At 38.6% G+C, this 57,671-nt stretch carries 42 protein-coding genes (1 of these 42 running past the window's edge); 22 read left to right on the plus strand and 20 right to left on the minus strand.

The features are described 5' to 3' along the window. The 4 genes from G9H60_RS02670 to G9H60_RS02685 form a co-directional block, all read left to right on the plus strand. A protein-coding gene (locus G9H60_RS02670; protein WP_223142565.1) for a M48 family metallopeptidase crosses the window boundary here: on the plus strand, positions 1-590 show its 3' portion. Its footprint begins 238 nt before the window's first position; only the last 590 of its 828 coding nucleotides appear in the window; its start codon lies off the left edge, out of view; it ends in the stop codon at positions 588-590. A 103-nt stretch (positions 591-693) separates the two neighbouring features. Then, positions 694-1,425 (plus strand): DUF3575 domain-containing protein, encoded by a 732-nt coding sequence (locus G9H60_RS02675; protein WP_223142566.1) that lies wholly within the window; start codon positions 694-696, stop codon positions 1,423-1,425. Between the two features lie 79 nt (positions 1,426-1,504). Then, positions 1,505-2,671 carry a sialidase family protein gene (locus tag G9H60_RS02680; protein WP_262899927.1) on the plus strand — a complete coding sequence of 389 codons (1,167 nt, stop codon included), beginning with the start codon at positions 1,505-1,507 and terminating at the stop codon, positions 2,669-2,671. 23 nt (positions 2,672-2,694) lie between these two features. Beyond that, positions 2,695-3,762 carry an alkaline phosphatase family protein gene (locus G9H60_RS02685; RefSeq protein WP_223142567.1) on the plus strand — a complete coding sequence of 356 codons (1,068 nt, stop codon included), beginning with the start codon at positions 2,695-2,697 and terminating at the stop codon, positions 3,760-3,762. 186 nt (positions 3,763-3,948) lie between these two features. Here G9H60_RS02685 and G9H60_RS02690 read toward each other — a convergent pair whose 3' ends face one another. The 4 genes from G9H60_RS02690 to G9H60_RS02705 form a co-directional block, all read right to left on the minus strand. Beyond that, entirely contained in the window at positions 3,949-4,929 is a 981-nt protein-coding gene (locus tag G9H60_RS02690) for a PorP/SprF family type IX secretion system membrane protein (RefSeq protein ID WP_223142568.1), read from the minus strand. A 4-nt stretch (positions 4,930-4,933) separates the two neighbouring features. Next, positions 4,934-5,467, minus strand: a complete 534-nt coding sequence (locus G9H60_RS02695; protein ID WP_223142569.1) for a gliding motility-associated C-terminal domain-containing protein — start codon at positions 5,465-5,467, stop codon at positions 4,934-4,936. Positions 5,468-6,280: 813 nt separating this feature from the next. After that, positions 6,281-7,243, minus strand: a complete 963-nt coding sequence (locus tag G9H60_RS02700; protein WP_223142570.1) for a PorP/SprF family type IX secretion system membrane protein — start codon at positions 7,241-7,243, stop codon at positions 6,281-6,283. A 27-nt stretch (positions 7,244-7,270) separates the two neighbouring features. After that, positions 7,271-12,892: a putative Ig domain-containing protein gene (locus tag G9H60_RS02705; protein ID WP_223142571.1), complete on the minus strand. Its 5,622-nt coding sequence runs from the start codon at positions 12,890-12,892 to the stop codon at positions 7,271-7,273. A gap of 741 nt (positions 12,893-13,633) precedes the next feature. On the opposite strand from G9H60_RS02705, the gene G9H60_RS02710 reads away from it, so the two are divergent. Genes G9H60_RS02710 through G9H60_RS02720 form a run of 3 tightly spaced genes read left to right on the plus strand, consistent with a single transcriptional unit; the run spans position 13,634 to position 20,082 of the window. Then, positions 13,634-17,044, plus strand: coding sequence for a SusC/RagA family TonB-linked outer membrane protein (locus tag G9H60_RS02710; RefSeq protein WP_223142572.1), 3,411 nt, complete (start codon positions 13,634-13,636; stop codon positions 17,042-17,044). Between the two features lie 23 nt (positions 17,045-17,067). Beyond that, on the plus strand, positions 17,068-18,705 hold the full coding sequence (locus G9H60_RS02715) for a SusD/RagB family nutrient-binding outer membrane lipoprotein (protein WP_223142573.1): 1,638 nt from the start codon (positions 17,068-17,070) through the stop codon (positions 18,703-18,705). 27 nt (positions 18,706-18,732) lie between these two features. Further along, positions 18,733-20,082 carry a PhoPQ-activated pathogenicity-related family protein gene (locus tag G9H60_RS02720; RefSeq protein ID WP_223142574.1) on the plus strand — a complete coding sequence of 450 codons (1,350 nt, stop codon included), beginning with the start codon at positions 18,733-18,735 and terminating at the stop codon, positions 20,080-20,082. A 52-nt stretch (positions 20,083-20,134) separates the two neighbouring features. Here the strand turns inward: G9H60_RS02720 and G9H60_RS02725 are convergent, their stop codons facing one another. Next, positions 20,135-21,172, minus strand: coding sequence for a carboxypeptidase-like regulatory domain-containing protein (locus tag G9H60_RS02725; RefSeq protein WP_223142575.1), 1,038 nt, complete (start codon positions 21,170-21,172; stop codon positions 20,135-20,137). 75 nt (positions 21,173-21,247) lie between these two features. Here G9H60_RS02725 and G9H60_RS02730 point away from each other — a divergent pair, with 75 nt between their 5' ends. Next, complete coding sequence (locus tag G9H60_RS02730; protein ID WP_223142576.1) at positions 21,248-23,056, plus strand: heparinase II/III domain-containing protein; 1,809 nt, start codon at positions 21,248-21,250, stop codon at positions 23,054-23,056. Here G9H60_RS02730 and G9H60_RS02735 read toward each other — a convergent pair. The 5 genes from G9H60_RS02735 to G9H60_RS02755 all read right to left on the minus strand — a co-directional run bounded on the left by G9H60_RS02735 (position 23,053) and on the right by G9H60_RS02755 (position 28,270). Further along, complete coding sequence (locus tag G9H60_RS02735) at positions 23,053-23,937, minus strand: alpha/beta hydrolase (protein ID WP_223142577.1); 885 nt, start codon at positions 23,935-23,937, stop codon at positions 23,053-23,055. The genes G9H60_RS02730 and G9H60_RS02735 overlap by 4 nt on opposite strands. An 86-nt stretch (positions 23,938-24,023) precedes the next feature. Beyond that, the gene (locus G9H60_RS02740; RefSeq protein ID WP_223142578.1) at positions 24,024-25,742 is read right to left on the minus strand and encodes a GMC oxidoreductase; all 1,719 of its coding nucleotides are present in this window, start codon (positions 25,740-25,742) and stop codon (positions 24,024-24,026) included. Between the two features lie 18 nt (positions 25,743-25,760). Beyond that, positions 25,761-26,264: a gluconate 2-dehydrogenase subunit 3 family protein gene (locus tag G9H60_RS02745; protein ID WP_223142579.1), complete on the minus strand. Its 504-nt coding sequence runs from the start codon at positions 26,262-26,264 to the stop codon at positions 25,761-25,763. A gap of 100 nt (positions 26,265-26,364) precedes the next feature. Further along, on the minus strand, positions 26,365-27,591 hold the full coding sequence (locus G9H60_RS02750) for a BaiN/RdsA family NAD(P)/FAD-dependent oxidoreductase (RefSeq protein ID WP_223142580.1): 1,227 nt from the start codon (positions 27,589-27,591) through the stop codon (positions 26,365-26,367). Positions 27,592-27,643: 52 nt separating this feature from the next. Continuing rightward, positions 27,644-28,270, minus strand: coding sequence for an MgtC/SapB family protein (locus G9H60_RS02755; RefSeq protein WP_223142581.1), 627 nt, complete (start codon positions 28,268-28,270; stop codon positions 27,644-27,646). A gap of 322 nt (positions 28,271-28,592) precedes the next feature. On the opposite strand from G9H60_RS02755, the gene G9H60_RS02760 reads away from it, so the two are divergent. Then, complete coding sequence (locus G9H60_RS02760; protein ID WP_223142582.1) at positions 28,593-29,015, plus strand: DUF6526 family protein; 423 nt, start codon at positions 28,593-28,595, stop codon at positions 29,013-29,015. A 109-nt stretch (positions 29,016-29,124) separates the two neighbouring features. Here the strand turns inward: G9H60_RS02760 and G9H60_RS02765 are convergent, their stop codons facing one another. Continuing rightward, the gene (locus tag G9H60_RS02765; protein WP_223142583.1) at positions 29,125-31,776 is read right to left on the minus strand and encodes a DUF7133 domain-containing protein; all 2,652 of its coding nucleotides are present in this window, start codon (positions 31,774-31,776) and stop codon (positions 29,125-29,127) included. Positions 31,777-32,309: 533 nt separating this feature from the next. Here G9H60_RS02765 and G9H60_RS02770 point away from each other — a divergent pair. The 5 genes from G9H60_RS02770 (at position 32,310) to G9H60_RS02790 (ending at position 36,986) form a co-directional block, all read left to right on the plus strand. Continuing rightward, positions 32,310-33,494, plus strand: a complete 1,185-nt coding sequence (locus G9H60_RS02770; RefSeq protein ID WP_223142584.1) for a helix-turn-helix domain-containing protein — start codon at positions 32,310-32,312, stop codon at positions 33,492-33,494. Between the two features lie 349 nt (positions 33,495-33,843). Continuing rightward, positions 33,844-34,788: an aldo/keto reductase gene (locus G9H60_RS02775; RefSeq protein ID WP_223142585.1), complete on the plus strand. Its 945-nt coding sequence runs from the start codon at positions 33,844-33,846 to the stop codon at positions 34,786-34,788. A gap of 14 nt (positions 34,789-34,802) precedes the next feature. Then, positions 34,803-35,822: a zinc-binding alcohol dehydrogenase family protein gene (locus G9H60_RS02780; protein ID WP_223142586.1), complete on the plus strand. Its 1,020-nt coding sequence runs from the start codon at positions 34,803-34,805 to the stop codon at positions 35,820-35,822. A gap of 1 nt (position 35,823) precedes the next feature. Then, positions 35,824-36,636, plus strand: coding sequence for a sugar phosphate isomerase/epimerase family protein (locus G9H60_RS02785; RefSeq protein WP_317197214.1), 813 nt, complete (start codon positions 35,824-35,826; stop codon positions 36,634-36,636). 14 nt (positions 36,637-36,650) lie between these two features. After that, positions 36,651-36,986, plus strand: coding sequence for an L-rhamnose mutarotase (locus tag G9H60_RS02790; RefSeq protein WP_223142587.1), 336 nt, complete (start codon positions 36,651-36,653; stop codon positions 36,984-36,986). Positions 36,987-37,033: 47 nt separating this feature from the next. On the opposite strand, the gene G9H60_RS02795 is transcribed toward G9H60_RS02790, so the two are convergent. After that, complete coding sequence (locus tag G9H60_RS02795; protein WP_223142588.1) at positions 37,034-38,068, minus strand: DUF3500 domain-containing protein; 1,035 nt, start codon at positions 38,066-38,068, stop codon at positions 37,034-37,036. Positions 38,069-38,097: 29 nt separating this feature from the next. Continuing rightward, positions 38,098-39,207, minus strand: a complete 1,110-nt coding sequence (locus G9H60_RS02800; RefSeq protein WP_223142589.1) for a Gfo/Idh/MocA family protein — start codon at positions 39,205-39,207, stop codon at positions 38,098-38,100. 156 nt (positions 39,208-39,363) lie between these two features. On the opposite strand from G9H60_RS02800, the gene G9H60_RS02805 reads away from it, so the two are divergent. The 3 genes from G9H60_RS02805 to G9H60_RS02815 all read left to right on the plus strand — a co-directional run bounded on the left by G9H60_RS02805 (position 39,364) and on the right by G9H60_RS02815 (position 44,625). After that, on the plus strand, positions 39,364-40,221 hold the full coding sequence (locus tag G9H60_RS02805; protein WP_223142590.1) for a glycerophosphodiester phosphodiesterase family protein: 858 nt from the start codon (positions 39,364-39,366) through the stop codon (positions 40,219-40,221). Positions 40,222-40,428: 207 nt separating this feature from the next. Then, on the plus strand, positions 40,429-42,912 hold the full coding sequence (locus tag G9H60_RS02810) for a cation-translocating P-type ATPase (RefSeq protein WP_223142591.1): 2,484 nt from the start codon (positions 40,429-40,431) through the stop codon (positions 42,910-42,912). Between the two features lie 240 nt (positions 42,913-43,152). Continuing rightward, positions 43,153-44,625: a multicopper oxidase family protein gene (locus tag G9H60_RS02815; protein ID WP_223142592.1), complete on the plus strand. Its 1,473-nt coding sequence runs from the start codon at positions 43,153-43,155 to the stop codon at positions 44,623-44,625. Between the two features lie 143 nt (positions 44,626-44,768). On the opposite strand, the gene kbl is transcribed toward G9H60_RS02815, so the two are convergent. After that, a complete protein-coding gene (kbl, locus tag G9H60_RS02820; RefSeq protein ID WP_223142593.1) occupies positions 44,769-45,956 on the minus strand; it encodes a glycine C-acetyltransferase in 1,188 nt (395 codons plus the stop codon). A 13-nt stretch (positions 45,957-45,969) separates the two neighbouring features. Beyond that, positions 45,970-46,914, minus strand: a complete 945-nt coding sequence (locus G9H60_RS02825) for an NAD-dependent epimerase/dehydratase family protein (protein WP_223142594.1) — start codon at positions 46,912-46,914, stop codon at positions 45,970-45,972. Positions 46,915-47,361: 447 nt separating this feature from the next. Between G9H60_RS02825 and G9H60_RS02830 the strand changes: the two genes are divergently transcribed. After that, positions 47,362-47,880, plus strand: a complete 519-nt coding sequence (locus G9H60_RS02830) for a carbohydrate-binding protein (protein ID WP_223142595.1) — start codon at positions 47,362-47,364, stop codon at positions 47,878-47,880. 79 nt (positions 47,881-47,959) lie between these two features. Here G9H60_RS02830 and G9H60_RS02835 read toward each other — a convergent pair whose 3' ends face one another. The 3 genes from G9H60_RS02835 to G9H60_RS02845 are packed head-to-tail and all read right to left on the minus strand — an operon-like array spanning position 47,960 to position 50,683. Next, positions 47,960-48,949, minus strand: a complete 990-nt coding sequence (locus tag G9H60_RS02835) for an aldo/keto reductase (RefSeq protein ID WP_223142596.1) — start codon at positions 48,947-48,949, stop codon at positions 47,960-47,962. A gap of 13 nt (positions 48,950-48,962) precedes the next feature. After that, entirely contained in the window at positions 48,963-49,865 is a 903-nt protein-coding gene (locus G9H60_RS02840; protein WP_223142597.1) for a helix-turn-helix domain-containing protein, read from the minus strand. A gap of 11 nt (positions 49,866-49,876) precedes the next feature. Continuing rightward, entirely contained in the window at positions 49,877-50,683 is an 807-nt protein-coding gene (locus tag G9H60_RS02845) for a hypothetical protein (protein WP_223142598.1), read from the minus strand. A gap of 247 nt (positions 50,684-50,930) precedes the next feature. Here G9H60_RS02845 and G9H60_RS02850 point away from each other — a divergent pair, with 247 nt between their 5' ends. Beyond that, the gene (locus G9H60_RS02850; RefSeq protein WP_223142599.1) at positions 50,931-51,755 is read left to right on the plus strand and encodes an SGNH/GDSL hydrolase family protein; all 825 of its coding nucleotides are present in this window, start codon (positions 50,931-50,933) and stop codon (positions 51,753-51,755) included. 21 nt (positions 51,756-51,776) lie between these two features. Here G9H60_RS02850 and G9H60_RS02855 read toward each other — a convergent pair whose 3' ends face one another. Further along, entirely contained in the window at positions 51,777-52,094 is a 318-nt protein-coding gene (locus tag G9H60_RS02855; protein WP_262899928.1) for a SelT/SelW/SelH family protein, read from the minus strand. Positions 52,095-52,168: 74 nt separating this feature from the next. Between G9H60_RS02855 and G9H60_RS02860 the strand changes: the two genes are divergently transcribed. From G9H60_RS02860 to G9H60_RS02870, 3 genes are all read left to right on the plus strand, one after another. Next, entirely contained in the window at positions 52,169-53,065 is an 897-nt protein-coding gene (locus tag G9H60_RS02860; protein WP_223142600.1) for a PIG-L family deacetylase, read from the plus strand. Positions 53,066-53,385: 320 nt separating this feature from the next. Continuing rightward, on the plus strand, positions 53,386-53,943 hold the full coding sequence (locus tag G9H60_RS02865; RefSeq protein ID WP_223142601.1) for a hypothetical protein: 558 nt from the start codon (positions 53,386-53,388) through the stop codon (positions 53,941-53,943). Positions 53,944-53,947: 4 nt separating this feature from the next. After that, positions 53,948-55,000 carry a DUF4407 domain-containing protein gene (locus tag G9H60_RS02870; protein ID WP_223142602.1) on the plus strand — a complete coding sequence of 351 codons (1,053 nt, stop codon included), beginning with the start codon at positions 53,948-53,950 and terminating at the stop codon, positions 54,998-55,000. A 65-nt stretch (positions 55,001-55,065) separates the two neighbouring features. On the opposite strand, the gene G9H60_RS02875 is transcribed toward G9H60_RS02870, so the two are convergent. Next, positions 55,066-57,645: a zinc-dependent metalloprotease gene (locus G9H60_RS02875; protein WP_223142603.1), complete on the minus strand. Its 2,580-nt coding sequence runs from the start codon at positions 57,643-57,645 to the stop codon at positions 55,066-55,068. Positions 57,646-57,671: the final 26 nt, after the last annotated feature.

Raw genomic sequence — 57,671 nt, forward strand, 5'->3', positions numbered from 1 at the left:
TTACAGCTTCGGTGGAAGCTTATTTTGCAGAGAAAAATAACAAAGAATTTTTGAAGGGCTACCAGTGGGAATACAATTTAGTTAAAAACGATACGACCATCAATGCGTGGTGTATGCCAGGAGGTAAAATTGTCGTTTATACAGGAATCCTACCAGTTACTAAAAATGAAACGGCTCTGGCTTTTGTCATGGGTCATGAGGTTTCACATGCCTTGTTGCAGCATGGAAATAAGCGCATGAGTGAGTCCATGATTCAAGAACTGGGTGGTTCTGTTTTATCAGCGGCCATTTCTAGTAAACCGAAAGAAACGCAGGATTTATTTATGCGCGCCTATGGCATTGGAACGACATTTGGAATTATGTTACCCTTTTCTCGTGAACAGGAATTAGAAGCAGATAAATTTGGTTTAATGTGGGCTGCCAAATCGGGATATGACCCATCTGAAGCATCAGCCTTTTGGGAGAGAATGCAAAAATCAAAATCTGGGGAGGCTCCACCTGAATTTTTAAGTACTCACCCTTCTGATGCCACTCGAATTCAAAAAATTAAAGAGTATCTACCTGAGGCTTTGAAATATTATAAAAAATAAAATTCAATCATATATTTCTCTGTAATTCAAGGAATTATCATTAATTTATTGAATGAAATATGAAGTCCAAGGGCTTCATTGAGCGTATTAACAATCAACCTACATGAAAAAAATTGCCTTTGTTTTACTTTTACTCCCTACTATTTTATTAGCTCAAAAATCTTCTAAAAATAGCATTAAAATTAACTTGAGTTCACTTTTACTGAGGAACTATAATTTTACTTATGAGCGTAGTTTAAGTAAACACATGTCATTTTCTCTCGGATTCAGAACTATGCCCTATGGTGATGTACCAATGGAAGGCACCATTTCGGAACAAATAGATGATAAATCGATCAATCTTTCCCGATTGAAACTGGGTAATATAGCCATTACCCCTGAAATCAGGTATTATTTTAGCAGCAAAGGGAATCAAGGTTTTTATGCGGCTCCCTATGCACGTTATTTAGTGTATGAGTTGACAGCCCCTATCACTGTGGTAGACAAAACCAGTGGCCAATTGATGCAAGTAGATCGTGATTTTAAAGGAAAAATTACCTCCATGAATGGAGGTTTGATGTTTGGCATCCAGTATCCCATTTGGAAGAATCGAATGGTATTTGATTTTTGGATTGTTGGTGCTCACTTTGGAACGAGTTCGGGTATTTTAACTGCAGAATTTAATCCTGCATTGACCACCAATGAGCAAGCCGTTTTACAAAGGGAGGTGGATAATTTGGATACTTCGCCATTTAAATCTGTTGGAAAGGTGACAGCTAATTCGGCTCAAATTAATACAGAAGGACCTTGGTTGGGTGTTAGAGGACTAGGGATAAATTTGGGCTTTAAGTTTTAAATTTAACCAAAGCTTAATCTATCCTTCCTTTCAAATTGCCTTTTTACAAGTAATTTAAATCCAAACCTTAATAGAAAACATGAAAATTCCTTTTTGGGGAACAGGCCTTTTTGTATGCTGGTTTTTGATTTCCAGTTCATTAGCTGCTCAAGTTCCCGGTGTAGTCATAGCCCACAGTCCTGCTTCCAGCGGCCAGTACATTGGCTCCCCTAGTATTTGTATTTTGTCCAATGGAGATTATTTAGCCTCTCATGATTTTTTTGGACCTAAATCTACCGAACATAGTTCCGCAGTTTCTCACGTGTATTTATCGAAAAATAGGGGTAAGTCTTGGACAAAGATTAGTCAAATTCAAGGGCAATTTTGGTCCAAGCTTTTCGAATTGAATGGCAAGCTATATATCATGGGAACCAATAAGCACCATGGAAATACCATCATTCGGAATTCATTGGATGGGGGATTTACTTGGTCAGAACCTGTGGATGCGGAACATGGACTTTTAATAGAAGGAGAGTATCATTGTGCGCCCATGCCATTCTTGGAACATAATGGTCGACTATGGAGAGCCATGGAAGATGCTATGGGGCCGATTAAAAAATGGGGGAAAAGGTATGGTACATTCATGATGTCCATGCCTTTGGATGCTGATCCTATGTTGGCAGCTAGCTGGACTAAGACCAATGTTCTTCGCTATGATTCTACCTATTTAAATAATCATTTTGGCGCTTGGATTGAGGGAAATGCGGTATTAGACCCGCAAGGGCAGGTTTGGAATATTCTGAGGGTGGATAATAAATCTACCATGGATGAATATGCGGCTATGGTTAAGATAAGTGCAGATGGCAAAGAGTCTAGTTTTGATCCTGAACATGGTTTTATTCGCTTTCCGGGAGGGGCTAAAAAGTTTAGTATTCGCTTTGATCCGAAATCAAAAAAATATTGGACACTGTCAAATGTGATTCCAGATACTACTAAGGTCAAGCATTCAGGGAAAAACCCGGCATCATTTAGAAATACGTTAGCTTTATGTTTCTCTGGTGATTTAAAGAATTGGGAGGTGAAGCAGGTGATTTTTCAGCATCCAGATGAAATTAAACATGGATTTCAATATGTCGACTGGCAATTTCAAGGTAATCATATTGTGCTGGCTTGTCGGACTGCCTATGACGATGAAGATGGCGGTGCGCACAATAACCATGATGCTAATTTTTTGACCTTTTATCGAATTAAGCGTTTTAGGAAATAACTCACCCATTTAATGATTTACATATGAAACAACTAGTTTGTTTAGTAGTGGTTTTCTTTACCCAAATCGAGTTTAGTTTAGCTCAAAAATCTTCAGATAATCGGGTGATTGTGATCACAACAGATGGATTACGTTGGCAGGACGTGTTTAAAGGCATGGACACCAGTATAGCCAAAAAGAAGATGTATCACCATGGTGATAGTTTAGCCATTTTCAATCAATTTTGGGATGATGATTTGGCTGTTCGTAGAAAGAAATTAATGCCATTTTTATGGGGAGAATTAGTTCAGAAAGGCCAAATACATGGAAATAGGACTTTAGGTAATCAAGTAGATGTGGCTAATCCACATTGGTTTTCCTATCCTGGTTACAGTGAGTTGCTGACAGGACAAGTGGATACAGCCATTAATTCCAACGATTATAAACCCAATCCTAATACTAATTTTTTTGAGTATTTAAATCAATTGCCCAGCTATAAGAACCAAGTGGTGGCTTTTGGTGCTTGGGACGCCTTTGACCGTATATTAAATGAAAAGAGGGCAGGTTTTCCTGTTATAAATGGATATGATGTTTATCCTGAATTGAATAAGGATCCTCAGATGAAATTAATTTCGGATATGTTGAGTCAATCCTTTCGGGTTTTTGGTGATGTAGAAAGTCAAGATGTATTCATTCATTTTCAGGCTATGCGCTATTTAAAGACTAAAAAACCCAAGGCCATGTATATTTCCTATGGTGAAACAGATGAGTTCGCACATGAAGGTGCTTATCAGCATTATTTAGGGGCAGTGCATCATTTTGATGCTTGGTTGAAAGAGATATGGGATTTCGTGGAATCGGATCCCTTATATCAAGGTAAAACAACCATCCTCATCACTACGGACCACGGTAGGGGAGATATTCAAAAAGATCAATGGAAGTCACATGGTAAAAAGGTTCAAGATTCCCATGAAATTTGGTTTGCTATGCTGGGTTCAGGGGTGAAACCTATGGGTGAGGTGAAACAAGGAGCGCAGGTATATCAAAAAGATTTAATTCATCTGTTGGCAGATAAGCTTCATCTTAACTTTAAAAGTGAGCGAAAGGAATAAGGAAAATAGATTCTATGATTGGAGAATAAAAAAGAGCTCAGGGTTTAAAACCTGAGCTCTTTTTTATTTTGTTGATGAAGTGAACCCTGAACTGATTCTGGTTCAGGATATGTTTAATGGATTAATTTAGGTGTAAAAAAAGCTCTGGGTTTAAACCCAGAGCTATAATATGTATTGTTGATGTAGTTATTTTACGGCAGTGTCGCTAGCAGGAGCTACTACTTCTTTTTTGAAGAAGGAGAATCTCAAGGCGATTTCGTGAGTCTGAGTGCTCACTTTACTGATATTCGAGATAGGTAATTCATAAACATAACCTAAATAGATTTTTTTAGAAGCTTGCATACCTAAACGTAGACCGTAGCTGTCTTGGTGGCGGTAGCTCAATCCGACATCTAATTTTTCTTTGATTTGAGCATTCAAATTGATATCCCAGCTTAAAGGCACATCGGCTGCAGCTCTTAACAAGGTACTTGGATATAAATTGATGTTATTTCCCATTTTAATTTTGGTACCTACCATGGTGTAGAAATAGTCTACATCTTTATAAGCTCCACTAGCTGCACCAAAATCGTATTTAAATACACGAGGCTGAGAAATGCTGAAGAATAAACCATCTCCTTTGCTGAAACGTAGACCCCAACCTGTATTGAATTTTAGTCCAGTTGAAATATCTTGTGCAAACAAGGCATCGTTTGGATTAACAAGGCGAATGGATGACCAATTTAATGCTAGGCTTGAAAAACCTCCACGAATACCGCCAGACATTCTCCATTTATCATTCAATGATACGTGGTAAGCGAAATCTGCACCGATATTGGTTGTTTTAACGGGACCTGCTTGATCCACCATGGCTAAAAATCCTAAACCCTTCTTTTCTCCCCATTTAATGTTCGCTGTAGCGGCAATTGTTTTAGGCGCTCCCTCTACACCAATCCATTGTTGTCTGTTAATGAATACTACTTCTGAATTTTCTGTAGATCCAGAGTGCGCAGGAGTAATGATTTGAGGATTAAAGCGGTACAAATTGTACATACTCTCAATTTGAGCATGTGATGAATAACTCCATGAAAGTAAAATTCCCAAAAGGAGGTAAGCAAGGGCCAAGCGGCCCCAGCTTTGCCTTTTTTGATCTACTCTCAGTTTAATATGTATATAATTATAGAACATTGTTTTACTTTACTGCTAATCTGTTGATAAGTACGTATGTCGATATGTTTTCCTTTTGGCCATAAAAATCTATTACATAATAATAGATGCCATCAGGAAGTAATTTGCCATCGCTAGTTGATTCTGAGGTAAGGTATTCTCCTCCCCAATCATTGGAATAGTTTTCTTTTTCGAAAACCAAATTTCCCCAGCGATTAAAAATGCTTAGCTTATTCTTAAGCCCTAAGATTCCGTCAATGACTAATTTGTCATTTTTCCCATCTCCATTGGGTGTAATTCCCTGAGGAATAATGCCAATGGCTTCCATGTCTTCGGTGCGGAACTTGTTTTTATCACCAGTAGGAATGACAAACTTGCCTTTGAGGCTAGAATCTGCCGACATACTCGTAATTACTGTAGAAAAGCTAGATGAAATACGTTCTGTTGCAAGAAGCTCCGTAGTCGACACACTACATCCAACAATCATCAAAAACGAACACGCTTTTGATATCGGTGAAGATAGAAGTGAAATTGACTTAGAGTTGAATGTTAAATTCATTTAATCTTAATTAGAACACGTTTAAAATTTCAAAAGCTGGATTCTTTAACAGAAGTTCAACAACCGCATCATGTTGATGTGCTGTTGGTTGAATTTGTTTTAAATTTTGTTTAAAACAAACAAGCCAGATTTTTGCGGAATTAAAGTTTTCTGTAGTATTAGTACAGAATAGCCGAACCGTGAGTTAAGCTGAGAGATAGATTTTTTCATATTAATTTAGAACATGTAGAACACCAAACCTGAACGAAGTCCTATACCTCTGTTTCGATTTGCTTTACAAATGTACTTCAAAGCGTTAATTTAAAAAATAGAACATCGTTAATATTTGTTCTTAATTTTAAATTAAAAACAAAGTTCTTCTCCTGCACTCTGTATGGCCCTTTTGTGTGTTTTTTGATTTTAAAAAAATACGATTAGCCTTTGGCTGTATGGGATTTTTCACGAGGACTTTTACTTGTTTATTTGATAAAAATTTAAGCTTTTCTTTACAAATCAAGTAAAAAACGCCCCCATTTGCCTCCATTTGGGCTTTTATTTGGCCTGATTTCAAGCAGAATTTACCTAATATCAAGCAGGAAGCTATGTAAAGTTAATTTAAAATTGCGAATTTATATCTTTTGCATTTAGGGTATTTTGTGCCATTTTTTTAATGAAAAATAGTTTACACGACATCTATTTTAGATATATTTCAAATTTACAGAGAAAATGAAGCATTGCTTTTAGCTTTTCATAAGTAGAAGGCATAAAAAAAAGCTAGATCAAATATTAACCTAGCTTTCCACTTTTCGTTCTCTAATCTACTGTCTTGAATATCTATTTCGTTTCCAAGCTATTTTTCTTGTTAAACGTAAATCTTAATGCAATTTCATGGGTTTGTGTAGTTACCTTACTAATAGCTGAAATAGGTAACTCATATACGTAACCAGCATATAGGTTTTTTGTTGCTTGGAATCCTAAGCGAATACCATAGCTATCTCCTTTGCGGTAACTAAAGCCTAGATCAAACTTATCATGGATGTGGCTATTGACGTTTAAATCATAGCTCAAAGGAACATCTGTCGCTATACGAACTAATGCACTAGGATATAAGGTGATTTGTGATCCTAAGCGAACTTTTGTTCCAACCATCGTGTACAAGTAATCCACGTCTTTGTAGCCTCCAGATGCAGCGCCGAAGTCATATTTCAATACCCTCGGTTGTGATAGACTTAAGAATAGACCATCACCTTTGGAGAAGCGTAATCCCCAACCAGTATTGAATTTTAAGCCACTTGAAATATCTTCTTGGAAGTTATCATCACCACCATGAGTTAAGCGAATTGCTGACCATTGAATGGTTAAATTGGAAAATCCTCCACGGATACCTCCGGACATAGTCCATTTGTCGCTCAAAGGAACATGGTATGCAAAATCAGCACTGATTGCAGTGGTTTTAATAGGACCTGCTTGATCCATTAAAGCGACTACACCTAAACCTTTGTTTTCACCCCATTTGGAATTTAAGCTAGCAGCAAAAGTCGTTGGTGAACCTTCAAATCCTGTCCACTGGCGACGGTTTATCACCGTGATGTCAGAAACATCTGAAGACCCTACGTGTGCAGGTGTGATGATTTGAGGATTGAAACGATATAAACTGTACATAGTTTCAATTTGTCCTTTTGATTCATGGGTGAAAACACCCAATAACATCGCTACAAGGATGGCCATCAACATGCCCTGGAAAGGCATGTTGTTTGGCTTCGTGATGTTGAATTTATTATTTTGATTCGTATTCATTTTTCTTTCTGTTTTCAGTGGTGTTGTTTACTTAACTTTCAGTCTATTGATGAAGATGAATGTTGAGATGTTTGGTTTTACACCATAGAAATCAACTATGTAGTAGTAAACTCCATCAGGAAGTAAACCATCTTTCAAAATAAACACGTTGTTACTTTCACCACCCCAGTCATTTTTGTAGTCCTTGGTTTCGTAAACGATTTCACCCCAACGGTTGAAAATTGTTAATGTATTCTTGAAACCTAAGATTCCTGGAATAATCAATTTGTCATTTTTACCATCACCATTTGGCGAGATACCTTGAGGAATGAATGAAGGACAAACATCTGGGTCAAGTCGATTTGGAATACCGTCATTATCGCAGTCTGGTAGGCCACCATAATCTAGGTTATCTTCCATTACGTCTAAGATACCATCGTTATCATCATCTGTATCTTGGAAATCTGGTTTTCCGTCTTTGTCTGTATCTAATGGGGCAGAAGGGTTAGCACCTGCTTCTACTTTATCCATTACACCATCATTGTCAGAATCTAAATCTCTAAAATCAGGCGTACCATCATTATCCGTGTCTATTGGAGCATTTGGATTTGGACCTGCTTCAATTTTGTCAGGGATACCGTCATTATCCGTATCTAAATCTTGGAAATCTGGAGCAATATCAGAATCCGTGTCAATTGGGTTATTCGGATTATTTCCAGCTTCTGTTTTATCAGGGATGGTGTCATTATCTGAATCTAACTCACGGAAATCAGGAATTCCATCTTTATCTGTATCTGTCGGATTGGACGGGTTTTTACCAGCTTCTACTTTGTCTGGGATACCATCGTTATCCGAGTCTAAGTCGCGGAAGTCAGGAGTACCATCTTTGTCTGTATCAACAGGGTTGATTGGGTCTTTTCCAGCTTCAATGCTATCTGGAATACCATCGTTATCCGAGTCTAGGTCGCGATAATCAGGAGTACCATCTTTATCTGTATCTACAGGATTGTTTGGATCTTTACCTGCTTCAAATAAATCTGGGATACCATCATTGTCAGAATCTGTATCACGGAAGTCAGGAGTACCATCTTTATCCGTATCAATTGGATTATTTGGATCAGCACCAGCTTCTACTTTATCTGGAATACCATCATTATCAGAATCTAAATCCTGGAAATCAGGCGTACCGTCTTTATCTGTATCCAATGGATTGTTTGGATCAGCACCTGCTTCAATCTTATCAGGAATACCGTCGTTATCCGAATCTAAGTCACGGAAGTCAGGCGTACCATCTTTATCCGTATCCACTGGATTATTTGGATCTGAACCAGCTTCTAATTTATCTGGGATACCATCGTTATCTGAATCTAAGTCGCGGTAATCAGGCGTACCATCTTTATCCGTATCCACTGGATTATTTGGGTCAGCACCTGCTTCAACTTTATCTGAGATACCATCGTTATCCGAATCTAAGTCACGGAAGTCTGGAGTACCATCTTTATCCGTGTCAACTGGATTGCTAGGATCAGCACCGGCTTCTAATTTATCAGGAATACCGTCATTGTCCGAATCTAAATCACGGAAGTCAGGAGTACCATCCTTATCTGTATCTACTGGATTGCTAGGGTCAGAACCTGCTTCAATCTTATCGGAGATACCATCGTTATCAGAATCTACATCTTCGAAGTCTTTAAGACCATCTTTATCAGTATCGACAGGAGAGTTACAAGTAACAGCTTCCAAAGCGTCTAAAATACCATCATTATCAGAATCTGTATCACGGAAATTAGCTTTTCCATCAAGGTCTAAATCATCACCTAATTCAACGCGATCTGGAATACAGTCGTTATCAGAATCTAGGTCTAAGAAATCAGAAGTACCGTCTTTATCTGTATCGATCACTGGAACATATTGTCCACGATCATCCCAGCCATCACCGTTACCATCATTCAAGTTCGTGCAAGTAGCACACTTGTTTTTACCTTCCCATGCATCTGGAATTGTATCGCCGTCAGAATCTAAATCTAAGTAGTTCGGGATACCATCACCATCGTTGTCGCTATCTCTTTCGTCGCTATCACCTAACCAATCGCCATCAGAATCTAAATCACGGTAGTTTGGAATACCATCTTTATCTGGATCTGAGGTTAATTCATTGCGATCTAATAAAGTATCACCATCTGAATCTAAATCTAAGAAATCAGCTGTGCCATCTTTATCTGTGTCTGGGATAGGAGCAGGATTAGCTTCTAAGAAATCAGCTAAACCATTTTTATTACTATCAACAAAAGCGCCATTTTGGTCAACACGTCCATCGTAATTTGGATCAATTACTCCACGTCTTGAATCTGTAGCTTCCCAAGCATCTAAGATCGTATCACCATCTGAATCAAGGTCTAAATAGTTAGGAGTTCCGTCACCATCACGGTCACTTGAACCTTCTGTTCTATCTAAGATACCATCATTGTCAGAATCTAAATCCAAATAGTTTGGAATACCATCACCATCTGAATCAATGTTTTTCTCAATACTATCAGGAATACCGTCATTATCAGAATCAGAATCTTGGAAGTTAGGAATTCCATCAGCATCGTAGTCTTGGCAGTTTGGACCACCAGAAGCACATTCTACGTTGTTTGGAATACCATCATTATCGCAATCGTTAGCTCCAAAAATGGCATAGCTAGGAGATCCAATGCTTGGAGGGTTTCCACCAGCACCACCAACACAATAGTTTAATGGTTGTGGATCTGTACCGTTGTTGGTTCCGTCTCCGTCACAGTCTGTATTTTTCCAAGTCAAGGTAGTGTTAGCAAAAATTTGACTTGCTGGATTGTATGAACATCCATCATTTGGATTCGTTCCGTCTATGGCTTCTTGAGCATCAGAAACACCATCACCATCGGTATCGGTTGGTAAACCTGAATTAACCGTAATAGTGAATGTATTGGAAACTGTACTGCCTGAAACGTTAGTGGCAGTAACTGTAAAGCTTGTTAAGGCTGTTACTGCTGAAGGTGTTCCTGTAATTTTACCATTAACTGTGCTGAAAGATAATCCAGCTGGAAGCGTCCCAGTAGTTAAGGCATAAGATGTTACAGTACCCGTTACCGTTGGGTCTAATGAAGTAATAGCAGTTCCAACAATATACGTGTTTGGAGTTGGGTAGGTTAATCCACTTGGGTCAGCAGGGTTAACTGTAATAGTAAATGTGTTGGATACTGTATTTCCTGACACATTGGTTGCAGTAACAGTAAAGCTTGTTAGGGAGGTTACCGTTGTAGGAGTTCCCGTGATTTTACCATTAACCGTGCTAAACGATAATCCAGCTGGAAGTGTACCAGTTGTTAAAGCATATGAATCAACAGTACCTGTAATGCTTGGGTCTAATGAAGTAATAGCTGTACCAACTTTATATACGTTTGGAGTTTGATACGTTAAACCTGTTGGAGCGGCAGCATTCACTCGGATACTTAAGTCTGCCGTAGTACTACCTGCGCCGTTGGAGGCTGTTACTGTATAGATCGTAGCAGGACTTGTTACTGTAGGTGTACCACTAATGACACCAGTAATAGGATTAATGATTAAACCTGATGGTAATGTTGGAGTAATAGTATATCCCGTTACAGTACCAGTTACAGTAGGATTTAATGATGTAATAGTAGTACCTACCACGTAAACATTAGGTGTATTGTAACTTAATGCAGATGGAGCAACTAGGGCTGCATTAACGGTAATTCTCACCACGGCAGTTGTACTACCAGTGGCATTGGTTGCCGTTACAGTATAATCTGTTGCAGGACTGGTTACAGTAGGGGTTCCACTAATCACACCTGTGGTGGTATTGAATGTTAAACCTGTAGGTAGGGGAGTAGAAATACTATAACTAGTAACTGTACCTACTACTGAAGGATTTAAATCCGTAATAGTAGTACCAGTGGTATATACGTTAGGTGTATTATAACTTAAACTTGTTGGAGCAGCTAATGTAGCATTCACCGTAATATTGACAATTGCAGTCGTGCTACCAGTTCCATTGGATGCAGTAACGGTATAGTCTGTTGCAGCACTTACAGCCGTTGGAGTTCCGCTGATTACCCCGGTTGTTGGATTGATACTTAAACCAGTTGGTAGTGCTGGAGCGATGACATACCCAGTAACAGTTCCAGTTACCGTTGGATTTAAAGCGGTAATGGCAGTATTTGTGGTGTAAACATTGGGTGTCGTATAGCTTAATCCAGATGGAGCAGCTGCATTAACCGTAATACTGATTAAGTTGGAAGTTGTACTTCCAAATCCATTGGTAGCTGTTACGGTGTAATTTGTTGCAGGGCTAGTAGCAGTAGGTGTACCGCTAATAACACCCGTAGTAGTATTGATACTTAATCCTGCAGGTAATGCTGGTGCAATAGAGTAAGAGTTCACACTACCCGTCACGGTAGGGTTTAAATTGGTAATGGTGTTACCTACAATGTAAACATTGGGAGTCGTGTAAGTTAAACCGCTAGGAGCGACAGCATTGACTGTTATATTAATTACCGCTGTGGTACTACCTGTTGCATTAGTGGCAGTTACAGTGTAGTTAGTAGCTGGACTAGTGGCTGTTGGCGTACCGCTTATCACACCTGTAGTCGTATTGAATGACAAGCCTGCAGGTAATCCTGGAGAAATACTGTAACTTGTTACTGTACCTGTTACAGTAGGAGATACGTTGGTAATTACGGTGTTAACACTATAAACCTTAGGAGTAGGATAACTTAATGCACTTGGTGCTGCGTCATTGTCGACGATGGAAACAACTGTAGTATTGGTTACTATAGCCGCATTGACAGCATTTGCAATAACGATATTAAACGTTTCAGTAGATTCGCCAGTTACATCATCTAATACACCCACAGTAATCGTTTTGCTAGATTCCCCGATGGCAAATGTCAAAGTTCCAGATGCATTAGTATAATCTGTATTGTTGGTCGCAGTACCACCTGATGTACTATAAGTAACAGTGGTTACCACTGTTGCTGGAGCGCTTAAGGTTACTGTTGCAACGGCATTAACGCCTCCAACAGTTTCAGTAACACTTAGTGTAGGTGTAATATTAAGCTTAGGTTGTAAATTTAAATAATCATTTAAACTTGACAACATTTGAGATACAGTAGCAGCATTACCTGTTATGATACCTCCTGACATATTCAATATTTGTCCATTGAAGGTTAATCCTAAAGCTTTGGTAGCAGTAATCGTATAGCTTCCAGAATTAATTGCAATGACTTCATTAGTACCAGTTGCTGGTAGAAAGACCATGGTTCTAATGGTTGAACCATTTGTTTCACGCCAGTTCATAAAACCTGCTATGGAGTGATAAACATTGTTTTTGTCATAAAATGTGACAAAGCCAGGTAAGTCATTCCCTTGTAATTCAAAACCAGAAGTACTGGAGTTTTGGCCAAATGACAAACGGGTAATTCCTGTTGTAGAAACTGCAATTCCGCCATTGGCTTTGTTATTTCCATTTTGGTCAGCAATGAATCCTTCATTGAAGGAAACTGACACATAACCGGCCAAGGCTGGTGTGGCAGCAGAGAGAGAGAAGATTAAAGAAGCTAAAAAGAGAAACCTTGCCAGGAAGGAACGCTTTTTAGAAGCCTTAACAATTGAGTAACTTTTTTGCATAAAAGATAATTTTAATGACTATTTGGTTTAAACAAATAGTAGGGTTAGAGAATCAACCCAAAGCCATGAAAACATGGACTATAGAACGACCAAGAAACTTTTGAGAAATTGAGATTTCGCCTGAGGGCTCAATAGACAAAAACGAAGAATCAAAAACCTCCTTTGTACAAAGAAGCCTTTGGAAATAATTTAAGTTTATTAGAACAAGGAGTAACCTGCTTTTAATCAAAAGAATTCCTGCTTTAGGTTTTCTTCGATGCAAAATAAGTATGATTTGTTGCCAAATTAAAATTGTAACACATGTTTCGTGTTCTCTATTTCAAATGTAGGACAAAAAAAATGCCTGTGCGTTAATTATGGGCAAAGTAGAGAGAATTACCAGATTCGCTACTTTTCGTATTGGCTTTGGAAAATACAATTTCAAGGAAGCTGGTGTGGAAAACAAGTAAAATTTAATATATGTAAAAAATAGTTTAAATTAAACATATCTTTACAATGTGTTAGTAATTATTGTAATATATTGATTATCAGTTAATTGTAAATTTAATTATTTGAATTGTTTTTAAATTTTGTCAAGATTAGTTTACATTTCATGTTTATTCATATTTTCTCCTTTCCTCATGTTCACTTTGTCGCCGTTCATCCTATTTTATCCTAAAATAATGGAATTTTAACTTGCTAATTTAGAATATTACCTATATTGCCAGCAGTTCATTTTTTTTAAACCTATTTATAACAACCATGAAAGTAAACTTCACTCAACAAAAATTGAGGGGGTGGTTATTTTCCCTATGGCTTTTTGCGTCTTGTAGTTCAAATTTATTAGCTCAAAACCAAATAGTTAGTGGAAAAATCAGCTCCAAGCAAGATGGTTCAGGTATCCCTGGTGCCAGTGTCAGCCTAAAGGGCACTTCCCGTGGAAGTAGTTCCAATGAAGCTGGAAATTATTCCATCGAAGTATCAGGTCCCAATTCTGTATTGGTCTTTTCCTCAGTAGGTTACGAGCCCCTGGAGATACGCGTAGGTAATCAAAAGAAAATCGACATCACTTTATCTCCTGCTACTTCCATGTTAAACGAGGTAGTAGTAACGGCACTGGGTATTCGAAGGGAGGAAAAATCTTTGGGATATTCTGTCGCTAAAGTAGATGGTAAAGAGATGAACCGTGTGGCTCAAGAAAACGTACTAAATGCCATGGCAGGTAAAATGGCCGGGGTTACCATCAGTTCCACAGGTGGAACAGGTTCTTCTGTTAGTATGGTAATCCGCGGAGCCAATTCCCTTAGCACTGATAATCAGCCTCTGTTTGTTATTGATGGTGTGCCTCTAGCCAATACTCTAAATAATATTAGTCAGGTGGGTAATGATAATCGGGTTGACTTTGGAAATTCTATTTCTGGATTAAATCCTGAGGATATTGAAAATGTTTCCGTTTTAAAAGGTCCAAGTGCCGCAGCTTTATATGGTTCTAGAGCAGGGAATGGTGTAGTTTTAATTACGACCAAGTCGGGTTCTAAATCAAAGAAAATGACGGTGAATATTACCTCCAATACAGTTTTTGATAATCCTTATAAGTATCTAAAGTGGCAAACAAAATTTGGCCCAGGTCAGTTTTCAGCCATTCCTGTTTCCATCACCGGAAATCCTCTATCGAATGCCTTCGGAAAATTGATTCAAGAAGAAGTTGGTGCTACTTATGGAGCAGAATTAGATAAAGGTTATTCAGAAGTTCAATGGAATAGTCCTTTGGATGCCAATGGTAAGAAAATAGCCATGCCTTTAATTTCTCATAAAGACAATGTGGCCAAGTTTGTCCAAACAGGTATTACTACTACCAATGGTATTTCTATTGCAAACAGTAATGATCAATTTAATTATCGATTGTCTTACTCCAACATGCAGAATCGTGGCATTATCCCAAATTCTGATTTGTTCAGAAATACCTTGAATTTAAACACATCCATTAAAGTCAATAAGAAGCTGACCCTAAGCAACAATTTGGATGTGAGTCGTTCTTCTTCCAATAACCGTCCAGCAGGTAACCGTGGTACCAATCCATTGGAATGGGCCTATAACGTTTCTCCCCATATCGACATTTTGGAATTGAAAAACTATTGGATGCCTGGTCAGGAAGGTCTACAACAAAGAACTCAATACAATACCGTCTACAATAATCCTTATTTCTTAGCTAATGAAGTAAATAATGGATTTGTACGTGATCGTTTGTTTGGAAATATCCGTTTGGATTATCAAATCACCCCAGAGATTAGTTTGATGGGTCGCTATGCTTTAGATACCTATACCGAGCAGCGCGAGTTGAAAATTGCCAATAGTTATACCAATGACCCAAGAGGAGCTTATGGAAATATCAATTTGGCGAACTTTGAAAGTAACGCAGATTTCTTAGCTACCTACAAAAAGGACATTAAGGACTTTAGTTTATCTTTCTCTCTCGGTGGAAATGCACGTTACCAGCGTGGTTCAAACATCACCAATGCGAGTAAAAGCGGAACGGGCCTAATCGTTCCGGGTGCTTTTAATGTACAAAACATTGCCCCTGCGAATTTGGATTATTATAGCACTTGGTTCCAACGTGCCATTTATAGTGGGTATGGTTTGGCCAATATCGGTTATAAAGACATGATCTTCTTGGATGTGACGGCTCGTAACGACTGGTCAAGTACTTTGCCGGCGGCTAATCGTTCTTATTTCTATCCATCTGCTTCATTGAGCGTCTTGTTTAATGAAATGTTCAACATGCCGAATCAGGTGGATTTATTCAAATTTCGTGGAGGGGTAGCCCAAGTGGGTAATGATGCTAATCCGTATCAATTGCTTGGAACACTAGGAAATGCAGGTACATGGGATGGTATTCCTCGTTTAAGTACTCCTGGAACTTTATTGATTTCTGATTTGAAACCAGAGATTGTTACTTCCTATGAAACAGGTTTTGACTTGAGTTTGTACCGAAACAGATTACGTTTCTCTGGAACCTATTATCAAGTAGAAAATAGGAATCAAATCTTGAGTACCAAATTGCCTCCATCTTCAGGTTATTCCTTGAAAAACGTTAATGCGGGTTTATTGGTAAGTAAAGGAGTAGAATTAACAATGGGCTATACCCCAGTTAAATCTTCCAATTGGAATTGGGATGTGAATGTAAACTGGACTCGTAATAGAACCAGAATCGTCGAATTATCAGATGATCTTCCTTACTATACCTTATGGCAAGATGCCAAAGGAGGAGCATGGACTTATGTAGGTGAAGAAATTGGCGATATTTATGATGCCCAAATCGTTACAGTTAAAGATAAAGCATCTCCTTATTTTGGTTATCCAATATTGGATAATACAGGTAAGTGGCAATCCATTGATGCTATCAATACGCGGAATAAAATAGGAAATTTCAATCCAGACTTTATTTTGGGAATGCAGACATCCATCTCTTACAAACGCTTGAGTTTGAATATGTCATTTGATTGGCGTAGTGGTGGTCAATTCGTTTCTCAAACCTACCGTTATGGAGAAGAGAATGGTCGTTCTCAATTGTTCTTAGACAAATTAATTAATCCCAACGGTCTGACAGGAGATGCACTGAAAAGTTATTTAGTGGCTAATCAAGAGCGATTAATTAAGATTACGGGTAATTATTTCCCATTAGTTGGTGGACCTACACCAGAATATGGTCCCTATGGTTTTAAGTATGGTCCTTATAACTTCCCACATGGAGGTGTATTTATTCCTGGGGTGATTGCAACAGGATATGATACTTCGGGTAATCCTACAGGTTACAAGGAGAACTTAGGTAATGCGGGTACCACTACCTTGCCATTTGCTGGTTCTACAGCTTGGTCATTTACTCGTGCATTCTTGTACGATGCTGATTATGTGAAATTGCGTGAAATTTCTTTAGGTATTGATTTACCTCAACAATGGCTCAAGAAAATTGGAGTTCAAAATGCCAATTTCTCCGTGTATAGTCGCAATATCATCCTTTGGACAAAAGCGAAAATAAACATTGATCCTGAAACAGCATTCCAACAAGAGGCTGGTGTTCAGGGAGGTGGAACTCAATTCAAGCAAGGAATTGAACGCTACAACGTAACCCCTTGGGTTATTCCTGTTGGTTTCAAATTAGGTTTAACTTTTTAATGAAATTTAGACAGCAAAAGATCATGAAAAATACTTCATATAAAATCATAGCATTGGTGTTAGTCCTATCAGGGAGTTTATTCTCTTGTAAGGATTTAACCGTGCTGAATCAGAATCCCAATGGGATAAACCCAGAGACTGCTAATCCCAATTTAGTGATGTCTACGGTATTAACTGAAACCGGAAAGGCCTTTGTTAATTTAGGTTATCAGGATATTGCAGGAGTCATGCAACATACCCAAAAGGACGGTTGGTCTGGTGGTCATAATACCTATGAGTGGGGAGGAAGCCAGTCGTGGGCATCCTACTATGATATCCTACGCAATAATCAATACGTATATAATCGTTCGGTAACCTTGAATTTGGAATTACATCAGGGTATAGCTTTGGTGACGAAATCCATGATGTTTGGTTTAATTACTGATTTATGGGGTGATGCTCCTTATACAGCCGCATTGAAAGGCGCAGAAGGTGGAGCTACCAATACTTTCCCAGCCTATGATACCCAAGAAACTATTTACACAGGAATTTTAGCAGATTTAGAAGCAGCTAATACCTTATTGTCCAAAGCTTCGTATCCAAGTACTCCAGGAACAGCCGATGTATTTTACCAAGGTAACGCGAGTAAATGGAGGAAGTTAGCTAATTCATTGGCCTTGCGTTATTACATGCGCATTTCATCTAAGAAGCCGGATGTAGCTAAAGCAGGAATTGAGAAAATACTTGCCAATGCGGCGCAATACCCCATCATTACAGCCATTGCTGATGATGCGGCTATGCCATTTGCTGGAAATAGCGACAGTGATTCATGGCCTTCTAATGCAGTGTATGATGCGAGTGCATCCAACTACCGTCGAATCAAAATGGCAGCGACTTTCGTGAATAAATTATTGGAATTGAAAGATCCTAGGATAGGTATTTGGGCCAATAAAGTTCAGATTCCATTGGTGGTTGATGCAAATTTGCCCAAAGGTACCGATAGAATTGAAGGAGGTAAACGTTATTTGTCGCCAGATAAAGTGGTAGGAAGAGATGTCAATACTCATCCTGAATACGTGGGATTACCAACGGGTATCATTGGTGGGGCTTCTTATAATTTAAGCCCTACAGCAGAGCAGGGAGCCAATAACCCGCATGTTTCATGGGTCAATGATATATACCGTCAAGCCAAAGGGCCATTGTTGAAATCCAGAATGATGTCGGCCGCTGAAGTACGTTTTATTTTAGCGGAAGCGGCCTTGAAAGGCTGGGCAGTTGGCGGTACAGCTAAAGCTCATTATGAAGCAGGCGTGAAAGCCTCTTTGGATACTTGGGGAGTAGGTGGAACTTATGCTAGCTACATAGCTAATCCGGGTGTAGCATTTGATGGCACTTTAAGCCAAATCATCGAACAGAAATGGATTTCTAGTTGGACTGCCGCTCAAGAAGCATGGTTTGATTACCGCAGAACAGGATTCCCTGTTTTAACGGCAGGACCAGCAGCTATTCGTAAGGTTTTGCCCGTTCGTTTTTACTACATGTTGGATGAAAGAAATTTAAACAAAGTAAATACGGAAGCGGCTATGAACAAGTTAGAAACAACTACTTATTCAGAGGCGGATGGGAAAAATAGCCCTTGGTCTAAACCCTGGGTAGTTCAAGGAACAGGAAAGCCTTGGTAATTAATTAACCTTTAAAAGATTCATTATATGTATTCAATTGTCAAAAAATTATTCTTGAGTATTGCTGCCATTTGCTTTTTGGCATTGTCAGGATTTGCCCAAAAAGTTACTCCCGAAACGGCCTTAAAAAGTTATATGGCCAATGGGGATAAGACTTATCAATGGGAATTAAAGGACTCAGTTTCTTTGGGTACTTCCAAAGGCTATAATGTACTTTTGACTTCTCAAAAGTGGCAAAATATTACTTGGAAGCACCAGTTGACCATCATTATTCCTGCCAAAGTAACTTATGAAGGAGCAATGCTTTTCATTACGGGAGGAAGTAATAAAGATGAACAGCCTAATTGGAGCAAAGAGGATAAAATGTGGACCTATTTATCCATGGTAGCGGCTAAAAATCATGCTATTGTAGCCTTGATTAAGCAGGTACCCAATCAACCTTTGTATAGAGGTAAAACGGAAGATGAATTGATTTCTTATACCTTACATCAATTTAGAGAAACGGGTGACCATTCTTGGCCATTGTTGTTTCCTATGGTGAAATCCGCAGTTAGGGGAATGGATGCCATTCAGGAGTTTGCTAAGAAGAAAGCCAATATTCAAATAAAGGATTTCGTGATTTCTGGAGCTTCTAAACGCGGTTGGACGACATGGTTGTCTAGTGCTATTGGCGATTCTCGTGTGAAGGCTATTGGACCCATGGTGATTGATATGTTGAATATGCCTGCGACCCTGAATTACCAGAAGGATACCTATGGTGAATACAGTGATCAAATAGAGGATTATGTGAAATTGGGAATTCCTCAAGGCACGGGAACACCAGTAGGGAAGGCTATCAATAGTATGATAGATCCTTATTCTTATCGAGCTAATATGACAGTTCCTAAAATCATTTTCATTGGAACCAATGACCCTTATTGGACAGCAGATGCCATTAAGCATTATTTTGATCAGATTCCGGGTAAAAACTTAATTCATTACGTGCCTAATGCTGGCCATGATTTAGCGGGAGGAAAACAGGCGATTGAGGCATTAAGTGCCTTCTTTGGTTTATCTCTCCAAAATAAAGAAGTACCAGTTCCTACTTGGAATGTGGTGAAAGGTAAGGAAGGTTTTGAATTGACTGTGAATGCTAATCCTACAGATTTGGAAGATGCGGCCATTTGGGGTACCACCTCTGCCGATCGTGATTTTAGAAATAATTTATGGTTAACTCGTCGGGTGAAACCAGTTGGGAATACGGTTAAATACGTAATCCCTTATGTAAAAAAAGGATATCAGGCATTTTATATGGATTTGAAATACAAGGATCCAAATGGGGGTAGCTACACCATTAGTACCCGAATTTTTACTACCGATACAGATAAAGTATTGTAATTTGATTTCTTGCAAAAACACCCGATAGGCTCTGTCGGGTGTTTTTTTATGCCTATTTTTTTAATTCATAGACATAATCTAGTGGGAGTTCATTTCCCATTCTAGATTCAGACATTTTACCAAATACTTCGATGGAATAGGGATCTAATAAGGTTCCATTGCTTTCCACCAAAATGGTCTTTGCCATAGGTTTTAATTTGGAAAATTGCCTTGGCGAATCGAACTCCACGTTGATGATGCCCTTTAAATCAATAGCAAAAATATTAGGTTTATTCGTGGTGAAAAGAACTTCTTCCATCTTAAATGGAGGAGGATTGCTGAGGCGATTTTCTTTATAATAAGTCACATAAAACCCTTCATCTGTCAGGGACTGATTCATTAATGCCAAAAGAAAATGCCTGATGGATCCTTGAAAAGCATATTTTCTATTTTTCTCCCATTTTGCTTTCTCTTTGTTTGAAATGGGGTTTAATGCTTCAAAATAGCCACTAGATTTGAAATTTAATTGTCTGGGTGCTTTCTCAAACCCGACCAAGAATCCATGGTAGAGATATCCTAGTTCTTTGTTCTCTATCAAAAGTGGCTCTTTTGAACTTGCTTTGAGCGTTTTTGTGCTTGGGTCAAACTCAAAATCAATGGCCTCTCTATTCAGGATTTTAACCAAATCTCTGTCTATGTCTCTACCTAAAAATTCATTTTCAAATTGACGGATTTGCCTTTCCCAAACACGGTCGCGTTGGCCTTGGACTTTTATTTCAACTAAGTCCGTGATGTTTTCCAACATGTCAAAATGCAAATTTTTGATATCCTGCATTACGGAAATGGGTACCGAAAGTGCTTGAAAACCCACCATGGAAATGAGGAATTGATAGTTTCCTGCAAGAACGTTTTTTAATGTAAAATTTCCTTTATCGTCGGCTTGCGTACCAAAAGAAGTGCCGTTTAGATACACATGAGCAAAGGAAACTCCTTCCTTTTTTTGCTTATCCAAAATGGTACCAGCGAGCGTATAGGTATGTTGAGCAACCCCATTCATAAAGCTGAAGATCAAAAGTAGGAATAGACAATACAGCTTGGTGAATGATTTCATATATTTGGTTAGACCTTGACAGCATGTGTGTCAAATTTACAAAATGTTTGACAAGACAAAACCTATTAGAACAAGATGAAAAAAGGATTCCTGATTTATTGGCTATTCGTAGCTCAAATTACTTTGGCTCAAGATTTTAATCGATTATTACCTGCCGCTCAAGGACATCCTCGTTTATTGTTTTTGAAATCAGATGAAGCCATCATTCATCGAAATATTCAACAAGATTCACTTTGGGCTAATTTACATCAGCAGATTCTAAAAGAAGCTGATCTTTTACTTTCGAGACAGCCTTTGGAACGTAAACAAATTGGGCGTCGACTGCTTGGAGTTTCCCGTGAAATGCTGCGAAGGACTTTGTTTTGGTCTTATGCTTACCGAATGACACAGCAGCCTATCTATGCTCAGAGGGCTGAAAAAGAGCTATTGCAGATTTGTCAATTCACGGATTGGAATCCATCTCATTTTTTGGATGTGGCAGAAATGACTACTGCCGTGGCTATTGGTTACGATTGGTTGTTTGATGCTTTATCTCCAGAGTCTAAGAAATTGATTAAGTCGGCCATTTTATCCAAAGGAATAGAGCCTTCTTATGATGAGCGTTACACGAGTTGGTTGAAGGCTAGCCATAACTGGAATCAAGTTTGTAATGCGGGCATGAGTTTAGGGATTTTAGCTATTCAAGAAGATTATCCAGAAAAAGCCAAAGAGCTGCTGCAGCGTGCACAAAAATCCATTGTTTTACCCATGAAAGACTATGGCCCAGACGGAGCTTATCCGGAAGGATATGCTTATTGGGGCTATGGAACTTCATTTCAAGTTTTGTACAACGATGCCATTGAAAAAGCCTATGGATCCAGTTTTGGATTAAATGAATCCCCTGGTTTTTATGCCGGTGCTAATTACCTACTTCATATGGCAGGGCCTTCCGGAAAGAATTTTAATTATTCGGATTCTGGAGATGGGATTGATTTTCATCCAGCCATGTTTTGGTTTGCTGCCAAGACACAAAATAATAGTCTATTATTTACGGAAGTCAATACCTTGAAAGTGGTTAAGAATTTGGTCACGGACCGATTGCTACCTCTGGTTATGGTTTGGGGAAAAGAGGCCTCATTGGTACATCATGCAATCCCAGCAAAATTAAGTTATCTGGGGGCTGGCCCAAATCCTGTGGCTATGATGCGTTCTTCATGGACAGACCCCAATGCCTTGTATGTGGGAGTGAAGGGAGGTTCGCCTTCTGTGAACCATGGACATATGGATGTAGGTTCTTTTGTATTTGATGCACTGGGGGAGCGTTGGGCTATGGATTTTGGTATGCAGAATTACGAATCTTTAGAATCCAAAGGAGTAGGAATCTGGGGAAAAGAGCAAAATTCACAGCGTTGGGATGTTTTTAGATACCATAATAAATCGCACAATACTTTGACGCTCAATAATCAATTGCAAGCGGTGAAAGGGAAAGCAGAATTACGGTGGAAGCTACAGAACAATAAAAGGACCGAGGTGAGTATGGATTTGAGCTCGCTTTATGCTGATCAAGCAAAAGAGGTATCTCGTCAAGTGGCTTTAGTAAACAAAAGGAAGTTAGAGATTAGTGATCGAGTACAATGGGGGAAGCAGGGTGGAGAACTGGTTTGGACCATGTTGACTGCAGCTGAATTTCATGCAGATGGCCCAGGTAAGGCACATTTAACCCAAAAAGGGAAGCGTTTAAACCTGCAGGTAAAAGGAGTGAAAGGGGAATGGGTGACCTGGTCAACAGAACCCAATCATGACTACGACGCACCTAATCCGGGAACCCGATTTGTGGGATTTAAATTAGCGACACAGCCTGATCAGAAGCTTCAGTATCAAGTGGTATTAAAGCCCGTTCACTAGTTTTTTACACCGCTTGGATATACTTGATCTAGCCAAGTGCCCATTTTTAGGAAAACACTGAAAAGGCTTTTACGCATTTCATGAGTTTCATTGGGATAAAGCTCAAGCTGAGTTTTTATACCCAACTGACTTAGTTTGGCATACAGATTCTTGGCTTGTTGTACATGCACTACTTCATCGTTTTCTCCATGAAAAATGATGGTTGGGACAGCACTAGCAGCGTTTACTCTCAATAGCGGACTTGATTCTTTGGCCAAAGGAGCATTGGGGTCTGAAACTCCCAAGAAATTGGTGATGGTTTTATCCGCTTCTAAGTTTTTACCTCGTACCATTGGGTCGGTGAAGTCGGTGGGACCCACAATATCAATGACCGTTTTTATTTCTTTTTTTGGATCAGCTGTATAAGCATACATTAATGCCAAATATGCTCCGGCACTAGCACCTAACAAACCGAATTCCCCTTTTTTGTATCCGAGGCTATCAGCTTTAAGATTCAAGAAACGTAGGGCTTGTTGGATGTCATCCATCTGAACTGGATAACGATTTTGATTATCTTTAACTAAACGGTAATTGATGGATGCTACCGCATAGCCTTTTTTACCAGCCAATATTTGGATTAGAGCTTTGGGTAATTGGTTTTTACTTCCTTTCGTCCAATATCCTCCATGAATGAAGACCAGCATTTTGGTATTAGGATTAGGTGAATTAGGTAAAAATATATCCAATAAATTTCGTTCATCTGGGGCATTGCCGTAGGCTAGATTTAGCACAGCCTTATACGCAGATGAATCCGCTCCATTTTTTCCAAAAGAAGGCAAAGAAAGGAAAATGAAAAGCGGTAACAAGTAAATCCTGTAGGCAATAACGAAGCTTTTTTTCATAACAACACTCATTTACAATTTACCACTTACTATTCATGATTTTCTTCCCCTCATTCACCATTTACCATTCACCATTTACAATTACCTTACAGGTTTTTCTTCTTCAACTCCGCCACCGCATAATTCGCAGCACGAGCAGTCAAGGCCATGTAAGTTAAGGAAGGATTCTGTGTAGAATTAGAAGTCATACTGGCTCCATCTGTCACAAATACATTTTTGCAATGATGTAATTGATTCCATTTATTTAATTGGGAAGTCTTAGGGTCATTCCCCATGATTACTCCGCCCATTTCATGGATATCTAATCCTGGATTCCAAGTCTTTTTCGGGTTGGCTTTGATGTTTTTAAAGCCTGCCAGAGTCAGCATCTCCGTCATTTGATCCTGATAATCTTGTTCCATTTTACGGTCATTATCGTCAAAATCTACGTTCAAACGCGCCAATGGTACACCCCAGTCGTCTTTTTTACTAGCATCCAACTTGACATAATTGGAATGTTTTGGAATGGTTTCACCCATGAAGTGTGAGCCAACTATCCAATTGCCGTATTTCTTTTGGAATAAATGGTCTTTCAATTCTTGACCTATACCTTCCTGGTTGCTGATTATTGGTCGACGAGCACTGAAGCCTGCCGCATAACCACGCAAGAAGTCGGTTTCTTGTTTGAATACATTGCGGAAACGAGGTATATAGCTTCCATTGGGGCGAATACCCTCTGTCTTGCTTTCCAACATGCCTTCATATTCTGCCGACATTCCCGTATGGAAATTGTGGAAGTGAATGTAATGACCCATCAAGCCATTATCGTTGCCAAGTCCATTCGGGAAACGGTGCGATTTAGAATTTAAAAGAATCAAATTAGTATTGATGGTTGCCGCATTCAAGAAAATGATTTTGGCATAAAAATGTATTTCTTCTTTTGTTTTGCTGTCGATCACTTTAACCCCTGAGGCCTTTCCTGATTTTTCATCGTAGATAATGGAATGAACTACGGAATTGGGTCTAAGCGTTAAATTTCCTGTGTTTTGAGCCCAAGGTAGGGTGGAAGCATTACTGGAGAAATAACCTCCATAAGGACAACCTCTTTGGCATAAATCCCGTTGCTGGCATTGTGCTCTACCTTGTTTGAAATGTATAGGCTGCGGATCTGTCAAGTGAGCACAGCGACCAATGATGACGGGTCTACTGCCTTTATAATGCTTTTTCATTTCAGCAGTAAAATGTTTTTCAACGCATGATTGCTCATGGGGTTTCAAGAATTCACCGTCTGGTAATTGCTCCAAACCATCTTTATTCCCACTAATACCCGCAAAAATTTCCACATGGCTATACCAAGGAGCTAAATCTTGATAGGTGATAGGCCAGTGATTGTCAAAACCATCCCTTGCAGGACCTTCAAAGTCATATTTAGACCAGCGCTGAGTTCCACGGGCCCACAATAGGGATTTTCCTCCTACCTGGTATCCACGAATCCAGTCGAAAGGTTTCTCTTGTATGTAGGGATGCTCTTTATCTTTTACAAAAAAGTGAGACGAATCCTCGTTGAATGCATAGCATTTAGTCGCAATGGGATTGGCATCTTTCATTTCTTTGGTCAAAGCCCCCAAATGATCAAATTCCCAAGGCTCTTTCAAGGTAGTTGGGTAATCCACGATGTGTTTCACATCCCGGCCGCGCTCTAATACCAATGTTTTTAACCCATTGTCGCACAATTCTTTGGCAGCCCAGCCACCACTGATACCAGAACCTACCACAATGGCATCAAAGGTTCTTTGTTTTTTGGAATCTATATTAAAATTAGACATGTCTAGGAAGTATAAAGCTTATTGAACAGGAACGCAGCCATGGTAAAAACCAGGAGCGATGGTATAATTTCTATGTTGTGTTAAAAAGTATTCCGAACTCGTATAGGAGGCGATAGTTAAACCTTTTATCCGTTTGAAAAATTGATTGTCTTCTGGCATGCTTGAATTTTGTAGGCCAGTTAACAGGTTGATTTGGTCTTGGCTGCTTAACTGCTGGAAAGTTTTTTGGTGGTTTTTCAAGGCTGAAGAAACCAATTTTTGTAATCCATTTTGGAATGCCTGTTGGTCTTCTTTGCTCATACAATCTTTTACCATTCGCTCGATGTATAAGTGAGCTCCGATGGTCTTGGCTCCAGGACTATCGGTTTCCGGAATGATGGCATTGACTACAGCACCTAATAATTCTGTATTAGGTCCTTGAGCTGCTGTAAAGGACTGAGTGTTCCACTGGTAGGCCCAGCTAGGTAAAGCGGTGGTACCCAAGACCATACTTAGGTTTTTTAAGGCGCTTCTTCTGTTCATGTTGTGATAGGTAGAGTAAAGAAATTACTGATTCTTTTTGTTCTAAAATAGTCAACAAAACTATTGAAATATTATGCAATTATCAACCTGACTTACCTGCTTATTGAGCCGCGCATTTACCTGCTATAAAACCCGTGGTCCATGCTGCTTGAAAGTTAAATCCACCAGTAATGCCATCGATGTCCATGATTTCTCCCGCAAAAAATAATCCGGGTACTTGTTTGCTTTCCATGCTTTGAACATGAATTTCAGAAAGGTCTACTCCACCGGCTGTGACAAACTCCTCTTTAAAGGTGGTTTTACCTTGTACTTGATATCGGTCGTTTAATAAAGTATTGACTAGTTTGTTGATTTGTTTGGGGTTTACTTCATTCCAACGAGAATTCAGGTTGATTTCATTTTTCGTGAGTAAAAAGTTCCAAAGTCGGGAAGGAATGGGAAAAGGACCATGGTTGGAAATCATTTTACCACCATGGATTTTTTTGGTGTTTTCAAGTTTTTCACGCAGCTCGGATTCTTTGGTTTCATCTAACCAATTCACTAAAATGGAGAATTGGTAATTGACCTCAGCCAACATGCGCGCGCCCCAAGCAGATAATTGCAAGATAGCTGGTCCACTCATTCCCCAATGCGTGATTAGCAAGGGACCTTTACCTAGCAGCTTTTGACCTTCAATGCGTACAGTTGCCTTTTCCACGACTAATCCCATAAATTCTTTGATGGGTTCATCGGGCATATTGAAGGTAAAAAGCGATGGGACAGGTGGGACGATCGGGTGGCCTAGCGCTTCTAACCAATGCAATCCTGTTAATTTAGGCTGGCCCCCTGTGGTCACGATTACTCGATCCGTGTTGATTGTTTTATCCTTGCTTCCTAATACAAATCCGCCTGATTCTTGCCTTGTAATGGATTCAATTCCATGGTGTAACAAAATCTCAATGTCGAGCTTTTTGGCTTCTCTCATAAAGCAATCTATGATGCTTTGTGAAGTATTGGAAAGAGGGAATACACAGCCATCTGGATAGGTAGTTAGGGCAACTAGACGCTTTTCAAACCATTCCATGGTGGAGGCAGCATCAAACTGTTCAAAGGCCTTTTTCAGAAATTTCTCTCCTCGTGGATAATGTTCTGCTAATTTTCTGTTGTTGAATTCTGCATGACAGACATTGCATCTTCCTCCGCCCGATATTTTCACTTTGGCTAAAACATGGGATGTTTTTTCAAGGATTTGTACGTGGGCATTGGGATTATGCTGCTTAGCAGAAATAGCGGCAAAAAAACCTGCTGCTCCTCCACCAATAATACTGATTCGTAATTCTTTTGACATAATTTATAGCCTAACAAACGCCCCCTAATACCCAATAACTAATCACTCATAACTAAAACTCCAGGTGTTTAATCTTATCATTTTTAAGCAATTGGCTTGCTATCATGTGATGGGCTTTTTCTGATCCTTGAACAGTTAGGTTAAAGGTAAAGTCTTTGCCTGATTTTATTTTCTGAGAATACAATATTTTCATTTTCAACTTCTTAAATAGAGCCTCCACATGTTTGTAGTCGAATGAGTCTGTATATTCAAATCTCAACGTATATACACGTACGTGATTTAATTTGCTGATGAAATTTTGAACCAGGATAAATGCACTTAAAATGAGAATAACAATAGCTGAGGTAAAGCAAGCTAGTAATTCAAAACCAGCTCCTATGGTCATGCCTAGTGCCGAAACCACCCAAATGGTAGTTGCTGTCGTGATACCTGTCACTCGATCTTTTTCTCTAAATATGACCCCTGCGCCCAGAAAACCTATACCTGTTAGAACATTGGCAGCAATTCTATCCTGACTGCCTAATCCAATTTTATAAGAAAGTAGCGTGAATATGCAGGATCCTACACAAACCAAAATCATAGTTCTTAATCCAGCGGATTTGGAACGATACTCCCTTTCCAGGCCAATAACCGCTCCAATGAGGATGGAAAGTAGAATTCGTTCTAGATCAATATACATGCAAAAGTGGATTTTGAATTTAAACGAAATTTAAGGCTAAATGTTGAATTTATGGCCATAAAAGAAAATCAACAAGAATCAATATATACTTGATTGGATTAATGGATTTTATGGGATTAGGCTACTTTTGTCATATGTTTAAACATAATAAATCTTGGTGCTTAGTTCATATAGCCTCTTTTCGTATTTTTTATTTATTTGGTACTCATTTTCAAATATTTTATTAAACGGTTAGGTTTATATAGTATCAAATTGATAAATTTTAAGCAATATTGCATTCATATTCTACTCCCTTAATAATAATTGATTAAACTTTAAACTTATGTATCAAGATTACGATAACCACACGCGGTATTATCATTTACATCATTTCATTATCATGCCGCTTTCCTTTTTCCTATTTATTTGGACAATTGAATTGACTTTAGAGGATCCCGTCGACAATTGGTTGTATTTATTGGTTGGTGCCTTATTTATTTCCATTTCTTTTATTGCTCGTATTTATGCCAATAAAAATCAGGATCGAATTATTCGATTGGAGATGAGATTACGGTATTATCAATTAACTCATTTGCCTTTCACGGAAAAGGAAAATTTATTAAGCATCAAACAAATAGTTGCCCTTCGTTTTGCCAGCGACCAGGAATTATTGGCATTGATTGATGAGGCTATTGCTAAAAACCTTAATCCTAAAGAAATCAAGAAGTCCATTCATGATTGGCAAGGTGATTTTATGCGAGTTTAATTTTTGCTGATTGATAAATAACACAAAAGCTCAGGATTTAAAATCCTGAGCTTTTGTGTTATAAGATAAAATCTGTGTATGATTTTTTAGATTTATTCTGTTTGAAAATTTACTTCTTCTGTTCTGATAAGAAAGTGATTAAGGAAGCAAATTCTTCATAGGATAGTTCATTGGTTAAGCCATCCGGCATCATGGATGTTTCCATTTCTTTTCTTGAACGGATATCGGCCGTTTTGATGCTAGTGATTTGACCTGTAATGTCGCGCATCACAATTCTATCAGGAGATTCTGCCGTCACAAAACCCATATGTTCTTTTTTATCTTTAGTAGTCACTAATACCGTAACGAATCCTTGAGAAATAGAGGCATTTGGTTTCAAGATAGATTCAGCGATTTGCTCACGACTCATAATGGCACCAATTTGCCCCATGAATGGTCCTTTCAAAGTCTCACCACTTTTTAAACTGTGACAAACCACACAACCTTGTTTGGTAAATAAGGCACGCCCAGTAGCAGGATTTCCTTTGATTTGAGCCATAGCTAACATGACATCTTCAATGGAGGCGTTACCGATTTGTCCTTTTTTATTGCGAATAGAAGCCAAGTCAACTTTTGGTTCTTCTTTGGCAAGATTGTTCACGGCAGTTCCTAGTTCGGCAATCTCCATCTGATTTTTTTCATTCAAATCTACGAAATAGGCTTTATCGGCGTCATTCGCTTTTTGGAATTCTGCTAATAAAAATTCCTTAATGATTGGGCTAGACTCCCAATCCACTGTTTTATAATAAGGGCCATGTCCATTTGGTTTGGTACTCCACCAATATTCACCTTCGTAAGGAGCTTCCATTTTGTATAATCGAGCTAGATTCGCTAACAATTGTTTTTTGAAACTAGGATTGCTGGATTTTTTATAGGCAGCTAATAATCCTTGTACTGCAGCTGGTTGATGCATATAACGCAATGCCCATAAAGCAATTGTGGAATTTGGACCAGAGATGGCCTTAACACAAGCGTTTACTGCATTCAGTTTTACCAATGCTTGCACTGCTACGTGGGCAGGAATGATGGCCGAATTAGGAGTCGCATGCGGACCTTCTTGATCTTTTGGAGGTGCTACAAAGGAGGAAGGAACTTTTACTGCTAATAAGGCAGGAATAGCTTCTGGTTTCCCTAATCGTCCCAAAGCAATAGCAGCACTAACTTGAATTCTCGGAGAAGGATCTTTTAAGGCTTGAATGAATGGTTGAATTGGAACTAATTTATTTTTGGTTTTTCTATCCGCCAAGGCTCTAATGGCCAACTCTTTCACGTCTTTATCTGCTAGTAATTTCACCAATTCTAAAATACCCTGTTCATTTGCTGCTTGTGCGAATGTGAAGATACCTGCCGAACGAGCATACAAAGGTGCTTTTTTGTCTGCCGCCAATTTCCATGAGATAGAAGCGGTCACTTTTAAGTCCCTATTTAACAATTCTTGTTGGGCATTTAAACGTGCTACGGCACTGTTGGATTGTAATAATTTGCCTAATTCATCCGCCGACAAGCTACTAACTTGTGGGAAAGCTTTGTAGGTCCAGCCTTTAGGAACTGCGCGTACCACAAATCCCTTGTTGGGATTACCCGAATAACCAGCTCCATCCCAAGCGGCTAAATACAAACGGCCAGAGCCATCCACATCTAAATCAGTAATTTGTTTTAATTTAATGAATGTTTCATCTTTCTGCGTATAACTAGCACCGTCAGGTGTAACGCGATGAATGTATAAAATGCTATTTCCCCAATCCGCCATCATGGGCACTTGGTTGTATTTTGCTGGCCATGTAGGTTCATCCATGAATAAAGACCCAGTACCAGATCCACCACCGACATCAACCAAGGCAGGAAGAATCTCTTCGGTAAAATGCTTAAACAATAATGGGTAGCCATATTCTCCTGATTGGATATGGTGGCTAAAACGAATATTCCAACCAGCACCATCATTGGTATTGTCGCGAGTGAAAATATTCATATAAGGATCAATGGCCACATCGTAAATATTTCTTGTCCCATGGGTATAAACTTCCATTTCGGTTCCATCTGGTCTTACACGAACAATTCCTCCCCCTAACATGGTTATTTTCTTTCCACTTCTATCGGTGGCATTGTGAAAACCAAAGTCTCCAGCAGCAATGTAAATCCATCCATCTATTCCCATTCTAATACCATTGGTGGCATGATCAGTCCCTCTGCTTTGTAAAAACTTAGGAGAACTGATATGTTGGATTAAGGGACTGGAAGGTCCGTCAGCCACGCCATCTTTATTTTTATCTTCAAAAACAACTAAATCCATACCAGTCGCTTTCTTGGTCTCAGGAGAAAATACCGTATGAAGTACAAATACTTTGTCTCCTAAAGAAATGATACCTCGTGGATTATCGACCATGGCAAATTTGCTTTGCTGATCTACACGGCCATCATTGTTGGAATCTGTTAATTTTAAGATATATCCTTTACCTGGAGTTTTACCCAAAGAACCAATTTGGTCAATACCAACAAATACTTCACCTGTGGCGGCTACGGCTATACAGGCTGGGCTAGGTGTGATATCTGCTGAAGCAAAATTACTTACTTGAATATCTTGTGTTGGCCACGCAGATGCGTTAGATAATGTATCGACGAGGGCGAACGATTTTGTACTTTTTTCAGAGAAATGGGGTTGAAAAAACTGAAATCCCCAAAAAAGTAAAAAGGAGTAAATCAAACTGAGTGATAATTTTAACATAATTATATAGGTTGGTTTTTCTTGTATTAAGGTTAGCAAAAATAAGATTTTTCCTCATAAAACATTCAGGTCTTTGTAGGGTCTTACAAGTATTTATTTTTCGGCAAGGAAAGGGTATTTTTCAATATTGGGACAAAAACGATGGTGTTTTTAAATCAGATTTTGAGAGAACGCTAATTACTATATGATTGGAATAATATTTTATTATTAAATTTTTTATTTCTCATTTTGAGATTGTATAGTCTAATCAAAATGAATGGTTTATCACTATTAATGTTATTTGAATGATATTTGACCTGTTTTTTTTGTATCTGCCTACATGAAAATATTGTTAAAAATATTAGGCTGATTAAAAAATCAAATTACCTTTGCGTTTACCATTCTATAATAAAGTTTGAGCTGTTCTATAATTCGTAATTCTCCAGTAATCTCATTTGAGAAGCGACAGAAAAGAAATCTGTTGACTCTCTCATTCATGGAGCGTATTCTATCCCAGCCATGCTAGTGTCAAACCGAAATAATTGAATTAGAAAATGTTAATCTACATAGTCGCTTTCAAACTCATTATTTCATTGGTATTGGCCGTATTTAATTTTCGGGTAAACAAAAATACCATTTATTTAACAGGGTTTTTAGTGGCTATCGCCTTGTCAGGCCTTTTGCATTATTTTGCATTTATGGGGGATAATGAGTCCTTGATGGCGGTATTCAATTACCACATTACTCCAACCTATTATTTATTTGGTCCGCTATTGTTTTTCTATGTTCGTGGGACATTAACAGACCGGAATAAATTGTCTCAAAAGGATTACTTTCATTTCATCCCTGCTTTATTTTCTTTTTTATCCATATTCCCCTTTTATTTTAAAAATTGGGATTATAAGTTAGTGGTTGCACGCAAAATTATTGATAATCCAGAGGTGCTAAAAGTATGGAATGAAGGGGTGCTTTATCCGAGTTATTTTAATGTGATTGGTCGGCCTTTGTTTTTTATGATTTATTTGGTGGCGACCATTTCCTTGTTTCTTCGTTATAACCGTAGTTTAGCTAAATATTCCCCTGTTTCTGCTCAGAAAACGTTGATCAAGCGCTGGTTAGTTTGGTTGATTTCCTTGTCCACGCTGGCCTGTGTTAGTTATTTTACGGGAGCTATCTTGTTCATTTTTTCTGACGTAGTGAATAAGGAATTGGTTAATTCTTCACCACTGGGTTATTTGACAGGTGTATTTTTCTTAACTATTCCTTTACTGATTTTAGCTTTTCCTCCGATTTTATATGGTATTCCAATCCACAAAAAGGGAAAGAGAAAGAACTTCGAGCATAAAGTAGATGCGAATGATGTATATTCTTTTGTAGGGAAATCGGATGATCCATTCCAACAGGATGCTAAATACATTTTAGATCATATTCATGAAGGTAAATGGTATTTGGATCCTGATTTTAATGTAGATTTCCTGGCATTAAAACTCGATATTCCGAAACACCATATTTATTATTGTTTCAATTACATCATCAAGTCCAAGTTTACCAAATTAAGGGCACAATTGCGTATTGCACATGCCAAGGCGCTTTTGAAAGATCAAAAATCCCAAAACTTAAGTCAAGAAGACATGGAAGCAATCGCTTTGGCTTCCGGATTTGGTACCCTATACCGTTTCATCAGTGCCTTTCAAGAAGAAGAGGGCACTACTCCGATGGAATACTTGAAGAAAATGTAAATGATGAATTATAAATGATAAATGATAAATGGGGATAGTTCTATTCTACATGTTAATTCCTAAATACTAATAATTATCCATTCTCCATTCTACATTCTCCATTCTACATTGAACGGTTAATCGGGAACATAGCAAAGGGAATTGTATATAATAAACGGGCCAAAGAAATTTGATATTGTTAAAATATATCAGTTGTTTTCAACAAACTGTCTAAGATTTTGAGAAAAATCATTCTAAATTTAGACGAAATAAGGATAGAGATCTCTGATTTTTCTACTAGCTTGATTCATTAATATACCAATCCCTATTTACCATTTATAATCTATAATTTATAATTCATAATTTAATTATGCGCTACCGTCGTCTAGGCAAAACGAATTTAGAAGTATCCATTTTAGGCTTTGGAGCCTCCCCATTAGGCAATGTTTTCGAGGAATGTGATGAAAAAGAGGGTATTGCTGCCGTTCATTATGCGATTGATCACGGAGTGAATTTTGTCGATGTGGCTCCTTTTTACGGTATTACCTTAGCTGAAACACGATTGGGAAAGGCCTTGAAAGGGAAAAGAAATGAGGTTTATTTGGCTACTAAGGCGGGTCGATATGATTTGAGAGAATTTGACTTTTCTTATCAAAAAATTCTAAGTAGTATCGACGATTCCCTAAAGAGACTTCAAACGGACTTTGTGGATTTATATCAATTGCATGATATCGAATTTGGCTCCCAAGAACAGGTGTTAAATGAAGCAATTCCAGCTATTGAAGCCGTAAAAAAATCAGGGAAAGCAAGATTTATAGGGATTACAGGCTTACCTGTTAATTATTTAGCCGCCATAGCCCGTGAAGTAGAAATTGATACCGTCCTTTCTTGGGCTCATTATAATTTATTGCAAGATGAAATTAATGCAGAACTTGTCCCAATGTCTAAAGAAATGGATTTTGGATTAATGAATGCTGCTCCCTTAATGCAACGAATACTTTCTGATGCAACATTGCCCTCTTGGCACAATGCCTCGGAGGAAGTGAAAGCTTTGCAACCTCGCTTATTAGCAGTTTGTCAAGCATACGATGTTCGCCTCAGCGATGTAGCTTTGCGTTATGCGATGGACCATCCAGATATAGCAACAACGATTGTTGGCATGTGCGACATGAAAACCATTCAGGAAAATGTGGCTGCAGTAGATTTTGTAATCCCTGATGGATTATTAGCCGCTTTAGAAGAAATCATAGCTCCCTTCAAAAACCGCATGTGGTATGAAGGAAGACCCGAAAATAACATGTCTAGAAAGCAATAAACCTACACAAAACGATGAAAGCATTATTCTTAACCGAAGTCGGCCAAACCGAAATTAGGGAAATTGACAAGCCCATTCCCCAAGCAGGAGAAATATTACTTCGCATTGGTATGGTGGGTTTTTGTGGAGGTGATTTGAATGGATTTAAAGGCTTATTTGAATTGCAGGAATATCCCAATGTATTAGGTCATGAGGTTGGTGCCACCATTGAAGAAATAGGAGAAGGTGTGCCGGCTGATTGGCAAATTGGTCAGCGTGTCACCATTTATCCTTACTTAAATTGTGGAACCTGTGTTTCTTGTCGGAAAGGTCGTAGAAATGCCTGCCAAGATAATAAAACCATGGGAGTAAGAAGACCTGGTGCCATGACGCGCTACATCACTATACCTTGGCAAGATGTCTATCTTTCACATACTTTATCCTTGAAAGAACTGGCCCTAGTTGAGCCTCTAACCGTGGGTTTTCATGCTGCAGCAAGAGGACGCGTGAATGCTTCTGATATAGTAGCGGTCATTGGATGCGGTATTGTGGGAATGGGAGCTTTGGCATCTGCTGTAAATCGTGGGGCTCAAGTAATAGCTGTCGATATTGATGATGCTAAACTCGCAATTGCTCGGAAAATAGGCGTACAACATACCATTAATACCAGTCTGGAAGATTTTCATGAAGCTTTACAAAAGATTACCAACGGTGACGGGCCAGATGTTATTATCGAAGCCGTAGGTAGTCATATAACTTATCGAGCAGCAGTAGAAGAGGTTGCTTATACCGGTCGAGTAGTTTGTATAGGATATGCCAAAAAGCCGGTGGAATTTAATACCGGTGTATTTGTTAGAAAAGAAATAGAAATTTTAGGTTCCAGAAATTGCACGGATGAGTTTCCAGAGGTAATTGCTTACTTGGAATCGGGTCAATTTCCTGTGGAAGAAGTGATTAGTCGAGTTGTGCCCATTGAAGAGGCTGGACAGGCCTTAGCTGATTGGGCACAAAATGCTCAAGGAATCGTGAAAATTATGGTGAATTTTGGAGAATAAAATGATGCAATCTTGTGTAACTATTGCCCTAGTGCCTCAAATCAAGTCGGGTCCATGGATTTTTTGGGAGGATTTGGAAGCAAGTATGGCTCAAGCATCAGACTTGGGATTTGATGCCATTGAACTTTTTACTGAATCTGCGGATAGTATTGATAAGGGTCATTTAGAAAAGTTATTGTCAAAATATGCGCTAAAATTAGCAGCGGTAGGCAGTGGAGCAGGAAAAGTCATTCATGGTTTGACACTCACGGACCCCAATCCAGAAACCAGAAAGAGGGCCATTCATTTTATCCAATCCATGATGGATTTTGGCGCGCATTTTGGTGCTGTAACCATCATAGGTTCTATGCAAGGAAATGCATTGCCTGATCAAAGAGAGGAATCTATAATGCATTTGAAAGATGCCTTGGAATATTTAGGGACACACGCAGAAAAGCTAGGAGTACCTTTAATCTATGAACCTTTGAATCGATATGAGACCAATCTCTTTAATACCTTGGGGGCTGGTCGAGCATTTTTAGAAGGACTTTCCACCCGCCATATTCGATTGTTGGCTGATTTGTTTCATATGAACATTGAAGAGGTAGATATTGCGCAAAGTATTCTTGAAAATGGACCTTGGATAGGACATGTGCATTTGGCAGATTCGAATCGTAGACCTATGGGCATGGGGCATACTTCCATGAAGGAAATAGCAGCAGCTTTGAAGCAAGTCGAATACCAAGGTGCCATTTCGGCGGAAGCATTTCCTTGGCCTAATCCTCTGAAAGCAGCCGAACAGACCATGTTATCGTATAAACAGTATTTCAAATAATAAAACTCAAACCCATGCAACGATTTTGTTTGGCCTTAGATCTAGTAGATGATCCTGAATTAATCAAGGAATATGAACAATACCATGCGCCAGGAAGTGCTTGGCCGGAAGTAACCCAGCATGACATCGACGCAGGTGTTACAAATATTGAAATTTTCCGTACGGGAAATCGTATGTTCATGATATTAGAGACCGATGATGCTTTTACTTTTGAGAAAAAAGCGGCCTTTGATACTACTAATCCTAAAATAGCTGCATGGGAGGAGCTCATGTGGAAATTCCAGAAGCCTTTACCTTGGGCTAAGCCAGGTCAAAAATGGATCTTGATGGATCGTATTTTTAAGTCATAAAAAAAGGCCAGAATTAAATCTGGCCTTTTATTTATTTATTTATTTATTTATTTATGCTGGTGGTGCTCTGCCGTCATATAATGCTCTTTCAATAAATCCGTGCCAAAATCACCTCGGAAATCTCTCCAAACAGTATGGATGTGGTTGGCATTATCTTGGGTATTATCAAATTCGACTAAGAATGATTTTCCTTGAATTCGGTAATAATGAGCCTTCTTACGTTCGGTAGTGCCAGCCCAAGCAAATTTGACCGAATTGAAATCTTCATTGGCAATATGTTTAAGGCGCATTTCTGCAATTTTAGGAGGCATGGCTGATAAATAGTGTATGATCAATTGATTTAAACTAGACTTTTGCTGGTTATTCAGGTCCTTTACCGAAATCCCTTCATCAGGCAATGGACCTACATGAACGGAATTGGTAGTAACTACCTCATTGAAGGTAGTCATGCTAAAAATCGCTTTTGCTTTTTGTTTGTCAGATAAGGAATTGATTAAATCCAAGGCCATATCTTCTTCTTCCTTCATGAGGCGAGTTCCTTTTCTTTCTCCACTTTCTGCTTCTGCAGGATATACACCAAAGAAAAAGGGAGCATAAGAAAGCTTATCATCCACCACTGTGAAATTTAGTGCAATGTGATGCCCACCAAATTTCCATCCCCAAACTTTATCTTTACTCGGGTCGCCATAAAATGCTACGAATTGATTCTCTGGAATTCGACTCGGATTTTTCGGTTGAATTTCTTTCAAATAATATTCAAAATCCATGATGTCGCGCGTTTTCTTGAAGCCTTTCTCGCTCAAATACACTTGCATGAAATCATAGAGTAATTGCTTTTGATTCGCATCCATATCTTTGACAACAGTGCCATGACGAGCGACCATCGTTGGAGGCAAGAAGTGCCAGTTGAATCGTGTAACTGCATCAAAGGAATACAATGCCCTACTTTTTTGAGCATCGCTCAGTGATTGAATGAAGGCCTTGGCTTTTTGCACCCCAAGACTTTCTGCTTGTGCATTAACTACCAAGGGCAAGGCACCAAGTAGAAGACAAGTGATAAATAATGATACTTTTCTTTTCATGTTAATGGTTGAAATAGGTTGTTTCGTATTTATTTTAAACTTACTCTTTTGCCCGTTTTGACCGCTTCAAAAATGGCTTCGATGATTTTCATGTCCTTTAAGCCTTCTTCACCATCTACAGGTATTTTGGGAACTTTGCCATCATGTAAAATAGCGGCAAATTCATCCATTTGAGTTGTTTGATGGGTAATGTGTGGATAGCTCAATTCCCCTTTATTGGTTTTGGCTTTGATGGGTCCATAACCCGTGGAAGGCATCATTTCGGCAAAACCTTTGGTGCCATTCAAGTAAAATTTATCTAGATTATTGAGTGCATAGGTAGAAAGGCAGGAAGCAACGGCACCACTGGGGAATCCCATTTGGAATTGTATGGTTTCATCAACCCCATCTTTGAATTTCTCAGGATCAGTTTTGGTTTCTTGGGCAGTCACCCAAATTGGTTCTTCACCAGTCATGTAGCGTGCACCGTTGATGGAATAGATACCAATATCCATCATCGAGCCTCCTCCCGCTAATTGTTTATTCAAACGCCATTGCTTGGGATCTCCAATAATAAAACCTGATAAACCTTGAAAGAATAAGATTTTGCCAAATTCACCGGCTTCTCTTCTTTTGATTATTTCCAGGGTATTGGGTTCAAAGTGCATACGGTAACCCACCAATAATTTCACTCCTGCTTTTTTGCAAGCGTCAATCATACGCTGAGCATCTTTTACATTGGTGGCCATGGGTTTCTCACTAATCACATGCTTACCTAAATTGGCAACTTTGATGGCAAACTCAGGGTGACGTAGGTTGGGAGTCATGATGTACACGGCATCGATGTCAGGATTATTTTTGATTTTATCCAATTCTTCATACGAAAAGCGATGGCTTTGGGGAACATTGTATTTATCTCCCCATTGATCTAATTTGCTAGGAGTGCCACTAATCAATGCAGTGATTTTGGCTCTTTTGCAGTTGACCATGGCCTTAGCCACAATATTGGCATATCCACCTAATCCCAATAAGGCTACTTTTAAGATTGGGCCATCTTCCAAGGCAATGCTATGTTCATGGATTGATTCTGCTGGAGAAAAAAATGGCATAGCGATTAAGGGCGCTGAAACCATTTGAATGAAATTACGACGAGAACTCATGGTCTGTTCAAAATTTAAATAGGTGATTTTTAATGCCTTAAATCTAAAGAAATAAAAGATAAAATGAATGCAATTTTAATTTATCCTGAATAATGCGCTTTCTAGGCAATATGAGCTATTTTTGTTTTATTAATTATCTAAACCTTGCTTCATATTATGAAAACCTCCTATTTCTTAGGCTTCTTCTTATGCCTAATTGTGACATCGCTAAACGCTCAAAAAAGCAGCGATTATTTTAAGAAAATTCAAAAATCATACCTTTCTACTCAAGATCCTTTAGTGATGATTGCAGCCCACCGGGGAGCTCATTTGGAAGAACCGGAAAATTCATTGGCAGCCTTGAAAAAAACCATAGAGCTGGGTGTCGACATCATGGAGTTGGATGTACGATTTACCAAAGATAGATATATGGTATTGATGCATGATAAGAAAGTGGATAGAACGACAAACGCCAAAGGCTTGGTGTCAGACTTTACTTTTGAGGAAATTAGAAAATTGCGTTTGAAGCATCATGAGCAAATAACAAATGAACAAATTCCAACTTTGGAAGAAGCATTTAAATTAGCCAAAGGAAAAGTTTTGATTGACCTTGATATTAAAGATGATGCTACATTGGACTCCATCATTGTTTTGGTGAATCGAATGAAAATGGAGAAAAATTGTTTCTTTTTTGTGTACGAACCTGAAGAGGTTGTGATGTTACAAAAGAAGAATAAAAACTTCCAAATCATGATTCGTACAGAAAACGAGGAGGCAGTTAAGAAATTAGTAGCCTCAGGTGCTAAACCTCAAGCTGTTCATATTGATCCAAGTCATTATACTCCAGAAGTGGTAAAAGCCATTCAGCAAATTCCGGCTCGCGTATGGATAAATGCTTTAGGAGCGGTGGATTTTAAGGGAAGCCAGCAAGCTGCAGCCTTTGAGGAAGTATTGAAATTTGGTGCCAATATGATTCAAACAGATCAACCTGCCAAATTGAAGGAATATTTGAAAAGTCAAGGAAAATATAGGTAATAATAAGTTATTAGTTTTAAGGTTGAGGTATAGAGAAAAGAAATGAGAATTTGGGTTTTATATTCAAGTACAAAAGGATACTTGGCTTAATTATAGGTCCAATACCAAATTCTGTCATTATAATTTCCTACATTACTTATATCCTTATCATTGTTCATAGGATCTAATACCAGTCCCTGAATATTAAACACGAATAATTTTCATTCCATGGAAATGCGTCCAGGCTTATCTGATTCAGAAGTAGCACAGCGATTATCGCAATATGGATTTAATGAGCTTCAAGGGGCAGATAAAAAAAACATTTGGGTCATTGTGCTGGAGGTAATCCGAGAGCCAATGTTTATCTTGTTGATTTTCAGTAGTTTGCTGTATATGCTTTTAGGGGATTATCGAGAAGGCTTAATGTTGTTGAGCTTTATCTTGGTCATCATTTTCATTACTTTCTACCAATATCAAAAGACAGAAAGGGCTTTGGAAAAACTGAAGAACCTTTCCTCGCCTAGGGCCAAGGTCATAAGGAACCAACAGCTTATTCGAATTCCCGGAAGGGAAGTCGTGCCTGGTGATATTTTATCCTTATCTGAAGGAGACCGCGTTCCTGCAGATGCTCGTTTGTTGGAAATCAACAATTTGATGGTTGATGAATCCATGCTCACGGGTGAATCCATCGCTGTGCAGAAAATGCTGAATACTACTGGAGATATTGGGAATATATTTAGTGGAACGATGGTTGTCCAGGGACGAGCTTTGGCTGAAGTTACTGAAACGGGTCAATACACTCAATTGGGGAAAATTGGAGCTAGTTTAAGTAGTCTAAATTCTAGTGAAACGCGGCTTCAAGTTGAAATGAAGAAATTGATTCGTTCCTTATTATGGATAGGAGTAAGTATCAGCTTAGCCGTTTTTTTAGCATTTTATCTTACCCGAGGAGGCTTAGTCAAGTCGATTCTCAATGCATTATCAACTTCCATTGCTATTTTACCCGAAGAGTTTCCCGTGGTTTTTACGGTATTTTTAGCCATTGGTGCTTGGCGATTATCCAAAATACAGGTATTAACACGAAATCCTTCTGCCATTGAAACCTTGGGTTCTACCACGGTTTTATGTAGTGATAAAACTGGGACTATTACTCAGAATAGGATGCAAATAATGCAACTTTTTGTTCAGGGGGATTTGGTGGATGAATCGGATTTTGAACAAGAAAAAATTAGGCTCTTGCCATTAATCCAAGCGGCAGAATTAGCTTCACATGCCTCTTCTCTGGATCCCATGGAAATGGCGATTTTCCAAACCAGACAGAAATTGGAAGGAGAGGCCTCACAGATTTTTCCTTTGTTAAAAGAATATCCACTGAGTACCGATTTATTAGCGATGACGCAAGTGTATCATCTAGCAAATGGAAATCAGCAGTGCTTTTCAAAAGGGGCACCTGAGGCAATTTTTGGACTATGTCAATTGAATTCCAATGAACGGGCTAAACTGGATGAAGTATTAGAAAATATGGCTTCCAAAGCACTTCGAGTAATAGCCGTTGCTAAAACAGATGAATGGAAGGGAGAATTGCCAGAGGAACAAAAAAATTTAACTTGTCATTTTTGGGGACTCATTGGTTTGCAAGATCCAATTCGTCCGGAGGTTCCATCAGCGATTCAAGAATGTTTTGATGCAGGGATTCAAGTAAAAATGATTACCGGAGATTACCCCAAAACAGCCAGTGCGATTGCCCAGCAGATAGGACTTAGTCATGCTAAGGAAGTGCTTTCCGGGGAAGAATTGCTTCAAATGAGTGATGAGGAGCTGAAACGTTGTATCGGGGATTATACGGTATTTGCTCGGATTAAGCCAGAGCAGAAATTACGTATCGTCAATGCATTGAAGCAAAACCATGAAGTAGTTGCCATGACTGGCGATGGTGTCAACGATGCCCCAGCCTTAAAAGCAGCTCATATAGGGATAGCCATGGGAAATAAAGGGACAGATGTTGCGAGAGAAGCTTCCTCGCTTGTATTATTGGATGACAATTTTGCCTCCATTGTAGCGGCCATACGTTCGGGCAGAAGGATTTTTGATAACCTTCAAAAGGCCATGTCTTACATCATTTCCATCCATATTCCCATTATTGGATTAACCTTGCTACCGGCAATGTTTGAATTCATGCCCTTACTTTTGTTACCCTTACACATTGTGTTTTTGGAAATGATAATTGATCCTATCTGTTCCGTGGCATTTGAATCAGAAGTGGAAGAAAGAGCCATAATGTCTCGTCCACCCCGTGATGCACAAGCTACTTTTTTTGGCATAAATTTATTGTTTAGGTCCATTGCAAGAGGATTATTGTTGTTGATTATGGTCTTGCTTGTTTTCTGGTTTTCTTGGAAGGAGGGGCATAGCGATAATGAAATTAGAGCCATAAGTTTTTCAGCTCTGATTATAGGAAATATCTTTTTTATCTATTCTAGTTTATCTAATACTCGCAGTTTTCTCCATGTCTTTGTGGAACGAAACATCATGGCTCTTTTTGTGTCCATAACAGCTATTGTTGTCTTATTGCTGATTGTTTACGTTCCATATCTCCAAGTTTTATTCAGCTTTGAGTTTCCAGGTTTTGCCCATTTTAAATTAGTACTCTTAGCTTCTTGCAGCCTTTTGGCCATTTTAGAGGTGGTGAAATGGGGGAAGGGTAAATTGTGAATTATAAATTGTAAATTATGGATGTCAGGTTTTGAATTTCAGTTGATACATGAATTGCTTGTTGGTTGAGTGTTACATGTTTAGAGCTTACTAAATGTTTGGTAGAGCAAATGGATTCCTCGTTTGATATTATGTTGCCAAACCGAATTCTTTAGTTTTATTTACTTAACTTAAATTAAATTAAATTAAATTCTCAGTAACTTATACCTAAAAACTAACATTAACTGCTAATAACTGAATATGAAACATTCATTCTCTTTGCTGGGTCTTGCGCTATTATTGGGTGCTTGTACCAAAGAAATCGCAACTACTCCGAGCACAAGTACCACAACAAGCCCTAATACCACCAGTACTAGCTACAATGATCTTTGGATTCCACCTACTTTAACAGGAACGACCTTTAATTTAAGTTTGGATAAATCAACTAAGCAGTTTTTTTCGGGAAGTGTGACAAATACCTATGGGTATAATGGGGCTAATTTTTGGGGTCCAACCTTGATCATGAACAAAGGAGATCAAGTTCAAATTAATGTGAAAAATAATTTAAGTGAAACCACCACCAGTCATTGGCATGGATTTCATATTCCAGCTGAAATGGATGGAGGCCCTCACCAAGAGGTATTAGCAGGTACCACATGGAGTCCCAATTTTAAGGTCATGAATAATGCGGCTACTTATTGGTATCATCCTCATTTACATGAATTGACAGCAAAACAACTTTCCTTGGGCGCAGGAGGATTAATTATTATCAAAGATCCAGAGGAAGCAGCCTTGGCGCTTCCAAGAACTTATGGGGTAGATGATATTCCCCTTGTTTTGACGAGTAGGAAATTTACCAGTACCAATGTCATTGATTATTCTACAGCCTATGGAGATTATTTATTGACCAATGGGACACTCAATGCCCAAATGAATCTTCCTAAACAAATGGTTCGTTTACGTATTTTAAATGCCGAAATAGAAAGAGGCTATAACTTAGGTTTTTCTGATAATAGAACTTTTTACATCATTGCCAATGATGGGGGCCTATTGGAAACCCCTGTCCCAGTAACAAGAGTGAAATTGGTAGTGGGAGAACGCATCGAAATTTTATTGGATTTGAGTAAAGATGCAGCGGGTAGTTCACTGGATTTTAAAGCGTATAATTCCAATTTGCCAGCAGGTTTTGGAGGAAGTGAGCCCGCTCAAAGTGGACAATTTGGTAGTCTGCTCAACAATAAAGATTTTAACCTCTTGCGTATCAATGTAGCGGCTGCAAGCAGTAATCCAATAACAGCGGTCCCAAGCAGTTTGGTGAAACAAACTACATTGTCAGCTTCTGAAGTTACGAATAGTCGGATATTGATGGTGACAGGTGGTCAACCGAATGGACCCGCCTTTTCATTCAATAATGTAACATATGATCATCAAACCATTAACCAGACCATTAAGCTTAATGCGGTAGAGAAATGGACTATCATGAACAACAATATTTTTGGTCATTCATTTCATATCCATGATGTGCAATTTAAAATTATCTCTAGAAGTTCGGGAACCGTAGGGATTCATGAGAGTGGATGGAAAGATACCGTCTATTTACCCGTGGGAGAATCTGTAACTTTCCTGGCTAAATTTGACGATTTCACCTCGACTAAACATCCATTCATGTACCATTGTCATTTTGCAAACCATGAAGATGCAGGCATGATGGGGCAGTTTTTGGTTATACCTTAATTGAATTCTACATGATAGATTATAAATTATAAATGGTGAATTGTGAATGGTAAATAGATAGAGAAGTTTTGGTATTTTCAATCAGAAAATCTCATCTCATTCACAATCCACCATTTACAATTCATCATTCATAAATTGTAATTTTAAATTACTTTCAGCTCTTTCCCCACCTTGGTAAATGCGGCAATTGCTTTGTCTAGGTGAGATTTATCATGGGCCGCGGATAGCTGAACACGAATTCTAGCTTTTCCTTGGGCTACTACAGGATAGAAGAAACCAACGACATAAATACCTTCTTCCAACATGCGCGCGGCAAAGGTCTGAGCGACTTTGGCATCGTATAACATCACCGGAACGATGGGGTGGAAGCCGGGTTTGATATCAAATCCGGCAGCCGTCATTTTTTCGCGGAAGTAAGCCGTGTTTTCTGCTAATTTGTCGCGCAGTGCTGTTGATTCAGTCAATAATTCTAAGACCTCAATAGAAGCTGCCGTAATAGCTGGGGCCAAGGTATTGGAAAATAAATAGGGTCTTGAACGCTGACGCAATAATTCAATAATCTCTTTTCTACCAGAAGTAAATCCTCCAGAAGCACCACCCAAAGCCTTTCCTAAGGTACCTGTAATGATATCAATGCGGCCCATTACATTAAAATGTTCATGCGTTCCTCTGCCTGTTTTACCAATAAATCCGCTGGCATGGCACTCGTCTATCATAACTAAAGCATGGTACTTATCAGCTAAATCACAAATTTTATCCAAGGGTGCCACAGATCCATCCATGGAAAAAGCGCCATCACTCACAATGATACGATGACGACATCCTTGTGTTGCGATCAATTGTTTTTCCAAATCTTCCATGTCAATATTCTTATAGCGAAAGCGCTGAGCTTTGCACAAACGTACCCCATCAATGATGGATGCATGGTTCAGTTCATCCGAAATAATAGCGTCTTCCGCAGAAAATAAAGGTTCGAAAACCCCACCGTTGGCATCAAAAGCTGCCGCATATAAAATGGTATCTTCCGTTCCTAAAAATTCAGAAATTTTCTGTTCCAATGTTTTGTGAATATCCTGAGTTCCGCAGATAAAACGGACTGATGATAAGCCAAATCCATGAGAATCAATACCTTTTTTAGCGGCTTCAATGACCCGAGGATGGGAGGATAAACCCAAATAATTATTAGCGCAAAAATTGATTACTTCTTGTCCTGTATTTAATTGTATATCAGCTCCTTGTGGGCTAGTAATGATGCGTTCTTGTTTGAATAATCCAGCGTCCTTGATGGATTGTATTTCTTCTTGTAGAGGTTTTTGTAAGGTTTGATACATAATCGTTGATGAATTATTTTCTGAGGTTACTAATCATGTCTTGAGTCAATTTACTTAAATCAAATTCAGGTTTCCAACCCCAATCTTGGTGCGCACATTGATCATCTATGGAGGCTGGCCAAGAATCAGCTATGGCTTGTCTTGGGTCATGAGATGCGTATTTTAAGTGGAAATGAGGAATGTGCTTTTTGATTTCATCAGCCAACATTTCAGGTGTAAAACTTAAACCAGCAAAATTATAACTGGATCGTATATGAATCTTATCAGCTGAGGCATCCATCAGTTCTATTGTTCCTCGAATGGCATCTTCCATATACATCATAGGCAACTCAGTTCCTTCAGACAAAAACGAGGAATATGAACCTTTTTTTAGCGCTTCGTGAAAGATATGAATGGCATAATCTGTTGTACCTCCACCAGGAGCTGCTTTCCATGAAATCAATCCTGGATAGCGGATACTGCGAACATCCAATTGGTACTTTTGATGGTAGTATTCACACCAGCGTTCTCCAGCTAATTTACTGATTCCATACACCGTGTTAGGGTCCATGGTGCAGAATTGAGGGGTTTGTTGCTTAGGAGAGTTTGGGCCAAAAACGGCAATGGAACTTGGCCAATATACTTTTGCTGTTTTATAAGCCAAAGAAAAGTCTAGGACATTCAATAAGCCGTTCATATTTAGATCCCAGGCCAATTTCGGGTTTTGTTCTCCCGTGGCGGAAAGTAAAGCGGCTAATAAATAGACTTGTGTTGGCTGGTATTTTTGATAAATATCCTTAAGCATGTCTTTGTCTAGGACATTGACAAATTCAAATGGGCCGGCATGTAAAGTTTCGTAATCAGGCCGACGGATATCGCAGGCCACGACATTGTCGTTATGGTAGGCTTTTCGTAAGGAATTGACAAGTTCAGTACCAATTTGACCATTGGAACCCAGAACCAAAATTTTTTCTGGCATAAGCTTATTGATGAGTAGATAGGCAAAGGTAAAAAAAATGTAAGTCCAATGTCTGTTTCTTAGTGGAAATACCTGAAGTGCTGTATTCTTATTTTTGAATTTTCTGATTAATGCACAAAAAAACCTCCCATTGTGGATGAAAGGTGTTTTTGTTTTTCAAAAGCAAGCAAGTGTAAATGAATTCTTGTTGCCTCAGCATTAGTAATTTGACTTGTTTTTTTTCTCTTTTTTAGCTTCCTTTTTTTCCTTAGGAGTCTTGGTAGCTTCTTTTTTCTCAGTTTTTTTGGAATTCATTCCCTTAGCCATGTTGTAAAAGGTTAGATGGGTTCATATTTCCTGCAAGGACGTAAAAATATGATGGAATGCCAAGGTTAAGGGGATTTGTTCCTATGTACTGTTCAGATTATTAGCTATTTTTAAGGAATTTCTAAACCTTAATCAAACTTCATGTTACATGTCATTATTCTGTTCACCTGGTTCTTTGGTGGACTTCATTCACCCTTTTTTGAGTATTCCCTTCACTCTGGCAAACCAAAAAAAGATTTTCAAGCAAATCTGCCAGCCCGTATAGTAAAGGGCGCTCAAGGACAATACCATCTTACTGCCGCGAAAGGTAAAGCGATAGGTCCTGATATTAAATTCATGCCTGAATTTCAGGCTTTTGGTTGGTTTACTTCCAAAGACCGTGTAGAATGGGAAGTAGATATACAGAAGGCAGGAGATTATCAGGTAGATATTATTTATTCAGTGGATAATGCCGAAGCCGGCAAAGAATTTATTTTGTCGAGCCCAACCTCTCAATTGATAGGAAAGGTGCTTCCAAGTGGTAGTTGGGAAACTTATCGAACTTTAAAAGGAGGGAAGATACATCTAGCGGCCGGACTTCAAAAAATCGAATTTAAATCAAAGACTCAATTTAAAGCAGGCGGGGCTATTTTGGATTTGCGCGAAATTGTATTGAGATAATTTGAAGGGGTAAAAAAAACAGGTAAGGGAATCTATGCCTGTTTTTGATACCTTAAGCTACCTTGGAATTAATTTACCTTTATTTGCCAACCATTTTCATGGCTGCTTCCGAGTATCTTGCACCTTGGATTTGAATTTTAGTGGAGGCATTTTCAATTTCTTCGATTTCTTTTGGATTGAGTTGAAAATTGACCGATTGCGCATTTTCATGCAGACGGTGGAGTTTCGTAGTTCCCGGAATAGGTACAATCCATGGTTTTTTAGCTAAAAGCCAGGCCAAGCAAATTTGGGCAGAACTGGCATTTTTTTCTTGACCAATTAGACTTATCAAATCGACAAGCGCTTGGTTGTTATTTCTGGCCTCTACGGTAAACCTAGGAAGTGTTTTACGGAAATCGTTTTCTTTTAGTTCCGTATTTACATCGATTTTACCCGTCAAGAAACCTTTACCTAATGGGCTAAAGGGTACAAAACCAATTCCTAATTCTTCCAACAAAGGAATGATTTCTTTTTCAGGCTCTCTAGTCCACAAAGAATATTCACTTTGAAGGGCCGTCACACGCTGTTCCTGATGCGCTTTTCGGATGGTTGCTGCACCTGCTTCGGACAAGCCAAAATGTTTCACTTTTCCCTCTTGGATCAAGTCTTTCACCGTTCCAGCTACTTCATCTATAGGAATTTCTGGATCTACGCGGTGTTGGTAAAAAAGGTCAATGGCATCAACCTTCAATCGTTTTAGAGATGCTTCAGCCACTCGACGAATATTGGCTGGGCTGCTGTCTAGACCAATCATTTTGCCATCTTTGGGATCCATTTTAAAGCCAAATTTAGTGGCTATCACCACTTGGTTTTTGAATGGTGCCAAGGCTTTACCTACCAATTCTTCATTGATATAGGGACCATAAACTTCTGCTGTATCAAAAAAGGTAATACCTTGGTCAAATGCTTCATGCATGAGTTGAATCATTTCTTGATCATCGGCTTTGTCGCCATAGCCGAAACTCATTCCCATACAGCCTAACCCTAGTTCAGAGACTTCCAGATTGTTACCTAAGATTCTTTTTTTCATGATATAGGATGGATTATTTGCTATTTCTAAATTTTAAAGGACTTAAACTCGTATTTTTTTTAAAGAAGTTATTGAAATAACTCACTTCATTAAAGCCTAAAGCAAAAGCGATTTCGGAGATATTCCAATCACTGAATTTTAACATGACCTTAGCCTCTTGAACAATACGTTCAGCTATGATTTGAGAGGTTGTTTTTTGGGTAGTTTCTTTGATCGCTCGGTTCAGATGATTGACATGCACAGATAATTGATTGGCAAAGTCGGAAGCATTTTTTAACTGAATGACAGGATGTGTTTCTTCTATGGGAAATTGACGTTCTAGCAATTCCAGAAACAACATGGAAATCCTTTGGTTGGCATTGACTGGGCTATGTTTACTGGCATTGGCTGGCTGTAATTTTAATGCACTATGAATGGCTTCAAAGGTTAAATTTCGAAGTACATCATACTTGTGGATATAATCAGAGCTGATTTCTTCCATCATCCTTCGGTATAAACCTTCCAATTGAGCATAAGACTCATCACTTAATTCAAAAACTGGTACGCCTTGTGGCTGGTAAATGGAGTAGCTATTGATGTTCCCAAATTGTTTGAAAAAATCTTGATTAAAGATGCAGAAATAACCGCTCGTGAAGTTTTCAATACCCTCCCATTTATAGGGTATCATGGGATTAGAAAACACGATTGCCTGCTTTTTTACATCCACAAATTTATTGGCATAGTGAATCCGGCCTTGTCCTTTGACTAATGTGATTTTGTAAAAATCACGCCTTTTATACGGAGTAGGTTTTGCCTTGATACCTATGTAAGGGTCTAATGCAAAGACATTAAAATGCCCCCAATCTTTTTTTAGATTTTCAGGAACCCAATTGAATTTATTTCGATAAAACTCTTCTAAGTTGATTAATTTTTCCATGGTCAAAACTTCTACAAAGTTTTAAATTTCTTGTGAAACTGATAAACCAGTGCAATGTTCCACACAAAATCATTTCCTGGGATAGTCGAATTGATTTTTTGATTTAAAATGGAGCTGATGCTGATGGGAGAATGGGTATTTGTTAAGCTCAAAGACATGGTAGCATATGTTCCAGCCTGATTATCCATGATTAAATAAAATAGTTGGGGATTGAGTCTCAAGTAGGTGTTTTTTACAATAGGAATGGCCGAAATACTGCTATTGATGGTCATGAAATGTGTATTGTTGGTAGCGCCCTCTGTCATTCCATGAGAATATAAGTAATATGCACCTACACTAATCTTTTTTGACAGAATCCAATTGGGGGCAAATTCACTAGCTAAATACTGATGCGGAGTTAATAATTCCTTGGAATTACCTACTCGATCATAAGTCACATAATTTCTGAATGCCACCGAAGGGTGCATTCCCATCGTCAATCTGAATTTTGATGTCTGGATTGCTTTATAGCGAAACCAAAATAAGAAGGACCAAGGTTTCCCTTCAAGAGAAAAACGCAGTTGAGGTTCAAATGCAAACTTTTCACTGCCTACAGAAAGATCAAAAATGGTGGCAGGTTTCCCCAAAGTGAAGGTCGGAATCACCGAAATTCCTGTTTGAGTTACTAAGGCACTGCCTGAGATATGGTATATTGTTTTGGAGCTATCTGCTGGACTTTCCTCTGATTTTGAAGGCGTCGAAACACATAAAATGCTTAGCGCCATCAAGCCAATGATGGCCGACTTGACAGAAATATAGGATAAAGTAAAAAGATTCATATCAAACATGGATTTGTTTTTCAAATGCAAATTTCCTTTAATTTTTGCAATTAAACTCTATATAAATCAAATCGAAAATTATAAAAATCAAACAATTTTTCTGACGGATAATTGGGGTCTAGTCCATGGATGTATTTCATTTTTATTTCCATGTGGGTAAATTTGAATTTTTCTTACTTTTACTAAATCTTACAAATGGAAGAAAGACTGTTTAGTTTTATCCATCAAAACCTAGTTACAAGCAACCATGAAAAAACTATTTATCCTCTTTGCTATCCTGTTATTTCAAAGTTCATTTAGGCCTCAAAATATAACTTGGGTGGCCATTGGCGACTCCATTACTTATTTAAATGAACATCCTGATGAAACGGGTAATCGGATTACGAAAGGATATATGACGCGAGTAGTGGAAAAGTTACCAGCTTTTCATTATATCAATAAAGGATATAATGGCTGGACGGCAGTGAAGATTGCTACGGATATCGAGAAGCTAAATATTCCTTCGGCCGACGTCTATTCGATATTTCTAGGAACTAATGATTGGTGGGGTTCTAAGCCTTTGGGGACATTGTCCGATTATGAAAATAATACCGGTTTAGCTACGGTGAATGGCTCTTTTCGGGTGATTATGAATAAATTAAAAAGCTTAAATCCACAAGCCAAGATAGTTTTGATTACACCTTTACAACGAGTTGATTTTGTGTATATCAATAATTTTAAGAATAATGCCTTTGGTTCATATAAAGAAAAAAACGGCCAGAAATTGGAGCAGTTTGCCGATGCCATTGTAGCCATAGCTAAGCTGGAAGGAATACCTGTGGTGGATTTATACCATAAAAAAGGGATGGATCATGCCAAATTAGTTCAGTTTAAATACTTGAAAGATCCGGCTACAGGTCAATATAAAAAATTTACTTATCCTGAATTTGTGGATGTACCATTTAATCCTGCTAGCGACGAGTATCCTTATCCAGTGGAGGCATCCAATGTCACGTATGATGGCTTGCATCCATCCGACAAAGGCTATGAAATGATCACTAAGGAGCTGGTTAAGATCTTTAAAAAGTGGTAAAAGCGAGAGTGAAATTAGCAATCATCGATCGGAATGACCCAGGGCCTTTTCTGGGCAGATTTTATCTCGAAGTTTTTGCTTTAATTCTTTAATTTCCATAAAACCGCCATTTGTTTTACGGTCAAAAAAAAGTTCCTCATTGACATGCAAAGCAAATTCTCCTGAAATTTCACTAGGTTTTAGGGTTACAGCACCAAGTTCAGCCTCAAAGGTGGTCAACATTTCTTGAGCCACATAAGCAGCTCGTAGCAGCCAATGGCATTTGGGGCAATAGGAAATGGTCAAGCTGGATTTCATGGAATTATGGTCTAAAATTGCTGCATTAAAATTGCCAATCATACGGATAAATTTACCTAATTTATTGAAAAATTACCCCTTCTATTAATATTAGCCAACCTAAACCTATTGTATTGATGAGATCTTCTGCTATCCTCTTAATCTTTTTATTCATTGGTATCACTTTTTCAGCTTCAGCTCAAGGGCCCAAAGTTTTAGTTGTGACGGCCCATCCAGACGATGAAACGGGTTTTTCTGTGAGCTTATTTAAGATTACGCATGAATTGAAGGGAATTGTGGATATGGCTGTGATGACGGATGGGGGAGGAGGTTTTGCGGATTCCCAACTAGGTGCGATGTATTACGGATTAAACTTAACCGATTCTTTGGTGGCTAGAACACATTTGCCTCTGATTCGAAAGCAAGAGATTTTGGATGCCGCTAAAATCATGGGCTTGCGCAATATCTATTTCATGGAGCAACCAGATGATTGGTATACCCTAGATCCCAAACCTTATATTTCAGGTAAAAACTGGGATATTCCCTTTGTTGAAAAACGTTTGGATTTAATCCTAGCCGAACGCCAATATGATTTTGTCATTACGATGTTGCCACATGCTGGTCAGCACGGTCATCATAAAACAGCTGTTTTACTGGCACTTCGGGCTGTACAGCGATTCAAAGGTCCACACAAACCCATCATCATCGCAGGAAGTCCATTGTCAGCAAATTCCAAGCCTGTCGATTTCAATATGTTGGAAGGATTTCCAGAAACGAAAATTAAAGAAAATGCCCCGACATTTACTTTGAATAGAGCCTTTAGATTCAAGGAAAATGATAAAGTGAGCTATAAAATTGTGGCTGATTGGGTTATTGCAGCTTATAAATCTCAAGGCGCCATTCAAGAAAATGGTATCCACAAGACGGATTTTGAAGTGTATCGATATTTTGACATCAATGACACCCAAGGTATATCTCAGGTGCGCGATTTATTCCAACAATTGGCTACTAGTGGTTTTGCAGCACCCAAATAGTCTTTTTCCACAAAATTTCTAGTTTTCTACAAGTTAGGGATAGATAAATAGCTATCTCCTTGCAATTCGCATGCTTTTACTTTCGTTAGGTATTCACTTGATGGACCTATGAAATTTCTTTGGTTTATGGGACTTCTCCATCCATTAAAATCAAGCTTTAGACTTGGAATGTGCCGTTTGTACTAATTTTTATTTATTAGAAAATTTTAAGACTTACTTTTTGCTTTTGTTCCTTTTCTACGTATTCAATCCACCTAAATAGCAATCAATCGTCATTTATTCGACGAAAAAAATCAACCTACATTTTTAATTAAATCATTATGGGAATTTGGAATTATGTATTTGGAGGGAATAAGCCCGAGGAAAGGGCTATTCCTGATGTTTCTTTGCAGGAGGAGGCTAGCAGAATTGACCAGCAACTGAACCCTAGTTTAGACCTGCGAAAGCCTCATTTTGCAGGAAGATCCGATTCTACTTGGCAGCGAATTTTTGATCGTATTCGACATGATTATGAGATGGAGGGCTATCAAGACGCTTTGACTACAGCCGATAATAAATACCGCGACGATAATATTTCCATCATCAAACTGGATTTACAAGCAGATATTCACGAGGCAGAAATCGCTATTAAGGAATATCTCAAAGAAATAGATTTTCATATCAATTCTCGTAGAAAGGCCGATCTCCATGATTTAGTAGAAGAACTAGAGTCTAGAAGAGACATTTGTTTGGATCGACTAAAGACTATGGAAGAAATTAAGTTGGATGTAATCCAAGATACCGGTACTTCTACTCGCATAGTTTTAGCGTATAAGCGAGGATTCAATAAAGGCTTGGCGGCTCTTTCTATGGCTAATATCATTCATCGTAACGTATAAAAATATGGAAAAGCAAGCACTCCCTAAAGACCTTTGGCTACGCTTCGGTTGTTTCTTATCGGGTCACAATTACCAGATTTTATCTGAATGCTCTGAAGCGAGTAAACGTGATCAAAAGAAAATCACTTCGGCATTAGTCATTATCACACTCATTTGGTCCATCATTGGCTATATATTTTCCAATAAATACCTCAATTTTGGTCCTTGGTTATCTTTACTAGGTTCCGTTTTTATGGCGGTTTTGATAGTTCAAATAGAGCGTCAGATTATTCTTTCTGCCAAGCTGAATAGCTGGGCCAAATTCTTTCGAGTTTTATTGGGTATTATTGTGGCAGTCATTGGTGCAAGTATCATCGATCAATATTTGTTTGCCAATGACATTCAAAAAATAGCTCAACAATCCGTAGAAGCCAAGGCTTTAAAAGAAAGTAATATTGCTAAAAATGTCTATCAAACGGCTATTTCTCAACTGGATAGCACCATTACCGTTGAAAAAATCAATTTTCAAAAACTACAAACACAAGTTTTGAAATTGCCGGCTACTTTAGCAGGTGGGGGAGGTGGAAAGCGATATGATTCGGCGGGTAATTTAATTAGTGAACAACAAAGTAATCGAATCCCCAACCCTGAGATTGCTAATTTGCGGGCTTTTCAGGCATCGATTGCCTCCAAGATAAGTGTCTTGGAAAATGAGAAAATCCAGAAAGGGCAGGAATATGCGTCTGAAGTGAAGAACAAGGCCAAAGAAATTTTGAATCGTAAGCCTGGCTTTTTGGATGAATTGAACGCATTAATTAATTATTTACTGGAATTTGACCCTTATCCCACTGCTTTAATCTTCTATTTAATCTGGTTTTTCTTTTTTCTCTTGATTGAATCCTTGGTTCTAATCATCAAAAGCAATCACCATGAAAATGATTATGAAAGGGTGGTCGACTACCAACAAAATATTCGGATTCGCCGTTTGATGGCCTTGGAAGATAAGCGGAATGCAGCTTTAGGTTCTGATTCAATAATTAGCTCATCATCTAAATTAATTCAAGATTTACCCAAATAGACTAGTTGATGCATAAAAAAAACCTCCCAATTTCTGGGAGGTTTTTTTGTGTTCTTTGTCCTAAATTACTTTTTAGGATCTAATGCTTTATCAATTCGAGCAATTAAATCCAAGACATGTAATTTACTCAATCGGTCTGATGAACCTGCCGAGGCTGCTTTTAAACTGTCCTTCAGGCTTAACAATTGCCCTCTAGCAATCGATGGCAAATCGGTTTGATTTAGATTGACTACTCGAGTTTTGAAGCCATAAGTCACACCTACTGGTATGGCTCTCACTTGTGCATTACCTGGATTCAATAAGGCTGCAACCTTATCAATGAATAGTTTTTGAAGGTTTCTTCTGAAAATATCGATCGAAGCTTGGCTCTTTAATTCAGAGAAAATACCCAAACGCAAATCGGTCATTAATTCATCCACCGAATAATTGTTTTTGTTCAAGGAAGAACCTTCCATCAAACGTACCATGCGATCGCCTACCAAAAGATTACTTAAGGTTGCATCTTGCATGGATTTAATGGATTCAACTCCATTTTCTGGATTGATTTTGCCTAAAATATTTTGGTCTAGTAACCAAGTAGGTGTGGCAAATAGTTGCTTATTTAAGAAAGAAACGGCATCTTTTTGAATGTTTTTTGGTACAATTTCAAATTGATTTCCCGCCATGTCATAGGTTTTAGGGTTGTCGTAAATACCTCCCACATTTTTTGTAACATGACCTAGGTATCTTCTAAATTGCCCGGTAACATTGCTATAAAGTTCATCTAATTCAGAATAGCTTTCGCCGTTTTCTTTGGTCCAATCAATTAGATTAGGTAGAATTCTTTGTAAGTTTTTAATACCATAATTTGAGGCAATCATGGCATTATCACCAATGTCTTCTGTTTGGTAACGTGGGTCATAGGGGCTAACTTCTGTTCCAAACCAAAGTCTACGGTTTTTGTAGGCTTCCTTGGTTAGATCATTCAAGATTGCTTTTTCCTCTTTCTCACTTTTGGCATCATCAAAGTATGAATAACCCCATTTGATAGCCCACTTATCATAATCACCAATTTTTGGGAATAAATGAGTTACTCCATCTTCTGGTTGAGCTACATAATTAAAACGAGCATAATCCATGATGGATGAGGTATGACCATTTTTTTCTTGGAATTCTTTATCACGTAGTTTTTCCACTGGTGTGGCCGAACTCGCTCCCATGTTGTGACGTAAGCCTAAAGTATGGCCTACTTCATGAGAAGAGACAAATCGGATTAATTCACCCATTAAAGCATCATCAAATTGTTTTTTGCGCGCTTTAGGATCCACGGCTCCGGTTTGAACCATGTACCAATTTCTCAATAAAGACATGATGTTGTGGTACCAGCCAATATGACTTTCTAAGATTTCACCTGTTCTTGGGTCATGTACATTAGGACCGTAAGCATTTTGAATATCAGCTGCAAAATAGCGAACTACTGAAAAACGAGCATCTTCCAAACTCATGCTTGGGTCATTAGCTGGCCAATATTCTCCACGAATAGCGTTTTTCCAACCAGCATGCTCAAAAGCCACTTGCCAATCATCGATACCTGCTTTGATGTATTTTTTCCACTTATCTGGTGTTGCTGGATCGATGTAGTATACAATAGGTTTAGCGGGTTCAATCAATTGACCTTTTTTCTGTTTTTCTGCATCTTCCTTCGACTTAGGTTCTAAGCGCCATCTTACGGCAAAAACATCGGTATCCGCTTTATGAGATTCTTCTTCAAATACGCCATATTGATTCGCGAAAAAACCTACACGTGCATCAAAGCTTCTTTTGCGCATCGGTTTTTTAGGAAGAGCAATCATGGAGGTATTTAATTCCAAGGTCAAAAGTCCAGCATCAGCTCCAGCTGGTAAAATGGCTCCAATTCTAGGCATTGGACTCAAAGAAAGCAGAGCAGGTACCGTAGAAAAAGTTTTTACTGTTCTAATTTCTGTATTGATAGGAAAGCTGCTGATTTTTTGAATGAAAGATTTATCCTTTTGAAAGGCTTGAATGCTAAGCATTTGTTTTCTAACCGGGTCCAAAGAAAATGTTTGAATGTCAGAATCAAAAGTGCTGGTCATGTCAATGACATAGGATAGTTCCTTTTTTCCAGTAGAATCTTTTTTAATAGCTAAAATGTCATAAATACCCACAATAGGATTAGCTGATGAGTTTTTAACTGCCTGAGCTAATGGTTTTCCTTCATCGGGCGACATGATAACATAGGTGATGGAACGTAACAATAAGTTATTGTTATTGCCTTTTTCAAATTGAATTACTTGTCGGTTTACTTCCTCTCCTCCAAAAATTCCTCCACCAGCGGGCGTTTTGGAAAATCGGGTGATGGTCATGATTTCTTGATCAATAAGTGAAGCAGGTATTTCAAATAGGAATTTTTGATCCATTTTATGGACATCAATTAATCCTCTTTGAGTAACAGCCGTGCTATCTACTACCTTATTATAAGGTTTTGGGCCTTTTTTATTGGCATCTGGTTTAGCTGCTTCAACACTAGGAGCTGCTGCTTGGGGAGTTTTAGTGGGTTCTACTTTTTTATTGCCTTGGGCAAATGCTGCTGGAGATTGACTCATCAGCAGGACTGCCATGGCAAAGGTCAGTTGTAATTTTTTCATGTATTTTTTAGTTTGATTACAAGGAT

This window comes from Aquirufa aurantiipilula (genome assembly GCF_019923745.1).
In the GTDB taxonomy this organism is placed as follows: Bacteria; Bacteroidota; Bacteroidia; order Cytophagales; family Spirosomataceae; genus Aquirufa; species Aquirufa aurantiipilula.

Coding starts and splice junctions, on each gene's coding strand:
- G9H60_RS02780 (WP_223142586.1), top strand. CDS start 34,803: ATGAAAGCATTATTCTTAACCGAAGTCGGCCAAACCGAAATTAGGGAA.
- G9H60_RS02850 (WP_223142599.1), top strand. CDS start 50,931: ATGAAAAAACTATTTATCCTCTTTGCTATCCTGTTATTTCAAAGTTCA.
- G9H60_RS02825 (WP_223142594.1), bottom strand. CDS start 46,914: ATGCCAGAAAAAATTTTGGTTCTGGGTTCCAATGGTCAAATTGGTACT.
- G9H60_RS02775 (WP_223142585.1), top strand. CDS start 33,844: ATGCGCTACCGTCGTCTAGGCAAAACGAATTTAGAAGTATCCATTTTA.
- G9H60_RS02790 (WP_223142587.1), top strand. CDS start 36,651: ATGCAACGATTTTGTTTGGCCTTAGATCTAGTAGATGATCCTGAATTA.
- G9H60_RS02770 (WP_223142584.1), top strand. CDS start 32,310: ATGTTAATCTACATAGTCGCTTTCAAACTCATTATTTCATTGGTATTG.
- G9H60_RS02680 (WP_262899927.1), top strand. CDS start 1,505: ATGAAAATTCCTTTTTGGGGAACAGGCCTTTTTGTATGCTGGTTTTTG.
- G9H60_RS02715 (WP_223142573.1), top strand. CDS start 17,068: ATGAAAAATACTTCATATAAAATCATAGCATTGGTGTTAGTCCTATCA.
- G9H60_RS02750 (WP_223142580.1), bottom strand. CDS start 27,591: ATGTCAAAAGAATTACGAATCAGTATTATTGGTGGAGGAGCAGCAGGT.
- G9H60_RS02765 (WP_223142583.1), bottom strand. CDS start 31,776: ATGTTAAAATTATCACTCAGTTTGATTTACTCCTTTTTACTTTTTTGG.
- G9H60_RS02805 (WP_223142590.1), top strand. CDS start 39,364: ATGAAAACCTCCTATTTCTTAGGCTTCTTCTTATGCCTAATTGTGACA.
- G9H60_RS02725 (WP_223142575.1), bottom strand. CDS start 21,172: ATGAAATCATTCACCAAGCTGTATTGTCTATTCCTACTTTTGATCTTC.
- G9H60_RS02875 (WP_223142603.1), bottom strand. CDS start 57,645: ATGAAAAAATTACAACTGACCTTTGCCATGGCAGTCCTGCTGATGAGT.
- G9H60_RS02695 (WP_223142569.1), bottom strand. CDS start 5,467: ATGAATTTAACATTCAACTCTAAGTCAATTTCACTTCTATCTTCACCG.
- kbl (WP_223142593.1), bottom strand. CDS start 45,956: ATGTATCAAACCTTACAAAAACCTCTACAAGAAGAAATACAATCCATC.
- G9H60_RS02730 (WP_223142576.1), top strand. CDS start 21,248: ATGAAAAAAGGATTCCTGATTTATTGGCTATTCGTAGCTCAAATTACT.
- G9H60_RS02675 (WP_223142566.1), top strand. CDS start 694: ATGAAAAAAATTGCCTTTGTTTTACTTTTACTCCCTACTATTTTATTA.
- G9H60_RS02785 (WP_317197214.1), top strand. CDS start 35,824: ATGATGCAATCTTGTGTAACTATTGCCCTAGTGCCTCAAATCAAGTCG.
- G9H60_RS02700 (WP_223142570.1), bottom strand. CDS start 7,243: ATGAATACGAATCAAAATAATAAATTCAACATCACGAAGCCAAACAAC.
- G9H60_RS02830 (WP_223142595.1), top strand. CDS start 47,362: ATGTTACATGTCATTATTCTGTTCACCTGGTTCTTTGGTGGACTTCAT.
- G9H60_RS02795 (WP_223142588.1), bottom strand. CDS start 38,068: ATGAAAAGAAAAGTATCATTATTTATCACTTGTCTTCTACTTGGTGCC.
- G9H60_RS02865 (WP_223142601.1), top strand. CDS start 53,386: ATGGGAATTTGGAATTATGTATTTGGAGGGAATAAGCCCGAGGAAAGG.
- G9H60_RS02800 (WP_223142589.1), bottom strand. CDS start 39,207: ATGAGTTCTCGTCGTAATTTCATTCAAATGGTTTCAGCGCCCTTAATC.
- G9H60_RS02870 (WP_223142602.1), top strand. CDS start 53,948: ATGGAAAAGCAAGCACTCCCTAAAGACCTTTGGCTACGCTTCGGTTGT.
- G9H60_RS02740 (WP_223142578.1), bottom strand. CDS start 25,742: ATGTCTAATTTTAATATAGATTCCAAAAAACAAAGAACCTTTGATGCC.
- G9H60_RS02685 (WP_223142567.1), top strand. CDS start 2,695: ATGAAACAACTAGTTTGTTTAGTAGTGGTTTTCTTTACCCAAATCGAG.
- G9H60_RS02845 (WP_223142598.1), bottom strand. CDS start 50,683: ATGAATCTTTTTACTTTATCCTATATTTCTGTCAAGTCGGCCATCATT.
- G9H60_RS02745 (WP_223142579.1), bottom strand. CDS start 26,264: ATGAACAGAAGAAGCGCCTTAAAAAACCTAAGTATGGTCTTGGGTACC.
- G9H60_RS02710 (WP_223142572.1), top strand. CDS start 13,634: ATGAAAGTAAACTTCACTCAACAAAAATTGAGGGGGTGGTTATTTTCC.
- G9H60_RS02860 (WP_223142600.1), top strand. CDS start 52,169: ATGAGATCTTCTGCTATCCTCTTAATCTTTTTATTCATTGGTATCACT.
- G9H60_RS02760 (WP_223142582.1), top strand. CDS start 28,593: ATGTATCAAGATTACGATAACCACACGCGGTATTATCATTTACATCAT.
- G9H60_RS02840 (WP_223142597.1), bottom strand. CDS start 49,865: ATGGAAAAATTAATCAACTTAGAAGAGTTTTATCGAAATAAATTCAAT.
- G9H60_RS02815 (WP_223142592.1), top strand. CDS start 43,153: ATGAAACATTCATTCTCTTTGCTGGGTCTTGCGCTATTATTGGGTGCT.
- G9H60_RS02735 (WP_223142577.1), bottom strand. CDS start 23,937: ATGAAAAAAAGCTTCGTTATTGCCTACAGGATTTACTTGTTACCGCTT.
- G9H60_RS02835 (WP_223142596.1), bottom strand. CDS start 48,949: ATGAAAAAAAGAATCTTAGGTAACAATCTGGAAGTCTCTGAACTAGGG.
- G9H60_RS02810 (WP_223142591.1), top strand. CDS start 40,429: ATGGAAATGCGTCCAGGCTTATCTGATTCAGAAGTAGCACAGCGATTA.
- G9H60_RS02705 (WP_223142571.1), bottom strand. CDS start 12,892: ATGCAAAAAAGTTACTCAATTGTTAAGGCTTCTAAAAAGCGTTCCTTC.
- G9H60_RS02855 (WP_262899928.1), bottom strand. CDS start 52,094: ATGATTGGCAATTTTAATGCAGCAATTTTAGACCATAATTCCATGAAA.
- G9H60_RS02755 (WP_223142581.1), bottom strand. CDS start 28,270: ATGTATATTGATCTAGAACGAATTCTACTTTCCATCCTCATTGGAGCG.
- G9H60_RS02690 (WP_223142568.1), bottom strand. CDS start 4,929: ATGTTCTATAATTATATACATATTAAACTGAGAGTAGATCAAAAAAGG.
- G9H60_RS02720 (WP_223142574.1), top strand. CDS start 18,733: ATGTATTCAATTGTCAAAAAATTATTCTTGAGTATTGCTGCCATTTGC.